At 37.3% G+C, this 57,671-nt stretch carries 52 protein-coding genes and 14 pseudogenes (1 of these 66 running past the window's edge); 48 read left to right on the forward strand and 18 right to left on the reverse strand.

Going from position 1 to position 57,671, the window contains the following annotated elements; all coding sequences use genetic code 11:
* The 3 genes and pseudogenes from JCM21714_RS11145 to JCM21714_RS11150 form a co-directional block, all read right to left on the reverse strand.
* Window positions 1-209, reverse strand: a pseudogene (locus JCM21714_RS11145) (DDE-type integrase/transposase/recombinase); the annotation flags it as partial.
* Window positions 172-435, reverse strand: coding sequence for a transposase (locus tag JCM21714_RS24110; protein WP_369403559.1), 264 nt, complete (start codon window positions 433-435; stop codon window positions 172-174). The pseudogene JCM21714_RS11145 and the gene JCM21714_RS24110, both read right to left, overlap by 38 nt.
* A 450-nt stretch (window positions 436-885) precedes the next feature.
* A complete protein-coding gene (locus JCM21714_RS11150) occupies window positions 886-1,899 on the reverse strand; it encodes a LacI family DNA-binding transcriptional regulator (RefSeq protein WP_035724390.1) in 1,014 nt (337 codons plus the stop codon).
* Between the two features lie 305 nt (window positions 1,900-2,204).
* Here JCM21714_RS11150 and JCM21714_RS11155 point away from each other — a divergent pair, with 305 nt between their 5' ends.
* From JCM21714_RS11155 to JCM21714_RS11180, 6 genes and pseudogenes are all read left to right on the forward strand, one after another.
* Window positions 2,205-3,548 carry an extracellular solute-binding protein gene (locus JCM21714_RS11155; RefSeq protein ID WP_035724450.1) on the forward strand — a complete coding sequence of 448 codons (1,344 nt, stop codon included), beginning with the start codon at window positions 2,205-2,207 and terminating at the stop codon, window positions 3,546-3,548.
* A pseudogene (locus tag JCM21714_RS11160) lies at window positions 3,548-4,431 on the forward strand (carbohydrate ABC transporter permease). Before JCM21714_RS11155 ends, JCM21714_RS11160 begins: the two are co-directional and overlap by 1 nt.
* A complete protein-coding gene (locus JCM21714_RS11165) occupies window positions 4,418-5,251 on the forward strand; it encodes a carbohydrate ABC transporter permease (RefSeq protein ID WP_035724393.1) in 834 nt (277 codons plus the stop codon). Before JCM21714_RS11160 ends, JCM21714_RS11165 begins: the two are co-directional and overlap by 14 nt.
* 25 nt (window positions 5,252-5,276) lie before the next feature.
* Window positions 5,277-6,931, forward strand: a pseudogene (locus JCM21714_RS21500) (glycoside hydrolase family 13 protein).
* Window positions 6,928-7,877: pseudogene (locus tag JCM21714_RS24115) on the forward strand (MTP-1 family protein). The pseudogenes JCM21714_RS21500 and JCM21714_RS24115 overlap by 4 nt, the downstream one beginning before the upstream one ends.
* Window positions 7,878-7,890: 13 nt before the next feature.
* Window positions 7,891-8,970, forward strand: a pseudogene (locus tag JCM21714_RS11180) (BtaManbiosPhlase).
* A gap of 243 nt (window positions 8,971-9,213) precedes the next feature.
* On the opposite strand, the gene JCM21714_RS18390 reads toward JCM21714_RS11180, so the two are convergent.
* Complete coding sequence (locus JCM21714_RS18390; RefSeq protein WP_305037896.1) at window positions 9,214-10,011, reverse strand: peptidoglycan-binding protein; 798 nt, start codon at window positions 10,009-10,011, stop codon at window positions 9,214-9,216.
* 454 nt (window positions 10,012-10,465) lie between these two features.
* On the opposite strand from JCM21714_RS18390, the gene JCM21714_RS11195 reads away from it, so the two are divergent.
* The 9 genes and pseudogenes from JCM21714_RS11195 to JCM21714_RS11220 all read left to right on the forward strand — a co-directional run bounded on the left by JCM21714_RS11195 (window position 10,466) and on the right by JCM21714_RS11220 (window position 16,958).
* Window positions 10,466-11,410: an arsenic resistance protein gene (locus tag JCM21714_RS11195; protein WP_035724396.1), complete on the forward strand. Its 945-nt coding sequence runs from the start codon at window positions 10,466-10,468 to the stop codon at window positions 11,408-11,410.
* A 182-nt stretch (window positions 11,411-11,592) separates the two neighbouring features.
* Entirely contained in the window at window positions 11,593-12,198 is a 606-nt protein-coding gene (locus JCM21714_RS21510) for a hypothetical protein (protein WP_235182775.1), read from the forward strand.
* A complete protein-coding gene (locus tag JCM21714_RS21515; RefSeq protein ID WP_235182776.1) occupies window positions 12,195-12,788 on the forward strand; it encodes a hypothetical protein in 594 nt (197 codons plus the stop codon). The genes JCM21714_RS21510 and JCM21714_RS21515 overlap by 4 nt, the downstream gene beginning before the upstream one ends.
* Window positions 12,785-12,964: a hypothetical protein gene (locus tag JCM21714_RS21520; protein ID WP_235182777.1), complete on the forward strand. Its 180-nt coding sequence runs from the start codon at window positions 12,785-12,787 to the stop codon at window positions 12,962-12,964. The genes JCM21714_RS21515 and JCM21714_RS21520 overlap by 4 nt, the downstream gene beginning before the upstream one ends.
* 46 nt (window positions 12,965-13,010) lie before the next feature.
* Entirely contained in the window at window positions 13,011-13,799 is a 789-nt protein-coding gene (locus tag JCM21714_RS18395) for a class F sortase (protein WP_052000532.1), read from the forward strand.
* 97 nt (window positions 13,800-13,896) lie between these two features.
* Window positions 13,897-14,046 (forward strand): hypothetical protein, encoded by a 150-nt coding sequence (locus JCM21714_RS21525; protein ID WP_235182778.1) that lies wholly within the window; start codon window positions 13,897-13,899, stop codon window positions 14,044-14,046.
* Window positions 14,047-14,054: 8 nt separating this feature from the next.
* Window positions 14,055-15,266 (forward strand): annotated as a pseudogene (locus JCM21714_RS11210) (FAD-binding oxidoreductase).
* A 508-nt stretch (window positions 15,267-15,774) separates the two neighbouring features.
* Window positions 15,775-16,746, forward strand: a complete 972-nt coding sequence (locus tag JCM21714_RS11215; protein WP_035724399.1) for an MFS transporter — start codon at window positions 15,775-15,777, stop codon at window positions 16,744-16,746.
* The gene (locus tag JCM21714_RS11220; RefSeq protein ID WP_035724403.1) at window positions 16,737-16,958 is read left to right on the forward strand and encodes a hypothetical protein; all 222 of its coding nucleotides are present in this window, start codon (window positions 16,737-16,739) and stop codon (window positions 16,956-16,958) included. Before JCM21714_RS11215 ends, JCM21714_RS11220 begins: the two co-directional genes overlap by 10 nt.
* A 405-nt stretch (window positions 16,959-17,363) precedes the next feature.
* On the opposite strand, the gene JCM21714_RS11225 is transcribed toward JCM21714_RS11220, so the two are convergent.
* Window positions 17,364-17,819 (reverse strand): CBS domain-containing protein, encoded by a 456-nt coding sequence (locus JCM21714_RS11225; protein ID WP_035724462.1) that lies wholly within the window; start codon window positions 17,817-17,819, stop codon window positions 17,364-17,366.
* A gap of 517 nt (window positions 17,820-18,336) precedes the next feature.
* Between JCM21714_RS11225 and JCM21714_RS11230 the strand changes: the two genes are divergently transcribed.
* Window positions 18,337-19,758 (forward strand): Glu/Leu/Phe/Val family dehydrogenase, encoded by a 1,422-nt coding sequence (locus JCM21714_RS11230; protein ID WP_035724405.1) that lies wholly within the window; start codon window positions 18,337-18,339, stop codon window positions 19,756-19,758.
* A gap of 121 nt (window positions 19,759-19,879) precedes the next feature.
* Here the strand turns inward: JCM21714_RS11230 and JCM21714_RS21530 are convergent, their stop codons facing one another.
* Window positions 19,880-20,101, reverse strand: a complete 222-nt coding sequence (locus JCM21714_RS21530) for a hypothetical protein (RefSeq protein WP_235182779.1) — start codon at window positions 20,099-20,101, stop codon at window positions 19,880-19,882.
* Window positions 20,102-20,537: 436 nt separating this feature from the next.
* On the opposite strand from JCM21714_RS21530, the pseudogene JCM21714_RS11240 reads away from it, so the two are divergent.
* Window positions 20,538-22,036 (forward strand): annotated as a pseudogene (locus tag JCM21714_RS11240) (malate:quinone oxidoreductase).
* A 69-nt stretch (window positions 22,037-22,105) separates the two neighbouring features.
* Here the strand turns inward: JCM21714_RS11240 and JCM21714_RS23050 are convergent.
* Entirely contained in the window at window positions 22,106-22,324 is a 219-nt protein-coding gene (locus tag JCM21714_RS23050; protein ID WP_268748347.1) for an LPxTATN C-terminal sorting signal domain, read from the reverse strand.
* A 42-nt stretch (window positions 22,325-22,366) separates the two neighbouring features.
* A pseudogene (locus JCM21714_RS19290) lies at window positions 22,367-25,755 on the reverse strand (endo-1,4-beta-xylanase); the annotation flags it as partial.
* A gap of 282 nt (window positions 25,756-26,037) precedes the next feature.
* On the opposite strand from JCM21714_RS19290, the gene JCM21714_RS11250 reads away from it, so the two are divergent.
* Window positions 26,038-26,559: a tetratricopeptide repeat protein gene (locus JCM21714_RS11250; RefSeq protein WP_035724408.1), complete on the forward strand. Its 522-nt coding sequence runs from the start codon at window positions 26,038-26,040 to the stop codon at window positions 26,557-26,559.
* A 98-nt stretch (window positions 26,560-26,657) separates the two neighbouring features.
* On the opposite strand, the gene JCM21714_RS21535 is transcribed toward JCM21714_RS11250, so the two are convergent.
* The 6 genes from JCM21714_RS21535 to JCM21714_RS11270 form a co-directional block, all read right to left on the reverse strand.
* Window positions 26,658-26,804, reverse strand: coding sequence for a hypothetical protein (locus JCM21714_RS21535; protein ID WP_235182780.1), 147 nt, complete (start codon window positions 26,802-26,804; stop codon window positions 26,658-26,660).
* Between the two features lie 172 nt (window positions 26,805-26,976).
* Entirely contained in the window at window positions 26,977-27,507 is a 531-nt protein-coding gene (locus JCM21714_RS11255; protein WP_052000538.1) for a hypothetical protein, read from the reverse strand.
* Window positions 27,504-27,680 carry a hypothetical protein gene (locus JCM21714_RS20165; RefSeq protein WP_158413503.1) on the reverse strand — a complete coding sequence of 59 codons (177 nt, stop codon included), beginning with the start codon at window positions 27,678-27,680 and terminating at the stop codon, window positions 27,504-27,506. Before JCM21714_RS20165 ends, JCM21714_RS11255 begins: the two co-directional genes overlap by 4 nt.
* Window positions 27,681-27,717: 37 nt before the next feature.
* A complete protein-coding gene (locus JCM21714_RS11260; protein WP_035724410.1) occupies window positions 27,718-28,224 on the reverse strand; it encodes a hypothetical protein in 507 nt (168 codons plus the stop codon).
* A gap of 1 nt (window position 28,225) precedes the next feature.
* On the reverse strand, window positions 28,226-28,684 hold the full coding sequence (locus tag JCM21714_RS11265; protein WP_235182781.1) for a DUF4915 domain-containing protein: 459 nt from the start codon (window positions 28,682-28,684) through the stop codon (window positions 28,226-28,228).
* Window positions 28,685-28,752: 68 nt separating this feature from the next.
* Window positions 28,753-29,148, reverse strand: a complete 396-nt coding sequence (locus JCM21714_RS11270) for a hypothetical protein (RefSeq protein ID WP_035724413.1) — start codon at window positions 29,146-29,148, stop codon at window positions 28,753-28,755.
* A gap of 164 nt (window positions 29,149-29,312) precedes the next feature.
* Here JCM21714_RS11270 and JCM21714_RS23055 point away from each other — a divergent pair, with 164 nt between their 5' ends.
* The 8 genes and pseudogenes from JCM21714_RS23055 (at window position 29,313) to JCM21714_RS21550 (ending at window position 33,667) form a co-directional block, all read left to right on the forward strand.
* A complete protein-coding gene (locus tag JCM21714_RS23055) occupies window positions 29,313-29,444 on the forward strand; it encodes a hypothetical protein (protein ID WP_268748346.1) in 132 nt (43 codons plus the stop codon).
* A gap of 34 nt (window positions 29,445-29,478) precedes the next feature.
* Window positions 29,479-30,627: a phenylacetate--CoA ligase family protein gene (locus tag JCM21714_RS11275; protein WP_235182782.1), complete on the forward strand. Its 1,149-nt coding sequence runs from the start codon at window positions 29,479-29,481 to the stop codon at window positions 30,625-30,627.
* 1 nt (window position 30,628) lies between these two features.
* The gene (locus JCM21714_RS21540; protein WP_235182783.1) at window positions 30,629-30,829 is read left to right on the forward strand and encodes a hypothetical protein; all 201 of its coding nucleotides are present in this window, start codon (window positions 30,629-30,631) and stop codon (window positions 30,827-30,829) included.
* A gap of 50 nt (window positions 30,830-30,879) precedes the next feature.
* Window positions 30,880-31,722: a phenylacetate--CoA ligase family protein gene (locus JCM21714_RS11280; protein ID WP_235182784.1), complete on the forward strand. Its 843-nt coding sequence runs from the start codon at window positions 30,880-30,882 to the stop codon at window positions 31,720-31,722.
* A gap of 36 nt (window positions 31,723-31,758) precedes the next feature.
* Window positions 31,759-32,100, forward strand: coding sequence for a hypothetical protein (locus tag JCM21714_RS21545; protein WP_235182785.1), 342 nt, complete (start codon window positions 31,759-31,761; stop codon window positions 32,098-32,100).
* A gap of 68 nt (window positions 32,101-32,168) precedes the next feature.
* A pseudogene (locus JCM21714_RS11285) lies at window positions 32,169-32,991 on the forward strand (bifunctional 3-deoxy-7-phosphoheptulonate synthase/chorismate mutase); the annotation flags it as partial.
* 83 nt (window positions 32,992-33,074) lie between these two features.
* Window positions 33,075-33,473, forward strand: coding sequence for a hypothetical protein (locus tag JCM21714_RS11290; RefSeq protein WP_235182786.1), 399 nt, complete (start codon window positions 33,075-33,077; stop codon window positions 33,471-33,473).
* Entirely contained in the window at window positions 33,452-33,667 is a 216-nt protein-coding gene (locus tag JCM21714_RS21550) for a hypothetical protein (protein ID WP_235182787.1), read from the forward strand. Before JCM21714_RS11290 ends, JCM21714_RS21550 begins: the two co-directional genes overlap by 22 nt.
* Window positions 33,668-33,805: 138 nt before the next feature.
* Here the strand turns inward: JCM21714_RS21550 and JCM21714_RS11295 are convergent, their stop codons facing one another.
* Window positions 33,806-34,201, reverse strand: a complete 396-nt coding sequence (locus JCM21714_RS11295) for a hypothetical protein (RefSeq protein ID WP_035724414.1) — start codon at window positions 34,199-34,201, stop codon at window positions 33,806-33,808.
* Window positions 34,202-34,387: 186 nt separating this feature from the next.
* On the opposite strand from JCM21714_RS11295, the gene JCM21714_RS11300 reads away from it, so the two are divergent.
* The 3 genes from JCM21714_RS11300 to JCM21714_RS11305 all read left to right on the forward strand — a co-directional run bounded on the left by JCM21714_RS11300 (window position 34,388) and on the right by JCM21714_RS11305 (window position 35,881).
* Window positions 34,388-34,828 (forward strand): hypothetical protein, encoded by a 441-nt coding sequence (locus JCM21714_RS11300; RefSeq protein ID WP_035724415.1) that lies wholly within the window; start codon window positions 34,388-34,390, stop codon window positions 34,826-34,828.
* 308 nt (window positions 34,829-35,136) lie between these two features.
* Window positions 35,137-35,430, forward strand: coding sequence for a response regulator (locus JCM21714_RS21555; protein WP_235182788.1), 294 nt, complete (start codon window positions 35,137-35,139; stop codon window positions 35,428-35,430).
* Window positions 35,414-35,881, forward strand: coding sequence for a response regulator transcription factor (locus tag JCM21714_RS11305; RefSeq protein WP_235182789.1), 468 nt, complete (start codon window positions 35,414-35,416; stop codon window positions 35,879-35,881). The genes JCM21714_RS21555 and JCM21714_RS11305 overlap by 17 nt, the downstream gene beginning before the upstream one ends.
* A gap of 8 nt (window positions 35,882-35,889) precedes the next feature.
* Here JCM21714_RS11305 and JCM21714_RS20370 read toward each other — a convergent pair whose 3' ends face one another.
* Window positions 35,890-36,042, reverse strand: coding sequence for a hypothetical protein (locus JCM21714_RS20370; protein WP_162833703.1), 153 nt, complete (start codon window positions 36,040-36,042; stop codon window positions 35,890-35,892).
* 108 nt (window positions 36,043-36,150) lie between these two features.
* Between JCM21714_RS20370 and JCM21714_RS21560 the strand changes: the two are divergent.
* The 10 genes and pseudogenes from JCM21714_RS21560 (at window position 36,151) to JCM21714_RS11350 (ending at window position 47,489) form a co-directional block, all read left to right on the forward strand.
* Window positions 36,151-38,180, forward strand: a pseudogene (locus JCM21714_RS21560) (AAA family ATPase).
* Window positions 38,096-39,982, forward strand: coding sequence for a hypothetical protein (locus JCM21714_RS11320; RefSeq protein WP_235182800.1), 1,887 nt, complete (start codon window positions 38,096-38,098; stop codon window positions 39,980-39,982). Before JCM21714_RS21560 ends, JCM21714_RS11320 begins: the two are co-directional and overlap by 85 nt.
* Complete coding sequence (locus JCM21714_RS11325; protein WP_035724421.1) at window positions 39,972-41,087, forward strand: GAF domain-containing protein; 1,116 nt, start codon at window positions 39,972-39,974, stop codon at window positions 41,085-41,087. The genes JCM21714_RS11320 and JCM21714_RS11325 overlap by 11 nt, the downstream gene beginning before the upstream one ends.
* Before the next feature lie 32 nt (window positions 41,088-41,119).
* Window positions 41,120-41,368, forward strand: coding sequence for an ATP-binding protein (locus JCM21714_RS24120; protein WP_369403560.1), 249 nt, complete (start codon window positions 41,120-41,122; stop codon window positions 41,366-41,368).
* 198 nt (window positions 41,369-41,566) lie between these two features.
* Window positions 41,567-42,358, forward strand: coding sequence for an REP-associated tyrosine transposase (locus JCM21714_RS11330; protein ID WP_235182790.1), 792 nt, complete (start codon window positions 41,567-41,569; stop codon window positions 42,356-42,358).
* 309 nt (window positions 42,359-42,667) lie between these two features.
* Window positions 42,668-43,735: pseudogene (locus JCM21714_RS24125) on the forward strand (N-acetyltransferase DgcN family protein).
* A gap of 24 nt (window positions 43,736-43,759) precedes the next feature.
* The gene (locus JCM21714_RS21570; RefSeq protein ID WP_235182793.1) at window positions 43,760-44,413 is read left to right on the forward strand and encodes an alanine racemase; all 654 of its coding nucleotides are present in this window, start codon (window positions 43,760-43,762) and stop codon (window positions 44,411-44,413) included.
* On the forward strand, window positions 44,383-44,868 hold the full coding sequence (locus tag JCM21714_RS21575) for a type III PLP-dependent enzyme domain-containing protein (RefSeq protein WP_235182794.1): 486 nt from the start codon (window positions 44,383-44,385) through the stop codon (window positions 44,866-44,868). The genes JCM21714_RS21570 and JCM21714_RS21575 overlap by 31 nt, the downstream gene beginning before the upstream one ends.
* 112 nt (window positions 44,869-44,980) lie before the next feature.
* Window positions 44,981-45,954: pseudogene (gene uvsE, locus JCM21714_RS11345) on the forward strand (UV DNA damage repair endonuclease UvsE).
* Between the two features lie 168 nt (window positions 45,955-46,122).
* A pseudogene (locus JCM21714_RS11350) lies at window positions 46,123-47,489 on the forward strand (NAD-dependent malic enzyme).
* 44 nt (window positions 47,490-47,533) lie between these two features.
* Here the strand turns inward: JCM21714_RS11350 and JCM21714_RS11355 are convergent.
* Entirely contained in the window at window positions 47,534-48,700 is a 1,167-nt protein-coding gene (locus JCM21714_RS11355) for a DUF4317 domain-containing protein (RefSeq protein WP_035724425.1), read from the reverse strand.
* Window positions 48,701-49,027: 327 nt separating this feature from the next.
* Here JCM21714_RS11355 and JCM21714_RS23350 point away from each other — a divergent pair, with 327 nt between their 5' ends.
* The 7 genes and pseudogenes from JCM21714_RS23350 to JCM21714_RS11375 all read left to right on the forward strand — a co-directional run bounded on the left by JCM21714_RS23350 (window position 49,028) and on the right by JCM21714_RS11375 (window position 55,642).
* Window positions 49,028-50,566, forward strand: coding sequence for a glycosyl hydrolase 53 family protein (locus JCM21714_RS23350; protein WP_052000540.1), 1,539 nt, complete (start codon window positions 49,028-49,030; stop codon window positions 50,564-50,566).
* Entirely contained in the window at window positions 50,520-50,972 is a 453-nt protein-coding gene (locus JCM21714_RS24130) for a hypothetical protein (protein ID WP_148295016.1), read from the forward strand. The genes JCM21714_RS23350 and JCM21714_RS24130 overlap by 47 nt, the downstream gene beginning before the upstream one ends.
* The gene (locus JCM21714_RS24135; RefSeq protein ID WP_052000544.1) at window positions 50,944-51,339 is read left to right on the forward strand and encodes an LPXTG cell wall anchor domain-containing protein; all 396 of its coding nucleotides are present in this window, start codon (window positions 50,944-50,946) and stop codon (window positions 51,337-51,339) included. The genes JCM21714_RS24130 and JCM21714_RS24135 overlap by 29 nt, the downstream gene beginning before the upstream one ends.
* 101 nt (window positions 51,340-51,440) lie before the next feature.
* Window positions 51,441-51,743, forward strand: a complete 303-nt coding sequence (locus JCM21714_RS11365; RefSeq protein WP_035724427.1) for a phasin family protein — start codon at window positions 51,441-51,443, stop codon at window positions 51,741-51,743.
* Window positions 51,744-51,796: 53 nt separating this feature from the next.
* Window positions 51,797-52,834: an ABC1 kinase family protein gene (locus JCM21714_RS24140; RefSeq protein ID WP_369403556.1), complete on the forward strand. Its 1,038-nt coding sequence runs from the start codon at window positions 51,797-51,799 to the stop codon at window positions 52,832-52,834.
* A 28-nt stretch (window positions 52,835-52,862) separates the two neighbouring features.
* Window positions 52,863-53,465: an AarF/ABC1/UbiB kinase family protein gene (locus JCM21714_RS24145; protein ID WP_369403557.1), complete on the forward strand. Its 603-nt coding sequence runs from the start codon at window positions 52,863-52,865 to the stop codon at window positions 53,463-53,465.
* 121 nt (window positions 53,466-53,586) lie between these two features.
* Window positions 53,587-55,642: pseudogene (locus JCM21714_RS11375) on the forward strand (catalase).
* A 94-nt stretch (window positions 55,643-55,736) separates the two neighbouring features.
* Here the strand turns inward: JCM21714_RS11375 and JCM21714_RS11380 are convergent.
* Window positions 55,737-55,916 (reverse strand): DnaJ-like cysteine-rich domain-containing protein, encoded by a 180-nt coding sequence (locus JCM21714_RS11380; protein WP_035724429.1) that lies wholly within the window; start codon window positions 55,914-55,916, stop codon window positions 55,737-55,739.
* A gap of 618 nt (window positions 55,917-56,534) precedes the next feature.
* On the opposite strand from JCM21714_RS11380, the gene JCM21714_RS23065 reads away from it, so the two are divergent.
* Together JCM21714_RS23065 and JCM21714_RS11390 are read left to right on the forward strand one after the other, a co-directional pair.
* Window positions 56,535-57,371 carry a methyl-accepting chemotaxis protein gene (locus tag JCM21714_RS23065; RefSeq protein ID WP_052000546.1) on the forward strand — a complete coding sequence of 279 codons (837 nt, stop codon included), beginning with the start codon at window positions 56,535-56,537 and terminating at the stop codon, window positions 57,369-57,371.
* A 191-nt stretch (window positions 57,372-57,562) separates the two neighbouring features.
* On the forward strand, window positions 57,563-57,671 hold the beginning of the coding sequence (locus JCM21714_RS11390; RefSeq protein ID WP_035724431.1) for a GGDEF domain-containing protein. Its footprint extends 1,010 nt past the window's final position; 109 of the gene's 1,119 nt are visible here — the first part of the coding sequence; its start codon is at window positions 57,563-57,565; its stop codon lies beyond the right edge, outside the window.

The raw sequence follows: 57,671 nt of genomic DNA on the forward strand, positions 1-57,671 counted from the left end.
TTCATGAAAGATTAATTCTTTCTTGATTACACTGTGAAAAGACTCAATACATGCATTGTTTAGCAGTTTCCTTTGCGGCTCATACTTCCTGTGATATGGTATTTCTTTAATAATGCTCGATAATCATGAGAAGCATATTGACTACCTTGACCCGAATGGTGCATTAACCCTTCAGTTGGCGGCTGTTTTTGAATAGCACGTTGGAGCGCTCTTTTTGTCTTCTGGTTTAAGGTTACCACTGCCGACAAAGCCGGACTCTGCTTCATTACGGTATTTTTTTACCCTGTTGTGTAAGGTTTGTTCAGCTAGCTCTAATTCTCTAGCTGTTTCGGATATTCTTTGTCCTTTTTCTTCTACCAGTTTTAAAAGCGTAAAGTTTAAATTCTTTATCGCAACTTTTTCTTTTTGCCATTTGTAACACTCCGATCTATTTATTGGATTCTATTATACAATCCATGTTCGGTGTGTCCAATTACAAATCTAGCATCAAGGGCAGTGATCTGCCATATATATAATGTATTTAACTATTATCAGAAACGATTTAATCTGATGATACAATTATGTTAATTCGTCTGCAACAATGGAATTTGATACTATATTATCTCCTTCGTTGTAAAATAGCAGAATTAAATATAGTATCTTGTTTTAAGTGCTATTAAACGGGTCATCCCATCAAAAATTAGAGACGTAGTTACACATATCCAAAATGGAATCACCTTGGAGAAGTATACAGTTATCAATGGATTGAGCTATTTTCCTGGAGCATGTCGTCTTACCGACACCAACAGGTCCTGAAATAATTTATCGAGTTGGTTGATTTCCAATATTGAATGCACTCCTTCGAGTATGAAGATCCTTCTACACATCGTTAGTTGTTAATAATTTTTATACTTTCCGTCGTCCCGTAGATTCCCTTTCAATAATTGTGCTGTCTAATAGAATTTCTTGTATCGGTTCTGTTGGATGTTGTATTCTCCAAAATAGTTGTTCGACCGCTCTCCTTCCATATAAAGGGAAGTTAATATCTACGGTTGAGGTTGTAGGTTGAGCAATTCTAGAGAGTTGACCATTATCAAAGCTGAATATGGAGATATCTTCAGGAACGTTATATCCGTTATTAATCATATGTGTTTGAGTTAGAAAACCAAGTCCATCATTAATACAGAACCATGCTGTAGGAAATTTATTTAACTGTTGTAAAGTTTCAGCAACGGATTCACTATTTTCAATTATATCTGTTATCATAAAATCTTGATGTAATGGAAGGTTGTAATGATCCAATGCTAGTCTATAACCTTCAAATCTTTCTTGGTAGCTTGGAGAAATGGATGTATTGCCAATAAACCCTATATCGTTATGTCCTAACTCTATTAAAAAATGAATGGCGCGATATGCGCTAAATCGATTATTTAATAAAACTGCATCAGCCTTATTAAATGGATGATGATGATCTATCATGACTACAGGTATGCCAGTATCAATTAATAGGTTAATATAGTCTGTGCTAATATGTGATAAAATAAGTAATCCAGATACGGAATGCTTATTGATAAAGTCGGGAAGAATGAGATTTTCTATTGCATGATTATCTACTGACTCGATAATTAGATTCATTCCTCCTTGTTTCACTTCTTTTTCCACTGATAAGTATATCTCACCAAAGAAGCTCTTTTGAGAAAAGGCAAAGTCAGATGCGATCAATCCAATGTTACCGCTTATCTTATCATTTTCATTCGTACGTGATGAAGCATATATATATCCTAATTTTTTTGCTGTATCTACCACTAATTTTCGCGTTGATTCACTAACCCCATCTTTTCCCGATAGTGCTTGTGAAACGGAGTTTTTAGATATATTTAATTCGTTCGCAATATCTTGCATGGTTATTTTTTTTGCCATTGCTATCCCCCTAACTCATTTGTAACGTTACAAATAGTATACTATATTTAAAATGTAATTAAAAGTTTTATAGAAGGATAATATTGAAAACGTTTAACTTTTTCTGATAATCCATTGACAAACGCAATTACTCAAGTTAATATGTTTGTAACGTTATTAAAATTATAAATTTGAATTAATTGAATTTAATAATGTTTATATTGTTATTTTGTAACGTTACAAAATGGAGGAACTTTCTCACTAGTATTTTTTATAATTTTTTAATGAAAAGAGGGAAAAGTATGAAAACGGAAAGAGGGAAAAGTATGAAAAAGTTTGTTTGGTTCTTATTAGTTTCAACCTTGCTTGTGTTATTGATAAGTGCTTGTAGTAATGATGACAATGAACAAGATGTCCAAGAATCACAAGGAGAAAATACAGATACAAATGAAGGTGTAATAGAAATTGACTTTTGGTCTGCGACAAATCCTACACAAGATGCGTTTTGGAAAAAGGTAGCAGAAGAATTTAATGCTGAACAAGATAATATTCAAGTGAATGTAAGTCAAATGAGAGAAACACCAACATCAGAAGCGACAATTCAATCAGCGATTGCTGGCGGAGAAGCGCCAGTCTTTTCTGAAAATATTAGCCGTGGATTTGCTGCCCAACTAGCAAAAAGTGAGGCTTTAGTTTCATTAAATACACTTGAAGGTTGGGAAGAATTGTTAGAAAGTAGAAAGATGTCTGAAACAGTTAAGCCTTGGCGTTTTTCCGATGATAACCAATATGTTTTACCGATTTATTCTAATCCAATGTTGTTTGGATGGAGAGTTGATATTTTAAATGAACTTGGCTTTGAAGAAATGCCACAAACATATAGTGAAGTGTTAGAAGTGGCAGATGCACTAAAACAAGAAAAATCGGATACTTTTTTCTGGGCCAAATCTGATTTAGCAGATCCAACTGCATGGATGAGATGGTTTGACTTCTTTATGTTATATAATGCTGCTTCAGAAGGAAATAATTTTATTGAAGGCAATGAATTTGTAGCTGATGACAAAGCGGGACAACAAGTATTAGATTTAATGTATCAATTGCAAGAAAGGGATGCGTTATTAGTTAGAGAAGCAAGTGATCCATTTGAAACAGGTTTGGGCATTTTTACGGACATTGGTCCATGGACATTTGCTTATTGGGAAGAACAATTCCCGGAAATGAAGTATGGTGAAACATTTGATTTAGCTTTACCTCCTGTTCCAGATAATGCGGATACAGAAGAAATAAATACATTTGCAGATACAAAAGGTGTTGTTATTTATGCATCTGCCACAGAAGAAGAGCAACAAGCAGCTGTAGATTTTCTGACATGGGTATATTCTGATCCTGATCGTGATTTACAATGGTTTGAGCAAACAGACTTACCACCTGCAAGAGACGATCTAACGACAAATGAATCATTCCAGGATTTCTTAGACGAAAATCCAGCATTAGTGCCATACGCGGAAGCTGTACCATATGCAGTTCCTCCCATTGATAATCCTAATTTCAATGAGCTGCAAACACTAATTGGACAGGAAGCATTTAATCCAGTAGTAGGAGGAGCAAAAGAACCTGAAGAAGCTTGGAATGATATGAAACAAGCAATTGAAGGGGGGGAGCTTGAATAATGAAGAACCTTAGTGATAATAAACTGGGCTGGCTATTTGCCAGTCCTTACCTTTTATATACTCTAATATTTTTTCTCATTCCATTAGTTTGGTCTATCTATCTAGCATTCACCAATTGGGATATGATTGCACCCAATTATGAATTTGTTGTTTTTGAAAATTTTATAGATGCATTGCAGCATTCAGGTGTACAATCTGCTTTCTTTGTTACATTTAAATTTTTGGCAATATTTGTGCCAATGGTCACATTAGCGTCGTTAATGGTTGCTATGGCAGTTCAAGGGTTACCAAGATTTAAAGGGCTATTCTTAATAGGCTTCTTTTTACCTTATCTAGCCTCAGGGGTTGTTTCTTCTTTAATTGTGAAAGGTATATTATCTTACAATAGTCCAGTGAATGAATTCTTACGTGGCACATTTGGGCTGGATATTGACTGGTTAGGAACACCATTTTCTGCGTTATTGGTGGTTTCTGTGATTATTGCTTGGAAGTTCTCGGGATATTATGCGTTAATCCTAACAGCAGGATTAGAAAGTATTAACAAGGAAATTTATGAAGCTGCAGCTATTGATGGAATTAATAGATGGCAACAGTTTTGGAAAGTTACAATTCCGATGCTTTATCCAGCTTTATTTACGACGCTAATATTATCGGTGGGTGTAACTTTTGGGGTTTTTACAGAAGTGTACCAATTAACTGGTGGAGGTCCTAATTATGCAACCAATACATGGCAAATGGAAATTTATACGCAAGCATTTACTAACTTAAAAGCAGGTTATGCATCTGCGGTCGCTTTAATATCTGCTGTTGTGACATTTGTGGGTATTTACGTATTTAAGAAATTATTAGAAGTTTGGGGGGGAAACGACATGGTTGGAGCTAATAAGAAAAAAACGCTTTTTATCCGCTATATTCTCTCGTTTAGCTTATTAGGAATAATGGTCTTTCCATACCTTTATATGGTTATTATGTCTTTTGCAGATTGGAGCCAAGTAGATCGTAAGTTGATTCCAACTAGTTTCACGTTGCGTTCTTATGAGTGGTTATTTGTAGGTGGAGAAGTAGTGGATCCAAAACCATGGCTTCGTGCATTTTTCAATACATTCATTGTATCAGCTGTCTCAACTTTCTTAATGATGATAACAGGTATTGTAGTTGCTTATACATTAGCGAAAATTAAATTTAAGGGCGGGAAATTTTTAAGTAATGCCATACTTTTTCAAATGTTTTTCCCTGCAGTAATTTTATTAGTACCTATGTTCTTAATGATCCAAGATATAGGCCTTTACGATACCTATTGGGCAATGATTATTCCAAAGGCGTTAAGTCTCTGGGCTGTGTTTATGTATACAAACTTTTTTAGGGCAATTCCCGATACATTTATTGAATCAGCTAAACTAGACGGTGCATCAACGTTTCAAATAATGATAAAAATTGCAGTTCCTATGTCAAAATCTATTACAACGGTTATCTTTTTATTTCTATTTATGGAAAGATGGACAGAATTACTTTGGGATATGATTGTTGTCCGCAGTGAAAACATGTTGACATTGAACGTGTTAATTTCACAAATGTTTGGACCATATGGCGGGTATCCAGGACCGATGTATGCAGCGTCTGTGTTGTTGACGATACCAATCATTATTCTATTCCTGTTCTTTGCGAAAAGTTTTAAAGAAGGAATGCAGTTTACTCTTAAATAAAGCACTTAATAAAAGGAGAAGCTAAATGACCTCGTGGTGGAAAGAAATCGTTTTTTATGAAATATACATTCCCAGTTATTTTGATTCGAACAATGACGGTATAGGGGATTTAAAAGGTATTGGTCAAAAATTAGATTATCTTAAAGAGTTAGGGGGGGTTGAAGGTATTTGGTTAACACCATTTTATTCATCTCCTAAAGTAGATAATGGATATGATATTGCCGATTATTATCAAGTAGATGCTGATTATGGTGACATGGCTGATTTTGAACAGCTTATCGAAGCTGCTCATGATAGAGGAATAAAAGTAATAGTGGATATGGTTTTGAATCACACATCTAATCAACATGAGTGGTTTCGGGAATCTAAGAAATCGAGAGATAATAAAAAGCGAGATTGGTATATTTGGGAGCCGTCCACTAATAATGATGGTCCTCCAAATAATTGGGAGTCTTTTTTTGGTGGATCAGCATGGGAATATGATTCAATGACAGGTGAATATTATTACAATGCTTTTGCAAAAGAGCAAGTAGATTTAAACTGGAGCAATGAAAATGTAAAAGAAGCAGTATTTGATGTCTTGCGTTTTTGGTTAGACAAAGGTGTTGATGGCTTTCGCTTGATGTCATTAATTTCTTAACATTAAATAGAAAATTTACGGATAACCCAACTAACAATGTAGGAGAACAAGACCATTTATACGATAAAGATCAAGAAGGAATATTTGATGTTATTAATGAGGTCGTAGCTATCACCAAAGAATATGGAGATAAATTTGTATTAGGCGAGGTTGGTTCAGATGAATTCAACCTATTAGAAAAATATATGAATGAAACAGATTTAGATGCTGTATTTAATTTTAATATAGGTAGTATGGAAACGCTAAATGATAAAAAATTATTTAGAGAAATAAAAAAGATGGATTCTAAGTTATCAGAAATTAATTTGCCGACATTATTCTTTGGAAGTCACGATATGCCAAGACACTACTCTCGATTTAGTAACCTAGGTAATGAAGAAAAAATAGCTAGACTTACTAGTACCTTTTTATTGACAGCTAAAGGTATACCTTTTCTGTATTTTGGTGAAGAGATTGGAATGCAAGACTTTATTGCAAAGAATATCGAGGAAATAAAAGATGTGCAAGGAAGCACGGCTTATCATATAGCGAAGGAGTCAGGTTACAACGATAAAGAAGCATTAAAACGAGCGAATAAGCAAAATCGCGATAAATCGAGAACTCCTATGCAATGGAAAAATGAGAAATACTTTGGATTTTCCAAAAATGAACCATGGATTAATTGTGGTGATACTAGTAATGACTCTATAGCTGATTTACAGATAAGAGATGACCGATCACTTTGGCATCATTATCAATATTTAATCCAATTACGCAAAAATGAACTAACGTTACAAGTTGGTAACTATCAAATGCTTAATAGTGAAAACTCCATTATTTCATATGAAAGAAAATTCGAACAATCATCTTTTATGATTATTTTAAACTTTGCGGATGATGATGCGGAATATAACACTCGTGATCTGGTAGAGAAAGAGATAGAACATGTCTATTCGAGTCAAAGGTTTGAAATGGAAGAAGGATCAGTTTTAAATTCCTTCAGATTACTACCTTATGAAGCTATAGTCATAAAAATGAATAAGGGGGGCCCATTAGCATGACAATCACATTAAAAAAAACAGAAGAAAAAAGTTGTGAAGAGCTTGTTCGGGAACTAGATGAGAAAGAGATCCAGTCTGTTCCAATTAAATTACAGTTCGCAGGAGTAGAAGATAAGGATGTCTATAATATAACGGCACCTTTTTCTGATGAAGGTGAGGAAATCATTGCAGGTAGAGTGGAAAGTAGGGATAGTGAACATTCTGAAGTATATTTTTTTGTAAAAAAAAATGACAAGTGGAAACCAAAAGAAGATCTACCTACTTTTACTTTACAAGATCCTTTTATAACGTTTATTAACAACGACCTTATTTTAGGTGGAGTAGAGATTAGTCCACATCTAGATAATCCAGGTGCTTTAACATGGCGTACCGTTTTTTATCGAGGTAAATCGATTAATGAATTAAAACCATTTTTTACAGGTCCTAACGGGATGAAAGATTTGCGTTTAGTAGAACTTCTATCTGGTGAAGTGGGGATCTTAACTCGGCCACAAGGAGACAAAGGTGGTCAAGGAAAAATTGGCTTCAATAAAGTAAAGAAGTTGGAAGATTTAACAATAGAGGTCATTGATGACACGCCATTGTTAGAGGGGGCAATTTGTTCAAGGTGAATGGGGGTGGCGCAAATGAAGCGCATATTCTTTCTAATGGATTGGTTGGAGTATTAGGGCATATTGCATGTTTTGATAATGATGGCAATCGCCACTACTATCCTATGATATTTGTTTTAAATCCGATAACAGGCGAGTATTCAGATATTGAATTAATTGCAAAAAGAGCGCATTTCTTACCAGGTGAGACGAAACGACCTGATTTAAAAGATGTTGTATTCAGTGGTGGATTAATTAGAAAATCCGATGGAACAGCTAATTTATATGCTGGAATTAGCGATGCAGAGGCGCATAAATTAATAATAAATGATCCATTCCTACAATTTGAAGAATAGAAGGAGTTTATATATGAATATTTATCGTTATGAAGAAAATCCTTTAATAACGCCAGAGGATGTAAAACCTCACCATGATGATTTTGAAGTGATTGGAGCATTTAACGCAGGTGTGACCATCTATAAAGATGAAGTAATAATGCTTTTAAGGGTGGCTGAACGTCCTATCACAAAGGATACAAATAAAGTAATGGCGCCGATTTATAATCATGAATCGGACGAGTTGGAGATTATTGAACTAGATAAAAGTAATCCAGTATTTGATTTTTCAGATTCTCGTACGATTCGGGAAAAAGGTAAATTAGATAGTTTTGTATATTTAACATCATTATCGTACCTGCGAATTGCAAGAAGCAAGGATGGCCATCAATTTACAGTTGATCCAGAGCCTTTTATTTATCCATCGAATAAACTTGAAAGGTTCGGCATAGAAGATCCTAGAATTACTAAAATAGGGGGATACTTATTATATCTATTTCAGTGCTTGTTCTGAGGTTGGTGTCGGTGAATCCTTAGTATCAACTAAAGATTGGGAAACTGTAACCTATCATGGAATGATTTTTGCCCCGGAAAATAAAGATGTTCTCATTTTCCCTGAGCAGATTAATGGGAAGTATTATGCGTTGCATCGGCCTGTGCCTAAAAGTACAGGATCACCAGAAGTTTGGATTGCAGAATCCGATAACTTATTGTACTGGGGGGGAAATCATAAGCATTTAATTGGCTTAAGAACAGGTATGTGGGATGACGGCCGAATTGGTGGAGGCGCTGTTCCGATTAAACCGATAAAGGTTGGTTAGAATTATATCATGGAGCTTCAAAGGATAATAAATATTGCATGGGCGCAGTATTATTAGATTTAAATGAGCCATCTAAAGTAATTGCTAGATCCAGTGAACCATTAGTGAAACCAGAAACAGATTATGAAATTAATGGCTTTTTTGGAAACGTCGTTTTCTCTTGTGGAGCAATAGTTGAAGGAGACATAGTTAAAATGTATTATGGCGTTGCAGACACCTCTATGGCTTGCGCAGAGCTTAGTTTATCAGAAATATTGGACTCATTAAACTATGAGAATTTTTTCGGACAATAAGAGAGTATAATTCATAATTCAATTGTTAATTAATTTTAAAACGAGTATTAAATATTGAAAGAAAGGCATTCGCACTATTAGAAATTAATTGCGAATGCCTAATTTTATATTATTAAAATAGCTTTATCCGATTCCCTGTTTTTATTCGATAAAGTACTAAGTGTGGAAAACATCTATCTTTCAAAAAAAGCCCCCCCACTGCAAATTATAACGGGGCTATTAAAATTAATTATTCAATTATTCTCACTTGTACGTCTTTACGCCCCCCCATTGGAGAGCATTGTCACGATTAGGAACAAATACATCGATTGAATTACCATTTATACCCCCCCCACCGATGTCCGCTGCAATGGCAACTCCATAACCTTCAACTTCTACAATAGATCCCAATGGAATTACACTAGGATCAACAGCGATTACTTTTGCGTCAGGATATTTTTTTAAATCGAGGCCCATTCTTGTTATACCAGAACAGCCATCACAATTAGCTGTATATGCTGTACTTTCAACATTTAATGTCTTTCCAGCGGCTGAACCACGTTTAGCTAATCTGTCCAATGCGGATCTTGTATTCGGTCCTGCGATTCCATCAACTGCTAACCCTTGTCCTCCTTGAAAACTCCTGACCGCGCTCGCTGTGCCAGATCCATAAATACCATCTATATTTGAATGATAATGACCTGATTCTTTTAGCTGATATTGAATGTGTATTACTTGCTTTCCAATGTCACCTTTTCGCAACACTTGTATAGACTTATTCGTTTGTGGACCTGCAATCCCATCGACCTTCAGATTACGTTTGCGTTGAAAATCCTCTACTGCTTCTTCCGTGATATCACCATAGTACCCTGTCGATGTATGGTAAGGAAATACCCCCCCTTTTGTCATCAGGTAATCCTGTAATTCAGCAACATCCGACCCTGAGGATCCATTTGCTACTACGCGATCTCCGATTGCTGCCTCTGTAAGTGATGGAGCTGAAATCATCATGAAGACACCAACAGCTATAATGATAAATAGGTTTCTAAATCTTTTTAACATATAAAAATCCTCCCGTTTTCTCTTCACTTAAGAGAATTCGAGGGAAAAAAATATTTCTTGTATGTCGAAAACAGAATCACATCGATAGACCTTCTATCATCCATTATATCCTAATAATACATTCCATATGGTCTGCATAAAGATAAGTATATCTTTCCTCTGGGGGGGAAACATCAGGTGCCAACAGGCCAATAAGACTTAATGAGTACAGAGAGCATTCACGGCATCAGACGAATTAGAATTTTCTCGTTTTCTGTCATGGCTAAAGACATAGGAAAATCCTTTTTTAAAAAAAGTAGAATAAATGAAATAAGCTTTCCTTTCTAATATTACGAGAATCTATTATATTGAATAGTAAGAAGTGGTTAAAAATACTACACAAGAAAGTGGAAACCACAAATTATAAAAATATAACGTTATAGTATAGGGGAAATTTAGAGGGGATCGTGATATATTGGGGCTTTTTAAGAAACTATATACACTATTTATTATAGCGTCCGTAGTAACTGGCTTAATCGCCGGACAAGTTAGTGGGGTTGAACTATATGCAGATCGATTTATTTTGCCTCTATTAATGATGATGTTATATCTTACCTTGTTGCAAATTCCTATAAAGGATATTAAAAGATCATTTGTAAATCGTAAATTTGCTTTTACCAGTATTGGAATGAATTTTGTCTTAACACCATTATTAGCTTGGCTTCTTGCTGCTATTTTTTTGGAAGATCATCCTGCATTATGGCTGGGATTTATTATGCTAATGGTTACTCCTTGCACGGACTGGTATATTATTTTTACAGGAATTGCTAAAGGAAATACGGCGCTATCTACGAGTATTTTACCCTTAAATCTTATACTGCAGCTTCTTTTATTGCCGGTATACCTTTATTTATTCTCTGGAAAAGTCGGTGTCGTTGATTTCCAGCTTGTAGTAGAGAGTATTATCCTCGTATTGATGATACCTTTCATTTTAGCCTTTATTACAAGACATTACCTTTATAAGATTGAAAAGGAGACTGTAATAGAAAAAGTAAGCTCATTGCCTATCATTTTCTTATGCTTGGCAATCGTAGCCATATTTGCCTCGCAGGGAAGCTTGTTACTCAATAATTTAGCTTTATTGTTTACATTAATTTCACCGATTCTCTTATTCTTTGTAATTAACTTTATGATTGGACGTTTGCTTGGGAAAGGACTTAAATTTGGCAGAGCCAATACAGCCAGCTTAAACCTTACCACTTTGGCCAGGAATTCACCTGTGGCATTGGCGATTGCTATGACAGCATTTCCAAATGACCCGCTAATCTCATTAGTGTTGGTTATTGGACCATTAATAGAGTTGCCTGTATTATCCCTGCTCTCTTATATAATTGTTTTGATTGATCGACGGAATCAATAAAATATCAGAATGGACCCCCCCTTCCTATTAAATATGGAAGGGCTTTTGTGATTTTGTCTGATTCTAGTAATATTAAAAATTAAAAGAATATTAATTTTTTTTTCTAATAAAGTGATCCACTCCTTATTTCTTTACGTAAGCCTAGTGAAATCAAAAATAAAAAGGAGTAGATTTTAAATGAATTGGAAAAAAGCATTAGTTACCGTACCATTAAGTGCAGCATTATTAGTACCAACTGTAGGGGGGGCAGCGTAAGTGCACACGGTCATGAAGATCATTCGACTGCATCAAAGCCAACGGTAAGCACGCCAGCAACAGACCTTAGAGCTACTCTTGGTACATTGTTATCCGAGCACGGCAACTTGGCAATTATTGCTATGCGTAAAGGAATCGAAGGAGCAGAGGACTTTGAAGCAGCTTCCGCACAGCTTAACGAAAACACGCAAGCATTATCAGGTGCAATTGGTTCTGTTTATGGCGAAGAAGCCGGTGCAGCATTTGAAAAAATGTGGAGTGAACATGTAGGTTATTTCGTTCAATACGTACAAGGTACAGCAGAAGAAGATGAAGAGAAAAAACAAGCAGCGCTAGATGAACTTTCTCAATATCGTAAAGATTTCTCAGCATTTCTTGAAACTGCAACAGAAGGTCGCGTCGAAGCAGATGCACTTGCAGAAGGATTACAAGAACACGTGAATCAGCTTATCGGTGCATTTGATGCATATGTTGCCGGAGATTATGAGGAAGCATTCAACATGCAGCAAAAGCCAGAACTCACTTGTTTATGACAGCAAAAGGGCTCTCAAGTGCGATCGCTGATCAGTTCCCTGATAAATTCGATAACACAATGGCTGTTACACCAGCATCAGATCTGCGTGCAACATTAAATGATCTTCTTTCCGGACACGTGGCATTTGCAGTTACTGCTATGCAGAATGGAATTGAAGGCGAAGAGTCAATGGAAATATTTGAAGCAAATGCAGCTCAACTTAACGAAAACACTGGAAAACTTACAGCAGCTATAAAATCTGTATACGGTGAAGAAGGAGCAGCAACATTTGACAAAATGTGGAACGATCACATTGGTTACTTTGTGGACTATGTAAAAGCAACAGCAGCCGAAGACGAAGCAGCTAAACAAACAGCTCTTGATGAGTTGTCACAGTATCGTGAAGACTTCTCAGCATTCATGGAAACAGCAACAAACGGAAATCTTACTGCTGATGCCGTGTCTGAAGAACTGCAAACTCATGTTAATCAGTTAATCTCATCATTTGATGCATATGAAACTGGCAACTATGATGAAGCATACAACCAATTTAGCGCAGCTATGCTCATGCAGGAGACATTTCAACAGCGCTATCTGGTGCAATTGTGACTCAATATCCTGAAAAATTTGCTAGTAGCATGCCAACTGACATGCCACAAACAGGTATGGGTGGAACAGATAAAGATATAGCCGACTACTTTGCTTATATCATTGCATCATTTGTTCTTCTTGCAGCAGGTGCAGGTTTTGTTTACCGCAAGAAAAACGCAACAGATGCTCAGTAAAACAGATAACTCTAACTAGCAAAAGAGAGGGGGGGTAACCTCTCTTTTGTATTCTATAAACAAAGGTGGAGAAACCAATATGAGACGCTTCGTTTTATTAGTAGTGCTTGTAGTTTTTGCTGTGATGGCAGGATGCAGCCAAACTCCAGGAGCTTCTCCCAATGATAGTGAAGAGAAAAAAAACACTGACACAGAGCAACCCTCAGAATCTGACGCAGAATCCAATAATGAACCGGCAGATGAACAAAGTACGATTGAATCATTTGAATGGAGTGAAGCGAATGTAAGCTCTAACAGTGATGAAACCATCAGTAATAAAGGTATTGTGCCAACTTCGATATCAATTCCTTCGATTAATGTGCAAGCAAACGTTATAACAGTAGGGAAGTTAGCGAATGGTAAGATGGAATCACCGGAAGGTATAGAAGAGGTCGGTTGGTATAAGTTCGCCGCAAAGCCGGGTGAAAAAGGAAGTGCTGTGATGGCTGGGCATGTTGACAGTAAAGTAGGCCCTGCCGTATTTTATGATCTGAAAGAATTGAAAGAAGGCGACCTTATTCACGTAACAAATGAAAATGGGGGGGAAAAATTAACTTTTCAAGTCTACAAATCTAAAAGTTATCCGAAAGATGAGGCGCCACTTAACGAAGTCTTTGGTTATTCCGCTGCAGAAACTTTAAAACTGATTACCTGCACCGGGGGGGAATTTCTTGATGACGTAGGCACCATGAAAACCGCCTCGTCGTATCAGCACACCAAATTGATAAAGAATGAAAAAACAAACGTCTTATTTAAAGATGTTTGTTTTTTATGTTTTAAGGATGAGATCGTTTGACATCTTGCAGGCTTCATGGCTAACCTTAAAAATAAGAAGAAGATTCAATGCGAAAGCGCTATAACAATACGAAATAAAAATAAGAGGTGATAAGTGAATGGATTTAGTAACGAGTTTAATAGAAATATTGTCTGAAGATCAGGTATCGATCAATGAAACAATTCGCGGGCAGCATAGTCAGGATGAATCCTATCATGCTCCGCATCTGCCAGATGTTGTCGTTTCCCGGGAAATACTGATGAAGTAAGTGATATTATGAAAGTAGCCACAAAATATCAGACAGCAGTGGTACCATATGGAGCGGGTTCAAGCTTAGAAGGCAGTGTGATTCCTGATCAAGGAGGGATCACCATTGATTTTTCACGAATGAATAAGATTCTGGTAGTATACAAAGATGATTTTCTAGTAAAAGTTCAACCTGGTGTAACTCTTTCTCAATTAGATCAAGAACTAAATAAATACGGCCTCTTTTTCACGGTGGATCCTGGCGCAGATGCTACGATTGGTGGAATGGTTGCAACCAATGCAAGTGGAACGAATGCGGTTAGATATGGCAGCATGCGGAATCAGGTGCGGGATTTAGAGGTTGTGCTGGCAGATGGTTCTGTTATCCATACAGGAAATATGGCAGCAAAATCATCTTCTGGTTATCACTTAAATGGATTATTTGCAGGGTCTGAGGGAACATTAGGCTGTTTTACTGAAGTGACCGTACAGGTTCGAGCTCTTCCAGAAAAAATCATGGCTGCTCGGGCAGAGTTTGATAACGAAGAGGATGCTGTCCAGGCTGTGATTGCGATCATGCAGGCAAGCATTCCAATAGCTAGAGTAGAACTGGTGGATCTTCAATCGATTAAGCAGATCAATCGTTACAATGGCACCAGCTACAATGAAGTCCCTACTATCTTTATGGAGTTTCACGGAAATAAAGCAGGACTCACTCAGGATGTAACATCAATGAAGGAGATAGTCACCGAACGAAACTGTAAAAAAATAGAATTTGAAACCGATATAGCGGCTAGAAACCGACTTTGGGAAGTCCGCCATCATGCAGCATATGCCTTTATTCATGGATATCCAGAGAAAAGACAGATGGTTACAGATGTATGTCTACCAATTTCTGAGCTTGCCGGTGCCCTCACAGATGCAAGGACTGCTGTCGATCAATCCAATCTGATCGGTGGGATTGTCGGGCATGTCGGAGACGGGGGGGAATTATCATATTATCTTGATGATTGATGTGAATGATCCAACTGATTTAGAAAAAGCCAACGCTGTTAATGAAAGAATTGTAGATTATGCCTGGCACGAGGTGGAACCTGTACCGGTGAACACGGGGGGGTAGGGACTGGTAAGTTAAAATATCAGGAGAAGGAACACGGAGAAGCACTAGATGTAATGCGGAAAATCAAACAGGCTTTAGATCCTGATAGCATCCTTAATCCAGGGAAAATTTTGAAGTGTTAAATGCAAGAAAGTAGGCATTATAAGAATCCTTTCTTTGGTTATTTCATCCTGATTTTAACCATAACAGAAACGGATTCTTTTTCATTTATTTGATGCAGACTGTCTGCAACTTGAGTTGTTGTTGGATATGAACTATTAAACTATCTAATGATTGCTATGAATATATTAGAATAAATCATTTTTTTAAAAATAAGTTCCGGTTACTAGTCTTTACAATACCTTTTATAACAAAATAGTTTAGTGAGTTGTTGGAGTAAGCGGTTTTATACGGGTTGACACATTGACTTCTATCTCATTTTATGCTTAAATAAGAAAGCAGTCGAACAAGTTCTAAAAACTAAAATTTAGAATTTTTTATGACCGAATATCTATTAATTTATATATCTCCAAATTCTCCGTACTGATCCAATCAATTCTTGAGATAATGAATTTCTTCCTATATGATTTTATCCTTACTTGAGCATTTTTATTTCTATAGTATTAAAATAAATTGCTGAGGTGATGTTTTTTGTTAAAATACGCTATATTATCTGTTTCACTTATTACTGTTATGGCTGGAGCTATCATCGCACCTGCTATTGGTTCTATTGCAGTTGCCTTTCCAGATGCTTCAGGGTTTCAAATCAATCTACTAACTAGTCTACATGCAGCCTTCATGATCCCGTTTGCATTTGTGTCAGGATTCTTATGTCGATACTTTTCTAAAAAGGCTATTCTATTGTTCTCGTTAGTTCTTTATCTAGTAGCTGGAGTTGGTGGTGGTTTTGCTCCTAATATGTTTATCCTATTATGTACTCGTGCACTATTAGGTATATCAGTCGGGTTAATGATGCCATTATCTACAACTCTTGTATCTGATAATTATGATGGTGAAAAACGTACAGGAATGATGGGTATGGTAAGTGCCGCGACAAACCTTGGTGCTATCATCGCTATCATGATTGCAGGTGTGTTAGCAACCATTAGTTGGAATGCAACATTTTATGTATACGGAATTGGAGCAATCGTTATGATTTTCGTTGTGGCATATCTTCCGCGAAAAGCACCAGTTCGCAGCAAAACCAAGTCAGGAAAACAAGCTGCTATTCCTAAAGCTAAATTGGCGACTTACGCGATAATGATGTTTCTCTTATTTGTTGTCTTTTATTCAATACCTTCTAATATGGCATTATATCTGCAGGAAAATGATATAACAAACACGATTTTAACGGGAATTATTATTGCCGCATGTTCATTAGGTGGTTTTCTTGGTGGAATGACTCTTGCAAGATTTCAGAGAAAACTTAAGATTGCGTATGTACCTGTTCAAGTTATGCTCATGGGCATTGGATTTGCCATGATTGTCTTTACACCATCTATGATTTTAGTTGGAATGGGTGTATTCATTCTTGGGTTTGGTTACGGAAGCTTAGTACCTGTTATATTTGACGGAGTATCAAATTTGGCAAGCGGAGCCCAGGCAATGATTGCATGGCAGTAGTTCAAAGCTTTATCTATTTAGGTCAATTCAGTTCTCCACATATTCATAGTATTATTAGTAATACATTTGGAGACGGAAGCGTAAATTATTCCTATTCTGTTATGGCTATCGTATTATTGATTGTTGGTGTGATTTTAATCCTGAAAACTTTGTATCAAGTGAAATTTGTAAAACCAAACAAAGCGGCTGTACCAGGAAAGAAATTAATGTAATTATTGAAACTTATAAATGAGGTGAGAAGGGAAACTTTCTTATCTCATTTTTTATTGCTATTATTTAATAATTCAACAATGTAACTGCTTACATTATAACAGATAAAAAAATTTTTGTAAACGTTTTATTAAAAAATCGTTATGAGCGAGATAAATTCACTGAAACGCTGTATGAGTATATGGATTTCGAACGGAAAATGAAATAGTTACAAAAAAATATAAAACATTTTAATGCAAATAGAGAAAATAAAAATAGTACTCAACTTTTGATAATGAAAAAACCCTCCAAATCCTTATAAAATAAGGTCGCGGGAGAGTTTTTCTTGGGAAACTGTCAAACCTGATATGTGTTTTAACGGATAAATAATAATAGTAAACAGTTTTTATGAAATTAATGGTTACCTTTTACAATAAGTAACTAAAGGCATTACGTATTACATCTCCACGACTTATAATCCCTACTAATATCCCGTTTTGTTCAACAGGTAATTTTTTAATTTGTTTTTTTCCTAAAATTCGTGCTATTTCTTCGATATCTTCGTCTGACTTCACAGTATAAACTGATTTACGTGCGACTTCCATCACGTTATAATCAAGTATTTTTTTAGCTCTTTCTTCAAACTTATCATCATCACCCTGGAGAACATTAACAAAATACAACGCATTTACTACATTTTCTTTATGTTTGCCAACATATCGCATGATATCACCATCACTTATATAACCAACGATCTCATTTTGATCATTTACAACTGGAAGTCCGCTAATCCCGTTCTTAATAAATTTTTCAATAACAGATCGAACCGTACTGTCTTCCATTACTTTGATTACCTGTGTTTTCATAATTGATTCAGCATTCATTTTAAAACATCCTTTTTCTATCATAATTAACTCTATCTCCTATTATAATACCTTTTAGCCAAAAAGTAACCTCGTGGCTTTAAAATTTGCAGAACATCATTGAAATGACATCCAGAAAGCCCATTGATACAATAGAAAATTTTTTTTGCTTATAAATTACAACTTACTTAATACGTGGAGGTTATTAAGAAAAAGTCATCATTGAGTAGTGCGATGATAGGTATACTAGTGACCTGCATTAACATCATATAATTATCATAAACTGAATTTAGATTGAATATTTTTAAAATAAAATTTTTATGTTTTCTTCAGTTTTCAAAATTCAGTTTAATAAATTTAATTAATGGCAATGGTAATAAAGAATAGAAAAATCGTGGAAAATAAAGCGCTAGCGTTAACTGGTCATTCTATGTATTTGGGTAATTCTTATATAAACGTTGATGGTAGGAGTGGATGTGCTAGACAGGTCTATTCAGGGGGGGAGTGACTATTACAAATAAATAAGGAGTGAAAAATAATGGATTTAGCACAAACACAAAGAATTATTAAAAATACGCTGCAGGATTTACAAAAGGATGAGTTGTTCATTACTCAACTACAAGGAGAAAATAGGGAGAAAACTTTTGCGTCGGTTGAAGAAATTCTTACGACAACGGATAAGATCATCAAAAGTTATATTAGAGTTTCTAAAGATGATGGAAGAATTGTCAGGATCCCCCCCGCCTATCGGATCCAGCATAATAATATTGCGGGTTTTTACAAAGGCGGGATACGTTTTAATGAATCAGTTAATGAGGAGGAAGTCGAGAATTTAGCGGTTTTAATGACCTTGAAAAATGCACTCCATGATCTTCCCTTTGGAGGAGCAAAAGGTGGCGTTGTCGTAAATCCAAATGATTACTCTGACAGGGAACTGAATTTTATCTCTAAGAAATATGTTCAACGCTTTGCTCCTGACCTTGGACCTACACATGATATACCAGCTCCAGATATGGGTACAAATGAAAAAATAATGGATTGGATGGTCGGGGGGGAATACAAAACCATCCATCCCGGTCAAAATTATCTAGGTGCATTCACTGGAAAAAGCGTTGATAATGGAGGAGCAAAAGGCCGAAGAGAAGCAACTGGAAAGGGAACCTTTTTCAGTTATTTTTGGTTGCTTCACGAATGGATCGGTAAGCAAAAGTCATTACATTTTAATGAAGTAGATAAGGTCCATAAAACACAGTATGAAAAACTAAAATCTCTTTATAAAAAGCATGTCGATGAAGAAGAAATTACGATAGCGATTCAGGGGGGGTTTGGCAATGTTGGTTCTGTTGCTGCATTGGAAGCTTACGCGAGCAAAGAATTAAAGCATCGTGTAGTGGCTGTCAGTGATCATAATGTAACGCTTTATAATCCAAATGGGATAAACATTCCGGGGTTAATTACCTATCAAAATAAAAACGGACATTTGCCTGAATCAAAGGGAGAATTAGAAAATATCGGAGTGTATGCTGATATTAAAGGTAGAGGAGACATATTGACCCTAGATGTGGAAGTATTGATTTTGGCAGCTGCAGAAAGGCAGATTACAGATAAGAATATGCGAGCTATAAAGGCAGAACTCTTGGTGGAAGGAGCAAATGCACCGATCGACGCTGCCGCAGATCAATATCTAAATGAGAAGGGAAAAATCATTATCCCCCCCGATATCCTTGCCAATGCTGGTGGTGTGATGGTCTCGTATCTGGAATGGAAACAGGATAGGATAACGCAATTCTTTACTAATGAAGAAACCCTAAGAGAGATGTCTATGCAAATGACCCAAAGTTGTGAGAAAGTATTTAATGATTACTTTGAACGTAAGCTGGAAGGCATTCGCTACACATGCTATCTTCATGCCACCAAGAAATTATTCACTCTGCTATATAAACAAGGGAAATTATTTTAGAAATTATCATTCATTACATGTAGAGAAAACCCCTATAGCTAGGGGGGGTTTTCTTTTTGCTGACAGATGGTGTACATGTGTTTTGAAAATCTCTAGAAAATAAATGACTTATTAACTCTTGTTAATGCTTCCAAAGAATATAGAGTAGCAGAACCATAAGAATTTCTAATCTTACTTCAAAAGCAAATTGGAATATTCCTGAAGAAAGGATAGGCACTTTTGCAAGAATAATCGCAGCAATAATGATGACTAAAAGAGGGATGGCCGCCTTTTTTACATAATAATTACAGATAATGCATATACCACCTATTAACTCCGTCAAGCCGACCAGTAATACTGCCATTTCAGGATAGGGGGATTCCAAAACCCGCAAATGCCGAGGTGAAGTCAGCAAATACTAACTTCATAAGAGCAGAAATCACAAAGACATAACCAACACCATATCTAATTAGCTGATAAGACGAAACTTGTTTATGCATATACACGCTCCTCGCTAGTTGATAGTTTATATATATGCAATCACTAGGACGACCTATGCTTAAAAGTTGAAATTCCAATTAAATGATTACGCTTTCCTAGTTATATGACGATAAATACTGACATGTTATACAATCCCTAACTTTAAAATAAGCTCTAACTATTATATAATAGCTATAGTAGCGAACGTTTAAATGGAGACGGTCAAATAAATGGTGATTTAACTAATCCTTTGTTTTATTTTTTAAGGAGAATTCAGTTCGTTTCATTATCTACAAATCTATGATATAAGGAAGGTCATTATGAGCGATATAACTACAAATACAAAAACAGACGTTATTTTGATTGGCGCAGGTATTATGAGTGCGACGTTAGGTTCGATGTTGAAAGAGCTAGCACCAGATTGGGAAATTACTGTATTTGAAAAGCTTGGAAGTGCAGGCGAGGAAAGTTCCAATGAATGGAATAATGCCGGAACAGGTCACTCCGCACTATGTGAGCTCAATTACACTACAGAAAAACCGGACGGATCGATGGATATTAGTAAAGCACTAAAAGTTAATGAAGATTTTCAAGTTTCGAAGCAGTTCTGGTCTCACCTTGTCAATACTAATTTGATAAGTAATCCACAGGACTTTATTATGTCTTTACCACATATGAGTCTGGTACAAGGCCAAAAGAATGTATCTTTTTTGGAAAAACGCTTTGAAGCATTGAAAGACAATCCATTGTTCAAAGGAATGGAGTATTCGGATGATCCAGAGCAACTAAAGGAATGGATACCACTGATTATGCAAGAAAGACAACAAGGTGTTCCAATTGCCGCAACCAAAATAGACTCTGGTACAGATGTGAACTTTGGTGCCTTAACCCGCAAGCTGTTTAAACACTTGGAAGAGCAAAATGTAAAAGTCAAATACCAACATCAGGTAGATGACGTGCAACGTACAAGTGATGGTTCATGGGAAGTGAAAGTACGTAATAATGAAAATGGTCAGACAGAACGACATACGGCGAAGTTTGTTTTCCTTGGAGCGGGCGGAGGAAGTCTGCATTTATTACAGAAGTCTGGTATTCCAGAAGGTAAGCATATTGGCGGATTCCCGGTAAGTGGTCTCTTTTTAGTATGTAATAAGCCGGAAATAGCAGAGCAACACCATGCGAAGGTATATGGAAAGGCTAAGGTTGGTGCCCCCCCGCCAATGTCTGTACCACATCTTGACACAAGGTTTATTGATAATAAAAAACATTACTGTTTGGTCCATATGCAGGATTTTCTCCTAAGTTTCTAAAACAAGGATCGATGCTTGATTTAATTTCTTCTGTCAAACCAAATAATCTTACAACGATGTTATCGGCAGGTGCCAAAAATATGGCGTTAACAAAATATTTAGTGGGACAAGTTATGCTGTCTAAGGAACAACGAATGGAAGAGCTTCGAGAGTTTGTTCCCAATGCCAAGAGTGAAGATTGGGATATTGTAGTGGCAGGTCAACGTGTTCAGGTTATTAAGGATACAGATGCAGGCAAAGGAACGCTTCAATTTGGTACAGAGGTAGTAAGTGCTGAGGACGGCTCAATTGCTGCATTATTGGGAGCTTCTCCAGGGGGGGCATCTACGGCTGTTTCTGTGATGCTTAATGTAATGGAAAGATGTTTCCCAGAGCATATTAAAGAATGGGAGCCAAAAATCAGGGAAATGATTCCTTCCTATGGAGTATCCTTACTTGATGATCCAAAGCTGATAGAGGATATTCATATTAGGACATCTGAAACGCTTCAATTAGAGCGGGAATTTTAGATAAATCTTTTTTATATAAGTAAAGAGAGAAGGAGAGGCTGTTTGGGTTACAGCCTCTCCTTCTTGCTATTACACTCTTCTTCTTTTAAACAGGTATAGTGCTAATCCGGTTACTAGAATCAGTAATCCAGCTAATAAATATTGGAATGTATCTGTAGCAGTAACAGGAAGTTCATGATCCTCTTCTTCTGTTGATTTTTCTTCTGTTGGTTTTTCGGAATCAGTCGGCTCTTCAGAATCAACAGGTTCTTCTGTTTCCTCAGGCTGTTCCGGTTCAGTTGGCTCTATGGGCTCTTCTGGTTCTACAGGCTCTTCAGGTGCCTCCTGTGCACCAACTAATGTTAGTTCACCAAATACGGAAGTGTCCTGATATCCAGCACCAGTTGTGTCATTCCATGTTGCTGCACTTTGTCGCGCTCCATCCTGGCCATCATTAATTTGGATGTCAAAACCAATTTTAGCGTTTTCCTCTGGTGTGAGGCTCTTAAATGGAATTTTTACTTCTACTAAATAGCCACTTTCACTAACCTGGGTAACCGATTCAAATCCTTCGGCAATGCTTGCAGGATTGAATGATGTTTCATTATCAAAGTTCACGCGATATTGCCCGTCATCCTCTTGATAAGAAGAGGTTTTACCGTTATTTTCATCGAAAAATACTTCAATGGAATCTTGTTCCCATGGATTCTCACTAGATTTATCCAGCTCTGAATCACTTACTTGTACTAACACGTATAAGTTTTCGTTATCCCATAATGCTTTTGCTACACCACTTGCTCCTTGCCATGCCATTTGATAACGATTAATCGGAAGTTCTGGTGCATTGGCCCAAATGTCATCAATCGCTCCATCCATAACAGGAGTTCCAAACGTTGCATCTCCTTGATTGACTGTCTTTTCTGGCGGATTATAGCTTTCAATAAAAGCATCAGGATCAATTACTGCATAATAAGCTGGTTTAGCTTGCAGATCTTTGTCAAATAACAATGGACTTTGTGCCGCTCGCCAGCTCGTAGCATCATTTAATCCCCAGAAGGTTACACGAGAGATATGATCCGCATGTTCCTTATACAGCTGGAATAATTGAGCGTATAAATAGGCTTGGGCATTTGCCTGCTCATCTGTAAGCTGGTTGTCATCTCCTGCTGTAACATCAAGTTCCGTTACACCGACTTCCACACCTAGCGAAATGAATTTTTCCATTGAACTTCTTACATTCTCTGGATTTGTGTTTAAATTATAGTGTGCTTGCATTCCAATTCCATCAATAAGTAGTTCTCCGTTGTTTTCTGCTGCATAGTTCTCATTGATTTCTTTGACCATTTGATAAATGGCTTCTGCTTTATTTTGATTATCATCATTATAATCATTGTAATAAAGCTTGATATCCCATCCGTTCTCATCAATCACTTCTTTGGCTGCCCGGAAGGATTCTTCAATAAAATCGGTGCCAATGGCATGGTACCAGCCTGATTGACGTAAGGATGCCTTCCAGTCTGATGGATTTGGCGGATTGTCATTCATTGCCTCATTAACTACATCCCATGAAATAACATCTTCACCGAAGTGTTCCACTGTTGTTTTTACATGATTTCTTAAGTTGCAAGCGCTTCTTCCCGACTTAATGGATTACCGTCTGCATCAGAGTGTAACCTTTCATTGGATTGCTGGTGCCATACTAAAACATGACCATGGAGGTTTAACCTTCATTTTGTGCATTCTGTACAAGGGCATCTTCAGCTTCAAAATCAAATTCTCCATTATCATCATAGGCGTAACCCGGTTTCATTGCGTTTTCTGCTGTGACCAGATTATGATGCATCTTTAACAGCTCTAATCTTTCACCTTCAAAATCACCAGCAGAAATGATATTTCCAATTAGAAAGTCGTCCTTATATACTTCTTTAATTGGTGTTAAATCTTTTTCAACTTCTACATCACCAGAACCAGTTGGCTCAAATGTAATATCGTCAATATAAAAGGAAGCAGTACTATTATTTGAGCTTTCTACATAAATAGATAAGAATTCTCCACCGACACTGCTGTAACGATAGGTGCCTTCCAATTTAACCCATCCATCTTCTGTAGAAATTGTTTTTCCCTGGAGGTTGTTGTAACTTGCTCCGTCACCATCGCCTACTTGTGTCGATAGCTGTAGTTGGGAAGATTCAGGTGATATCAGTTTTACCCACGCAGAGATATCATATTCCTGACCTTGATCAACATATTCCTCGACTCGCAATGACGGTCCATGCCAAGTATCCATTCTGTCTTCCACCTTTAGTGCATAAGATCCATTTTCAGTATGATTTGCCTCCTCGGTTACAGTTAGTGTTTCCCCCACCATTTCTACCTTCAAATCCAGATGCTGTTTGGTCTTCAAAGTCAATCGTGGTGAATTCCTTCGCATCAGGTCTATCTTGATCAGGCTCCTCTTCCTCTTCTTCAACTGGAGTTGCTTTTTCAGTAATAACGATCTCTCCAATATAGAAAGGAACTGTTTTACCAGCATCACTCGACTGCACACGCAGTTTTGAATCATTAGCTGTATTGACCTTGAATTCACTAGTTAGAGTGAAGCTTTTACCGGCTACAAAGTTTACGTTTGATAACCACGTATAACTGTCAACGGTTGAGAGAACGGCTTGGCCTCCATCCGGGATAGCTTCTTCACTGTCTACGTATCCAGTAACAGTTGCTGTATAGGTTTTGCCATTTTCCAAGCCAATGTCAGCGAAATTAAAATCAATGGCATCATAATCGTTGTTGCGGTTGGTCGCATATAAAGCGGCCCCATCGTCATTTCCCTCAAAAGTTTTATCCGTTACAGGAGTGAGTGTTACTCCACCTGATTGTATCGCTAAGCCTTGTCCATCCATAAAGGATTCGTAGTAAACAGATTCTTCAGGTTCTTTCTCCGGTTCAGTCTCAGTTTCAGGTGGAGGTCCACCGATCCAATCTGCAATTTCCGCTAATGTCGTATCCATCATGATATAATGACGCCCCATCGCATAATCACCATCATTCGGATAGCCTACTTTAAAGGCGTATTTAATCCCTTGTGCTTCATTTACTGTCTTTGCTGTATCATTATAGCTGCCGTATGGATATGCCATAAGGATCGGGTCTTGTCCAGTTAGTTCCTTTAAGTAAAGATTCGCTTTTTCTATTTGCTCAGTAGCGTCAGCCTCTGTTATTGTACTATTATTCCCTACACCATTGCCCCCCCATTTCTTATCGCTGTGGTCAAAGGTATGGTTTTGTATGCTAATGTTTGGTTTGTCTATCAAACTATCCAGTTGGCTTTTAGACATACTGTAATCTTTGTCAATCCAATCAGAAATGACAAATAAAACAGCTTTCATATCATACTTTTCTAAAATAGGAAGGGCGTTTGTAATAAAATCTGGAGTTGCATCATCGAAGGTTAATAGAATTGGTTTCTCAGGTGCTGTTTCGTTTCCTTCCAAAATAGATACATATTGCTCTGCTGTTAAAGTCTGATAGCCGTTATCGTGAAGGTATTCCATTGTTTTTGAGAATTTAGTAATACTTGTGTCCGTCCATTCGTTAGTTGGATTCTCCATAATCCGGTGATACAAAAGGACGGGTATATCTTCTTTTGCTGCTGCATGTACTGCCGGTATACTTAAAGCAGGCTGCACAAGTAGTATAAATACTAAAAGTATCGATACCATTTGTTTGAAATTTTGATTCATTTTTTACATTCCTCCATTTCTAAATTTAACAGTTTTATAGAGCGCTTACATATCTCCTTCACTAAATAGTTTAACTTGATATTTTTAAATCTTTAACCATTAAACTAAAGGAGAAACTTTAAAAAATAAATATATTTCTTATTTTTGTTATATGTTTGATCGTCAGATTGTTATTGGCATTAGCCGAGACCGTCTTCATTAGCAAAGCATATATATATAAAGAGGTTATCTTTAAATAGGTTAAGCATGAAAAGCAGAAATGATGTTGGAGGGACAGTTATCATGTCAGACAACAACCTGAATAAAAAAGCGCAAGATTTACTTAAACTTGGGTATAAGGAGTTTATCAATAAGAAGTATGAGAGTGCAGAGAAATTATTTAAGGAAGCGATCAATTTGCAGCCAGATAGTGCAGAGGCACATGCATGGATAGCTGCGGTGTATGGTCGGAAGATAGATGCGGTATGGAGTTTGACGGAGAAAATTGAGCTTTTCCCATTGTTAGAAAAAGAAATTAATATGGCACTTGAATTAGATCATACCTTGCCAATGGCGAGAAGGATGAATGGTTCAAAACTATTAAATACACCAGATATGCTTGGCGGTGATCCAGCAGCAGCCATTAAGGAATTTCAATATTGTATTGACCAAGGAATGAATGATATCGAGCTATGGATATCTATAGCTCGATCCTACATCAAAATAGCGGCGCCTGTAAAAGCGAAAGAAGCTTTAAAAGAGGCAGCAAAATTAGAGCCAAAAAGTAAACAAATAGCAGAATTAATGCAACAAGTAGAAGGATAATTAACTTAGATGAAAATTATTATGATAGATACTTTGTATGACATGCAGAAGACCTCCATTGGATGGAGGTCTTCCTCTATCGTTATGCATACGATTTGCTAATATGATCTTTGTTTCTTTATGCTTGCGAATCCACTTTTCACCGCCTCTTGTCCAGCTGCTATCGCTCCATTCCTCAAAGTAGTTGACAGTTTTTTTAATAGCATTTTAGGAGACTGTGCGCCTCCGTTTACTGCATAATCCATCTCACTGCGAATACGGCTTATTCCAGTAATCAGAGCGTCGGCAATAATGGGCTGAGATTGCTATTTTACATTTTTTGCCATGGTATTAAGTGCCTCTTTTGACATTTATGTCACCTCCCTTCAACCAAAGCTCTAATCCAAACATTAACAAACAGAATTTTCATTACATTTTTCAAGTTTTTGTGGAAGTGCCCGTTTTCTGGTTCCCAACCCAATTTTGAAACTCATTTCCCATTGCACGGACTGTCTTTTTTAGTAAAATCGTTGAAGGACGGTCCATGTGTGGAATGTTTTCCACAGCTGGTTTACCTTCTAACTTTTTGAGTTTTAAGTGAAGGAGATGTATAAAATCAGAATCCTCTGTTAGCTGTTGAAGTCGGATCCAACACCTTGATGCCTCTTGATTTTGCCCGATTCGATAATATACTTCTCCAAGCTCGTAAATAAGTTGCATATATTGATTTTTTTCTAGAAATTGATCGTGAAGCATATTTTGGTCAATCAATAAGGTATAATCTTCAATGGCGGTATGTGCCCGGTGGAAATGTTGTTCAGGTAACATATAAGCGGTTTTCCCGCGTAATAGGCGGATCATCCAATCCCTAGGTGCAGCATGTACTGCTTCATCAAGCAGCTTCAGTCCTGATTTGGACCATCGTAGTTTGTCTAATGGCTTTGTATTATCTCGGGCAATTAAAATCATTGTATTGCATGGTATGCCTTCAATAGAGGATTGTCTGAATAGTTGTCGCGCAACTGCTCCAGTATCATATGCAAGTCCTGTACAGCCGTTTCATTCCCAGCCACCGCTTCTTTGTGCAGCTGTATAATTCTCTTAAGCGTTTCTTCGGTATTTAATTCCTCTGTATTAACCAATTGCTAATTCCTCCCATCTGTATATTTTGCGGACCTTTTACTTAGATAAACGCTGCAATACTTCTTTTGCCTCGTGTGGTCTGCCTGCATGTTGGTATGCAGTACTTAAGTTTTTGATTATTTCTGTGACTTGTATTTTACTAAGGTAATTGGGATCTGCTTGATATTGAGCTAACAAGAAGGAAAAGTCGTCGATTGCCGTCTGTGAACAATGAAAAAAGGATTCAGGCAGGCGAAGACAGACATTCGCGCGTAATAAGCGAATTTCCTTCTGATTGGGTTCCATAGTAACTGCTTGATTCAATGTATCGAGCCCTTCCTGTGCTTTATCTGCTTTCTCAATAGGCTGGACAGCGTCTCTGCCTATCAGTGCAAGCGTACTGCCATAATATGCTTCAAGAAGTGCATCTCTTGACATGTCGTTACGTAATTTTAAAAAAATGTCATAGGCGCTTCTTACTGCTTTTTTATCACCGTTTGTTCCTTTCATAAACAGCTTTTTTCCTTCTTCAAATTGTGCTGAAATGGCGCTGTTTTTTCCCATGTTAATTTCCCCCCCTTTCCAAAGAAAAGTCCTGATCAAGCACAAGAATTTGATATACCTGCTGTGCTGGTAATGATACGAAACGAGAGATTCTATAGGTGCTATTGTAGACATGAATCCCACCATCGAGGCAGCAATTCGAGAATGCATGAGGAATGCGTAAAACATGTCTCATCCTGCTCTGTCCGATAAAAATCGTATCATCTGTCATGGCAAGTCCACGCGTAAAACCTTGGAGTTGAATAGGAGCGTTTTTTTCGATCTCAACGCGATATGCCATCGAATCACAATAGGCAAGCCTTTCATTATGCCTGATTACGGTATGCGGCATATATAAACCATTGACGATTACATGATGGGTGGGATCAATGTCGAGGTGCTGAGTCGGCTGGAAATCGGCTAAATCGATTTTGAGAATTGCACCGTTTTTGTCCATAGGTGTTCGATACCATTCCCCCATAGGGAGAAAACATGGATACATATAACGTGTTATTAGCCAGCCAAATGTCATTGAGGTGATGAACATCTTTATCGAAAGAACCGAAGCGGATCGCCCCCAATTCGCGTTAAATTGTCTGTTTCATAACAACCAATCGTATTTGTCGCGGTTTCCACTATTAAAACAACATGCTCATTAAATGTCGCAATGCCGTGAAAATCGAGTTTCCCATAGTTTGTTTTTCGAATAACTTGAAAGCGCTGGTCCATCGTTATGATCTGGTTATCATCAGATGTGATGTATAGTCGGTCATTAACCCGTGTCATTCCTGAGCAGCTGCCACTGTAAAGCTTTTCTAACGTGTTCGTTTTAAAATCGATTAAGAATAATCCGCCTTGATCTGAGCCACTTGCCGGACTGCTTACCAGAAGACGGGAAGTAAGATATTGAAAATCTTGGTCATTTTCTAAATCGTATAATAACAAAGATCGTTCCCTCCTTTTTTAAAAAACAGTTTGTGCTAATTACAATATGGAAAATTCTCATGAACGGTTTGGATACAATCATCAATTACTAAAAGATGTATGATTGTCCGAGTCAAGTCCGGCATTCCCTGCATTTCATAAAAAGTAAAGGAGGTAGAGAGAACTTGAGTGAAGATAAATTAAGAAAAGAAGAGAAAAAAGTTAAAAAGCAAGAAGAGAGATCTGTAAAAAAGGTAGAAAAGAAGCTGGTAAAGGAGAGAAAGAAACAAGCAAAGAACACAGAAGAAAATGTCTAAACAGCTAAAAATATAAACGGATTGGAGGACTTTGATGAAGATTCAAACGCATAAAATGACCGTATCGATTGATGAGCACTCCTCACATTTGGAACAATTTAAAGCTTTTTATAAGCAATTAGATGAGGAAGGAAAAACTATTGAATGTCTTTCCCGTCAAAGAAAAGAAGGCTATCAATTAAAAGCTGTTAACGCGACGCTTGAGCATGTTTGGGAGCAAAATGAATACTACCGCTCGAGACTGATCGAGGCTGGATTCAAACAACCTAAGATTGATAATATCGGGCAATTGGAGACTGTGCCACTGCTGAAGAAGGATGTGATTAGAGGGGATAAAGATAAGATATTATGTGTCGATCCAAACGAAATAGGCCAGGTTCACCTCACCAGTGGAACGTCTGGGAAGCCTATTTATACCTCCTATACGTTAGCAGACCAATATATTTATGATTTACTTCCGAAATATTTAGAGCTGTTTAAGGAGTCTGATCATGATGTGGCGGCGATTGCATTGCCATATGAATTCGCCCTTCCTGGTCTAGGATTCCAGCGATTATTTCAATTTGCATTTGGAACAGCAGTATTATCACTTGGCAAAGGTGGATATATGGCACCTGTCGATAAGTCATTGGAATTAATGAAGGAATATCAAGCAACCGTGCTTACGACAACACCATCCTATGCGGCACTTCTGGCAGAAGAAAGTGAAAAACATGGGGGGGTGAAAATTGGAGAAGATATATGTCTAAAGAAAATCTGGCTGACCGGTGAAGGCTGTTCCTCTACTTTCCGCGAAAGGCTTGAAAAATGGTGGGGGGGATGTGAGGTTTCTTTCTTCTATGGGTCAACCGAGTGCGGAGTTATCGGGGTGGAATGCGATAAACATACCGGCTATCACGTAATGGAAGGTCATGTAAAAGTCGAAATTATCAATCAGGAGACAGAGGAAGTGCTTCCGTATGGTCGAATAGGTGAAATCGTAGTAACCACACTGCTTCGCGAGGGGGATGCCAATGGTACGCTATCGGACTGGAGATCTCGGCAATATGCAAAAATCGACATGTGCATGCGGCATCACAATGGATATGTTGCAATTGAGAGGTCGGATGGAGCATATGTTACGCATCGGATCAGAAGACTATTCCCCGTTTTTGATCGAGCACTTCTTAATGGAAATTCCTGAAGTGGGGCTATGGTACCACCTTATATTGGATCAGGGAGTATTAACGGTTGAAGCAGAAAAATTTAAGACGACGCTAAGCGATCAGCAGCTCAAAGCAAAAATCCAACAGCATATGAGAGATAGACTGGGGATCGATTGCGAAGTGGTAATCAGGGATGATATTCCGCGTACGTTCGGTAAAGCGATAAGGATATTTAATTAAATATATTTGAAAGGCAAGGAGGAGGTGTAGAAATGAATAGTATTGATCAAATGCGGGAGCGGAAGCTGCAGGAAATGTATCATCGTATTCAAAAGTCCCCTCTTTATAAGAAAAAATTAGCACATATTGAGTCAAACGATATCAACCTCCATCATTTGCATACGCTTCCGTTGACGACTAAGGAGGATCTTCGGAAAGCGGGTATCTTCGGTCCTCTTGCTGTCGATAAGCGGGAAATTGCGCAATATCATGAATCAACTGGTACCACTGGGATCCCCCCCTCCTCTGCTTGGTTTACGCAACGGGATTTGTTAACTGGTGGCAGGCAATTAAAGGAATGCGGTGTGCATTTGAGTGCTGAGGACCTTATCTTAATCCGTTTTCCATACGCCATGGCACTACCCGCATTTTTATTGCAACAGGCAGCATGGCAGACAGGAGCAGGAGTGGTTCCAGCAAGTGGCCGGACGGTGGTTACCCCCCCGTATCCACGAGTGTTATGTCTCTTGAAACAGCTCTCGGTTACAGTATTGGCAGGTCTGCCACGGGAGATGGAGCTTCTGGCGGAAACAGCTCGCCTTGAAGGGACTGAGGTAAGTACTGCATTTCCGGATCTGCGCGCACTGTGTGTTGCTGGCGAACTAATGAGTGACAAGCGGAAGGCTCATATTGAAAAACTCTGGCAAGTACCTGTGTTTAATATGTACGGATCAACAGAAACAGCCAATATTGCGACCATGTGTGAGTATGGCACCATGCATATTATCGAAGAGGATTTTATCGTGGAAGTTCTAAAGGAGGATGGATCAGAGCCTGTAGCAAATGGCGAAAAAAGGCTTTGCTACGATCACCACGCTTTCTCATCAAGGTTCACCACTACTGAGATATTTTAACGAGGATATTATTGCTGTTGAACCTTCTACGTGTGAATGTGGCCGAATTGGGCTGAACTGACGCATTATGGAAGAAGTAAGGATCGTATCTGTTTCGAAAATAACACGATAGATGCCTTCGATATTCAGGAAGCCGTATATTCACTGTTTCCGGTTCCAGAAGCATGGAAGGTACTTGAACAGCAGGAGGGCTTACACTTTTTACTGGATTCTTATCAGGCGAGAAAATGGTCGTCGGAAGTAATTTGTTCTCAGTTATTTTCTAAGCTTCAAATACCAGTCACGGTAGAAATCACGTCTTTGCTAGACCGTACTGATCTGATAAGTAATATTCCCTCGGTTAAACCGGTTTATATTCAAAAATTAAAAGACAGTTAGTGCCATGATAAATAATGATAGAAATCAGATAACTAGATGGAAAGAAAGGAAGGATTATCATGAGCGATAAACAGAGACAAAATAGATCGGGACTTCTTGTAAGTCGTCATAATAAAGCAGAGGACACCGTTATTAAAGTCAAACAAATGGTGATTGGCGGTTCCTCCCACATATTGATTGCTGGTCCTTGCTCGATTGAATCAAAAGATCAGCTTCAAACCGTTGCATTTGCTTTAAAGCAAGCGGGCGTAAGAGTATTACGTGGAGGAGCGTTTAAACCAAGAACTTCTCCCTATGATTTTCAAGGGCTTGGGGGGGAAGAAGGCTTGAAGATAATGAACGATGTGGCAGAAGAAATGGATATGGTGACCATCAGCGAAATAATGAGTCCCAGTCAAATTGAGATAGCTTCGCCATATATTGATATCTTTCAAATAGGTGCACGTAACATGCAGAATTTTGATTTATTAAAAGCAATCGGACAGACGAAAAAGCCTGTGCTGTTGAAACGCGGTCCGTCTGCTACGTTAAAAGAATTTATGCTCGCAGCAGAATATCTGCTGGATCAAGGTAATGAACAGGTGATGTTAATTGAACGCGGCATTCGCACATTCGAGACTGCCACTCGTAATACGCTTGATATTTCAGCTGTTCCCATTTTAAAGCAGGAGACACATTTACCGGTATTAGTTGATGTCAGTCATTCTACAGGAAGAAAAGATATTTTATTACCTTGTGCAAAAGCGGCACTTGCTGCTGGTGCAGATGGGGGTTATGGTGGAAGTCCACCCAGATCCTCCTTCCGCACTTTCCGATGCCAACCAGCAGATCAATATCGAGGAGTTTCAGGCATTTTGGAAAGATCTGTCCGATTCAGGTCTGTACCATTAAATCTGTTAAAAGTTGATGCTGGATTAGGACAATAAAAATTGATCAAAGGTAGCTATTTTTCACTAACTAAGGGAGGTGAGAGTTTGGTAGCTTCTGAGTTTGAGCAAACTTCATCAGATTTCTTACATCGTTTAATATGGAGCTGTCTTTTAATAACTGATGGAAGAACAACAGATTTGTTAGAGACACTATTGGATGAAAAAGTGACGGTTGATGTGATTCAGCAAGAACAAATAAGTAAAGAGAATGCAGGGGGGGAATGGATGCATTATCAGGATCCCCCATACTATATTCGCGAATCAGTCTTAATTGGACAAAAAAGTAGAATGGTAGTGTCTCATAATATTGCCCTCGTATATGCTAAAAATGTACCTCTTGCTCTATTTGAGAGTATTTCTCAACAACAGCAAGGAATTGGAAAGGCAATTCATTCATTAGGGGGGTGCGCACTTTTCGCAGTGTGGAAGATTTCGGTTTTATAAATAAAGAAGAAATGACCGATCTTTTTCAATGTCCCATCAAAAATAATTTTTCTAATACAGACGATCTGATCCCATATAAGAGGTACTTCATTTATTTCGGTCGCCAACCGGGGATTCAGATGCTGGAATATTATCACCCTGATATCATCCGCTATCGTTTGCAAAAAGAAAAAGTAAGAAAAGATTTGACTTAAGAAAATATTGAGCTAATGGTTGATTTAAAATTAATAAAACGGATTCATGAGTAGTCAGCCATTACTCTTCCTTCTGATCGAAACTGCTGGTAAAGAAAGTACAGGGATCCATGAATTCGAGCATCACCACTTTTATTCTTATATCGATCTTTCGACCATCTTCATAACGATAAGGATGATCTCTTTCCCAGCACAAATTCCACCTTTTTTTATGGATTTCCATAATTTATCTAAAAAGATCTCAGTTGATTGATCATGATCTTCTAGTGCTTGCGTTATTTCCTGCTTTGTTACAACTGCCCCCCCTTTTTTAACTGCTTCTGCATAGTTACCAGCAAAGGATCTGAATCCATGAGCATCTGCAGAAAAATCTTGACTCTCCCCTTGAACAGAGCTAGTCTTTTCCCTTTTTCTTAAAGGAGTAAATAATGCAACAACAACACCTGTAAGCAATGTGAAAACAAGCACACCACAAAGACTCATTCCAAGAATGAATAATATTCTGTCACCAACCTCTATATCCTTATGCTTCATTCTAATTTCCCCTCACTGTATAGACTAGTTCAGTATATGAATAAATGCCTTCGGACTTATAGGTATTAAACTATAAAGGTAATAATTCCGCATTAGTCCAATCTATTTTTGCAACTATACATAAATATATCGAGAAACCATGAAGTGGCAGAGAGCTTAAAAAATTTGGGAGGAGGTATTCCAGTTATGGATGATAATTATATACCAGCTGATGATAATCAGTCTCCGGAGATCAAAGCACATTTACCAGCTGTGAAACAAACAGATGATTTAGAGTGGAAGCAATTTATCCATGAGGAATTAAAGAAAATAGAAAATCAGGAAAATGATTTAGATATAAAGAGTTCGAAAGAGTCAGAATTTACGCTTAGTTCCTTAGTAGAGCAGCTGCCTGTGGAAGAATTAATTAACACAGCGATAAAAAGGTTAAGAAAGAAAACCAAGCCAAAAAGGGAAATAGCTCCACAAAGAGAATTGGTAGAAAAAAGAAATTTACCAGTAAAAAAAGTGACTACTAGAAAGCGAAAAGAACCAGAAAAAGAAATAGTAGAAAAAAGGGAAACACGTATAAAACGCAGGAAAAGGGAATACAGAAATAGTTTATATAATAGATATTATAAGAAGTAGAAGATAAATGGACGATAAATATTGGTGCTATCCTCCCATCAAAGTTACTATAATTTAGTTATTTCTTTATGATCCATTACGATTCAAAACATCATAAATACGTATGTAATAGTATAATTTCTTTAGTTCTTTGCTTCCCGGAATGACTGATAAGTGTATTTTTCTTCAATTTATTATGTTTCTTATCCTTTGCAATTTTGATATACTAATAAAAAAGTACCATGACAGGAAATATTTTACTCATGCAGTATTTGTTAACTAAATCTTTTAGAAAAATAATGGTTTCATAAAGAGGGGGGGAGAGTCTTTTGGCTGGCGAAAAAATCCTAATTGTTGATGATGATGCAGATATGCGTGAACTAATAAAATTATATATGAAAGATAATGGCTTTCAAGTAGTATCAGCTGTGGATGGAATAGAGGCATTAGATATCGTGAAGCAAGAGACTCTCGACTTAATTATCTTAGACGTGATGATGCCTCGGCTCGATGGATTCGAGCTTTGTCAGGAGATCAAGACATTTACGGATATCCCTATTATTTTCCTGAGTTCTAAACAAGACGATATGGATAAAATCCTCGGACTTGGGGGTCGGTGCTGATGATTATATAGAAAAGACAACGAGTTCACCTGTATTAATTGCTAAGGTAAAAGCACATTTACGGCGCTACCGGCAACTCACCCAAAAGAGAAAACAAAACGAGCTATCTGAAAGAAAGCTTAGAGTTATTAAATATCAAGGATTGGTGATCGATCTAGATAGTGCTATCGTTAAATTGGATAATCAGCCATTACGCTTATCCGCCAAAGAATTTCAAATTTTAAGTTTATTGGCGCAGTACCCGAACAAAATATTTAGTGTGGAAAAGCTCTTTGAATTAATCTGGGATGAACAGAGTCTGGGAGATTACCGAACCGTTATGGTACACATCAGTAATTTAAGAAAAAAATTAGAAACAGATACAAATCAACCTAAGTATATTGAAACGTTGCGTGGAATTGGATATAAATTCAAATACACTGAGAAGGAACTTCCTATCTCAAATGAATGATCATATCCCTAGTTATTGCTGTCTAAACTATTATTCTGCTTTTCTTCTAAAAATTCCTTAACCTGTTGAATCGATAATCCTTGTGTTTTAGCTAGTGCTAATAAAATTAACCAGTCTCTGTCAACATTTAGGTTCTGATTTTGTCTTATTGGATCTAACATATGTATCCTCCTTCGCATTGCTAAATAGAAGTATAAATGAGGAAGTTAAAGTCTAGGTTAAGAATAATTAAATTTAACTTAAAATTTTGAATATTAGGATGATAGATAATGAGGAAATTGTCAGATTATCAATTTCATGAGCAAATTGGAATGTCGTATTCATGGCTTTTATATAAAGCTGTTTCTATCCTTAATCAAGAGCAAGTACTGATCAAGACATCCAGGAATCAAGCAAGTCCACACGCAAAGGCAGAGTTAATTCATGAATACTATCTGTTAAAGGAATTAGATCTTACAGGGGGGGTTCTCAAGCCTGTTGCCTTGAAAAAAGGTAAAGAGATACCTTACTTAGTGATGGAGTTTTTTGATGGGATACCGCTGTCTGATTGGATGAAAGGAAATCCAGCATTCGATGTGAATCGCTATTTAAAGATGGCGCTCCAGTTAACATCGATTCTTTCTGCTGTACACCAGCATCACATTATACATAAATCGCTTCATCTGGACAATATTTTATATGACAACGATACGAATCAATTAAAGCTTACCGGTTTTCATCAATCCACAACGCTTTCCAAAGAAACGCCACAGGCTGATATCACTCCATATCAAATTGGAGAAGTGATCAGCGTATCACCTGAACAAACAGGCAGAATGAATCGGGCCATTGACTACCGAACCGATTTATATTCTCTGGGGGTATTGTTTTATCAATTGGCTACTGGACGCGCTCCTTTTGAAGGGAAAGGTCAAGCAGAAATCATTCATGCTCACTTAGCACAAACGGCTGTTAGTCCTGACCAAATAAATCCGGCACTGCCAACAATTGTTTCCTCCATTATTATGAAGCTACTAGCTAAAGATCCTGAAAATAGATACCAGAGTACATATGGATTAAAAAAAGATTTAGAGAAATGTTTCGCATTGTTTCATTCAGAGCAGGAGGTAGACGTTTTTCCGCTAGCGGAGCATGATGTGAGTCCCATGCTGGAAAAGCCGAATAAACTCTACGGGAGGGGGGGTTCAGAACTTGCCTTATTGATGGAGAGCTTTGAACGTGTGCAACATGGCAGACCCGGACTCGTGTTAATCCCAGGTTCAGCAGGTATTGGTAAAACAGCACTTGTACAACATTTACATACACCCTTACTTCATAAAAAGGGATATTTTATTTCAGGGAAATTTGTGCAATTTCAAAAACATACTCCTTATGCACCTATTATTGAGCTTTTCGCTCCTTAATAAAGCAAATTCTAACAGAGGATAATGAAAGCATTCAGCGATGGAAAGAAAAGTTGACAGCATCATTAGCGATTAATGCCTGGGTGGTTGCTAATTTTATACCGGAAATTGAATGGGTAATTGGTAAACAGGAAGATGGTCCAGATATTCCTTCCCAAGGTATGCATAATCGTTTTCTATTAGCAATAAGAAGATTTGTCGATGTATTTGCGGTCGAGAATCATCCTCTCGTATTATTCATTGATGATCTCCAGTGGGCAGATAATGCTACCATAGATTTAATGAGACACCTTTTGACGAATCAAGCGAGAAGAGACTTATTAATCATAGCAGCATATCGAGATAATGAAGTATCAATTGGTCATCCATTTGAGTTGTTTTTGAAGCAAATAAAGAATCAGGAGATCGATGTCGTATCGATTCCCATTCGCCCATTGACACAAGAGCATATTGAACAGTGGGTTGAAGACATTCTTGACTTGAAAGGAGGATCCGCTCATCCATTAGTGACATTAATTTTCCGTATCACAAAAGGGAATCCTTTCTTCATCATTCAGTTATTACAATTGTTACATCAGGAGAAATGGATAAGCTTTGATTTAAGTACAGCTACATGGCAGGTAAATCTTACCGCATTGCAACAAATTCCGATGACAGATTCAATGATTGATTTTATTAAAAAACAAATCAACAAATTGCCAGTAGAAACTTTTAAGCTTTTACAGCTGGCTGCATGTATTGGGAGTCAATTTAACCTGAAACTGTTAGCGACTATTGCAGGAGAAAGCTACGAAAAAACGGCAAACTTATTATGGGAGGGCTTAGAAGAAGGGTTATTTTACCAATGGATGCCAGCTATAAATGGGTTTATCCGAACGAGAATCAAACACTCTTAAACGAAAATCCCCCCCCAAGCTATCGATTTTTACATGACAAGATTCAGCAGGCTTTTTATAGCTCTATGGACGAGACGCAAAGAGTACAAAGTCATCGAACAGTAGCAGAAGAATTTATTCAGCATTTCACCGAAGAGGAAGTGGAGGAGCACCTGTTTTCTATTGTTCAACATTTAAATGTAGCTCAATCCTTGTTAACTACATCGGAACAACAGGGTTTAATCAAATGGAATCGTAAAGCGGGAGATAAGGCGAAACGGGCAGCAGCATTTGAAGCAGCTTTAACATTTTATCAACATTCCTTTCATCTATTTCAAGCGGATAAATGGCAAGCTGATTATGACGAGACGTCCAAGGTCATGCTGGGATACGGAGAAACCTTATACCTGAATCGTAACTTTGATGAAGCGGAGGCTATTTTCGAAGAAGTTTTAGTACATGCCAGGACAAATCAGGAAAAACTGTCTATTTATAACTTGAAAATACAGTTATATACGTATATCCATGAAGTAAAGCAAGCAACAAATGCAGGTCTCACAGGAGTTGGATTGTTTGGTTTGACTATAAAAGATCATCCAGGTAAAGCGCTGGTTGCCAAGGAATATCTGCTAACGAAGCTTGCTTTAGGAAAGAAAAACGGAGAGGATTTATTGAATCTTCCAGCTGTGACGGATGACAATCAACGCCTGATCATGCGAACGCTTATTAATACGAATGCTCCTACCTATCATGTCGATCAAAACCTGGCGACAATTTTAATGCTGCGAGCACTAAGGTTAACCATAAAGTATGGAGATATGGATCTATCAGCATTAGTATATAATAATTATGCGTTGACGCTTAGTGCCGGATTTGGCGATTATAATGGAAGTTATCAATTTGGTAAGCTGGCAATTCAACATGTGGGAGACTCGGGAGATACTGCTTTAGAAGCACGTGTATACTTTGTGTTTGGCAGTTTTGTGAATCATTGGAAGCAGCCCATTCGTTATAATCTGGATTATTTGGAGCGATCTCAACAGCTTAGCGTTGAAACGGGTAATCTCCATTTGGCAGGTGCAACAGGAGCATTTATTGGTCTGACACATCTTCTTAAAGGAGATAATTTATCAGAAGTGAAGGAAGGGATCGAAAGACAGATAACTTTAGCACAGGTCAACGAATTTGTTATATCCAGTGATTTCTTGCAAGAGATATTGGACTGGATTGCGGTTCTATCTGAACCAGACAGGCAGCCAAATTGGGAATTTCCTGATCTTACCGATGATATGTCGGTTGCTATTATGCATAAAACACTTAGACTCCAAATGTCATTCTTGTTAAATAACCAATCTGAAGCGGTCACTTTAATGGAAGAATTAGAGCCTATTGTCGATAAAATGATGGTATTAATCATAGCACCTGAATACTTTTTTTATCAATCATTATGGTTAACAAAGCTTTTAACAAAGTGTGAAATTCCAAAAAAAACAGCTTATAAAAAATTGAGAAGAAATGTGAAGAAATTGAAGAAATGGGCAACACATGCTCCTGTCAACTATTTGCATAAGTATTTATTGATTTGTGCTGAGCTGGAGAAACTTGCGAATAATGAAGTGAAAGCAGGTCGTTATTATCATCAGGCATTACAACATGCAGAGGAAAATGAATTTCTCCAGGATATGGCGATTGCAAATCATTGTGCAGCAAGCTTCTATCTATCCATAAATCTTCCGAAAACAGCTAAGAGTTATGTGACAGAGGCCTATAACAGTTATATTGCTTGGGGGAGCGGTTCATATTGCACAACAAATGAAAGATAGTTTTCCTAACTTATTGTTGCAAACGAATAAATCTTATCCGACCGATGGTAATGTAATGGAAAGCTTGGATAACAAAGCAATATTAGAAGCTGCTCGTATTATTTCAGGTGAAGTAGTGCTAGATAAACTTGTTAGTAAACTAATGGATATTTTTATAACCTATGCAGGAGCTGAGCATGCCTCCTTTTTAATCCAGGAGCAACAAAATCTTGCATTAGTTTCTTTCAAACATATTGAGGGAAAAATAGAAATGTATCAGCAGCTAAAAACAGTCGATGAATCTTCTCATTTATCGTCAGCTATTATTCATTATGTTGTGAATAGCAGGGAGGCAGTTGTTTTAAACAATGCAACGGAAGAAGGTCCCTTTATTGAAGATGACTATCTTCAGGAAGTACAGGCTAAATCCGTTTTGTGTCTTCCGATAGTTCACCAGGATAGACTGGTTGCTATTTTGTATATGGAAAACAATAAATCATCCCATGTATTTACCCGTGAACGATTAAATGTATTAACGTTAATCGCTTCCCAAGCCTCTGTATCGCTAGTAAATGCTTATCTTTATGCTGAATTAGAGGCTAAGGTGAAACAACGAACGGATTTACTAAATGATGCAAATCAGGAATTAACAGCGGTAAATCAACAATTGACAAACTCCAAGGAAAAAATGAAGCAGATGATATCAAATATTTCCCATGATTTACAATCACCTGTAGCAGTAGTGCAAGGATATATCGGTGCATTGTTGGATGGTTTAGTAGATGACCCTGTTAAACAAAATGAATTTTTGCATACAATTAATTATAGGATGGGGAGCTTAAGTAAGCTGATCAAAGATTTATTTGACTTATCGAAGCTGGAATCTGGAGATATGAAATTTTCTATGGAAGCCATACCAGTTGATCAATTATTTGATCATTTCTGTCAGCTGTTTAAGCTGGAAATCATACAGTCTGGCCTGCAATTTAAGCGGAGATTTAACAGGGATCAAGCGCAGGAATATCCACTGTTAGAAGTAGATGTTCAGAGATTGGAACAAGTGATGGCCAATTTAATTTCGAATGCGATTAAATATGCGACAAAGGAACTATTGAAATTGGTCTAACCATTACGGGTTCAAATGGAGCTGTCTTCTCCATCCGAGACGAAGGCGCCGGTATTACTGCCCAAGACCTTCCCTATGTATTTGATCGTTATTATACAAATAGCAAGCGCCAGGGAAGTGGACTAGGCCTTGCCATAAGCAAAGAAATTATTACCATGCACAACGGAAACATCTGGGTAGATAGTCAAATCGATCAAGGAACAACCTTTAACTTTTCGATACCACTTGTTTCACATTCGCTTGAAACACGGGGACGGTTCGCCTGTTTCACTAGAAGATAATCTGGTAAATCCTTCTCCAAATTTTTAAATTGGTGAAGGATTTTTACTTGTTTTGTAGAATTATTAAAGGGTAGAAAATGTGCTTAAAAGCGTTCCACACTTTTTTATAAACTTCAGACTTCCTTCCGTATTGCCTCTCTTAAGAAATACATTTACTAAAAAATTTCTATGTCTTTATATAAATTTATATGCAAAGTGGTGATAAGTTTGCCTCGTCAAGCGAGAAGAAAGAGTAAGAGCGGTGTATATCATATCATGTTAAGAGGTGCAAACAAACAAGAAATATTTCACGATAATGAAGACAATGCGAGATTTATGAACATTCTTAACAAATATAAAAAACAGGTACAATTAAAGATATTTGCCTGGTGTTTGATGAATAATCATGTACATCTTCTGATTAAGGAAGGAGAGGAGGAACTATCGGTAACAATGAAGCGTATTGCTGTCAGCTATGTCCAGTATTATAACAAGAAATACAGCACCACAGGGCACCTCTTCCAGGATCGTTTTAAAAGCGAAAATGTGGAAACAAAGCGATACTTTCTGTCTGTTGTCAGATACATTCATCAGAATCCGGTTAAGGCAGGAATGGTTACTCACGTTAAAGAATGGTACTGGAGCAGTTGTTGTGAATATTACCATAAATCCAGCGATTATCAAGAATTACTTGATCGCGATGGGGGGGTGCTGCGTATCTTTTCAGATAACCGAATAATTGCAATTAAGGAATTCCAAGCATTTAATGAAAAAAGTAATGCGGATGTATGCTTTGAAAATGAAAAAAATAGGATAAGAACATTAACCGATGAAGAAGCTAGGAAAAAAATTAAAATGATTCTTGGTTCCATAACTTTTGCACAAGTGAAAAGTTTATCCAGAACAGAAAGAAATGATATATTACGAAAAGTGAAAACCGCTGAAGGAATCTCACAGCGTCAGGCATCAAGAATTTTGGGTGTTTCTCTTAGTATTATTCACAGAGCATAAAAAGATAAAAAGCTCGACTTATCACAATAAAATTTATTATAAAACCCCCCCTTAATAGACAATGTTTCCCCCCTTTTTGCAACACAAGAACCGTCCCCCATGTTTCATTAAATTTCACTTCCTATGAAAATAGAGCTATAATATAGTGATAGTCTATGGTATGAATAGGGGGACGTCTTGGAGAAAAATTAAAGCATTCCTTCACGAGCATCTTCTTTTAAAGTAAAGCGTTCGTTTACTTTTAAAGTCTTAGGTGTCTTTTTTGTGTAATGGAAACGATACCACAAATAGAACGGGGAGGTATATGAAATGAAAAAACGTGCGATTGTTTATTGTGAAAACCTATTTGGTAAATGGGACGGTAAAACAGCAAATGGGTTAATTCAGGAAAGTGGTCATTACGAAATTGTCTCTGTTATAGATAGTAGTAAATCCGGTATCGATTCGGGGGGACTTTTTACTTGGAAAACAGAACGGTATACCCATATCCAAGGATCTCGATCATGCATTATCGCATTCTAAAGAAAAAGTGGATGATTTTATCTTTGGCATTGCACCTGCTGATGCTTCTTAAAGAGGGAAGAAAGATACATCATTCAAATGGCTATGAAGGCGGGGGGGATGAACATTGTGAATCCTCTACAAGAATTGCTTACAGAGGATGAAGAAATGGTCGAACTGGCAAATAAGTACGGAGTGAATATTTATGATATTCGAAAACCACGACCCCGTAAGGAATGGACGATATTCACAGGGCAAATCTTAGATTTAAAAACGCCTGTCCTTACTGTGTTAGGGACGGATGGGGGGGCATGCGGAAAACGCACCACTGCAATGGTGATAGAAAAAGAAATGAACAGAAGAGGCTATCACACAACCTTTATTGCAACAGGTCAAACCGGCCTTATTCAAGGAGCTAAATATGGATTTGCCATGGATGCTTTTCCTCTGCAATTTATGATAGGAGAATTAGAAAGAGAAATCTTACGTTCAAATAAGGCAGAAAATCCTGATTTTATTATAGTGGAAGGGCAAGGTGCATTAAGCCACCCTGCCTATGCTAGCTCATCAGGAATTTTAAAGGGCGCAAGACCACAAGCGGTTATTTTACAGCATCCACCAAAAAGAGAATATTTAAGTGATTTTCCTTTTATTAAAACCCCCCCTTCTGTAAAAAGTGAAATAGAACTTATTGAACATTTTGCTCAAACGAAGGTAATTGGTATTACCCTAAACCATGAAGAAATGAATGAGCAGGAAATAGAAGCAACCATTAATGAATATGAACAAGTATTTCAATTGCCTACAACAGATGTTTTGAAAAAGGGAGCAGATAAAATAGTTGATCGCATTATCGAATATTTCTTTTCAAAATAAGAGAATAGCAGGAGTTGTAAGTGGATGGAAAACATTTTCCCAAGAGTAGAAATTAATCTTGAAAAAATTAGACATAATGCAAAAATCTTAACAGTATTAGCAGCTAAGAAGGGCATTTCAGTTACTGGAGTAACAAAAGGGGTTGCGGGTAATCTTGATATCGCAAATGTAATGATTGATGCAGGGATTACCTGTCTCGCCGACAGTAAAATGAAAAATATCATCAGGATGAAAAAATACGGATTGCATGCAAAATTTATGTTATTAAGGACACCAGCACTTAGTGAAATAAAGGAAGTTGTCGAATTTGTAGATATCAGTATGAACTCCGAACTGTCCGTAATTAGGAGTTTGGCGGCAGAGGCGATCAAACAACATAAAGTTCATTCCATCATCTTAATGGTAGAGATGGGTGATTTAAGAGAAGGTATTATGGTCAGGGATCTCCCTGCAATCATTCGTGAAGTTATAGGATTAAAAGGGGGGGTTCATCTGGAAGGATTGGGAACTAATTTTGCGTGCTTTGGGGGGGGAATTATCCCAACAGAACAAAAAATGATCCAGTTTTCGCAATTGGCAAGAGAGATGCAGAGGAAATTCTCGATTATTTTCTCATACATTTCTGGAGGTAATTCAGCTAATTATAATTGGCTTGTCAATACAAAAAAACAGGCCTGATTAGTAATCTTCGGTTTGGAGAATCAATCCTGTTAGGCCGCGAGACTGTAAATGGTGAAAATGTTCCAGGTCTATATCAGGATGCCTTTTGCTTAGTTTCTGAGGTGATTGAAGTAAAGTCTAAACCTTCTCGACCCTTTGGTGAAACAGGAAGTAATGCATTTGGAGAAAGGTTACTATTTAAAGATAACGGAATGATGAACCGTGCTATTATCGGATTGGGACGGCAGGATGTCATGGTCAAGGGATTAGAGCCATTGCAACCTGTTGACATTATTGGATCAAGTAGTGATCATATTATTCTAAATGCAAAGAATATGAAGATAAGTCCAGGAGATTTAATTAAATTTTCTCTAAATTATGGAGCGCTATTATCTGTTATGACTTCTCCTTATATATATAAGAAAAGTATTTATCGCAAAAGCAGTCACGCCATTAGTAAAAATTTAGCATGATTATTTTATATTTATATAGTGGGACTATCAAACTGGGCATTTCTTACGTTACACATATCTGAATAAGTAAAGGGTAACCTATAGTATCCATAAAACATAATAGGAGGATACCATGACAATTGTTCGTCTCGGCTATGTGGCGATGAGTATGCAGGTGAAAAATACTTCTCCTTCCAAAACGATGACCTTTACCCAATTCGAAAAAATTGTGGATAGAGAAGCGGCAATTCGCAAATTAGAACGTATTGCCTTAACTAATTTACATAATACGTCCAGAATATTGAAGCATAATATTGCATCAGATATTTATTTTTATCGATTAACTTCAAGATTGATTCCATTAGCGAACCATGAAGCATTACTAGATTGGAATTATATGAAGCCGCTGGGAGAAAGTCTGAAAGAGTTAGGAGATTTTGTACAGAAGCATCAAATACGAGTCGATTTCCATCCCGATCATTTTGTGCTCATTAATTCACCTAAAGAAGAAGTGCTAAAAAACTCAGTCAAAACCTTAAAATTACACTATTTATTACTAAAAGGGATGGGAATCGATCCTCAGCATCGATGTGTTCTTCATATAGGCGGGAAATATAAGGAAGCAGATAAAGCACTGGAACGTTTTGTTGATAATTGGATGATGGTACCAAGTCCAATTCAAAAAATGATAATGCTTGAGAATGATGACACTTCTTTTACATTAGAAGATAACCTCTATCTATGCGAGAAACTAGGGATTCCGCTTGTTTTTGACTATCACCATCACCTTGTCCATCATAAAAATAAGGATTGGGAAAGTAACTGGGAACGAGTTGTGAAGACCTGGGAGTATTCTATTCCCCCCCACTGCCGATAAAAATGCACATATCCAGTCCGAAAAGTGATCAAGCGATCCGTCACCATGCAGACTTTATTGATATTGATATATTTATTGATTTTTTAAAAGAAATAAAGGGTACTGTTCCCAGAATTGATTGTATGATAGAAGCGAAGAAAAAAGATGAAGCGCTGTTTAAATTAATGAAACAGATACAATTAAGAGACGATTTTGAAATCATCAATGGATCTACTTTTCGATTACAATAAAAAAAGGTACTTCATTGTATTTTAATTTCCTTGGTCACTGATGCAGAATAGACAATATATTAGAAAAAAACGTGAAAAATGGAAGTCATGTATAATGTGATTGAGAAAGTGGAAATTTTTAAATTCCATTAAGGAGGAATCTTTGTGCATGTTATCATCCGGATTGAAATGGATAAAGAAAAAGTAAATATAGGTAAAATTGCAACGCTGATCAATCAGCATAATGCCGATTTAATAGCGATCGATGTCATAAGGGAGACATCAAAGCAAACAATAAGAGATATATCGATTAAGGTTAGTAATGAAGCTGTTCAAATCAAGGTAATTGACGCTTTAAAGGAAACAGAAGGGGGGGTCCACGTTAAGCATATTTCGGATCGAACTTTTCTGATTCATTTAGGGGGGAAAGTTAGAAATTCAGCCTAAGCTAGACCTTAAGAACAGAGAACAGCTGTCCCATGTCTACACACCAGAAGTAGCGAGAGTGTGCCGTGCGATTGATGAGCAGCCGGAACTAGCACATAACTTGACGATAAAGAATAATACGATTGCAATAGTATCCGACGGTACAGCGGTGCTAGGTCTGGGAGAGCTTCGCCCTGAGGCAGTAATGCCCGTTATTGAGGGGGGGAAGGCAATGTTGCATAAGCGTTTTGCGAATGTCAATGCCTACCCGATCTGTTTAGGCACAAAAGATCCACAAGAAATTATTAAAACGATTAAAGCAATAAGCCCGGGATTTGGTGCGATCCATTTGGAAGATATTGCATCACCACAATGCTTTGAAATTGAAGAGACGTTAGAAAAAGAATTAGATATTCCTGTATATCATGATGATCAGCATGGAACGGCTATTGTTGTGTTAGCTGGTGTTTTGAATGCGCTTAAATTAACGAAGAAGAATTTAGAAGATGTGAAGATTGTTGTATGTGGCGTTGGAGCTGCAGGTATTGCGATTACTAAGATGCTTTTAGCAGCTGGAGCGAAAAATATTGTAGGAGTAGATAAGGAAGGCACGATTACTTCAGAAAAACAGTACGATAATCAGATGTGGCAATGGTATGCGTCCCAGACAAACGCAGATAAAATCGATGGACCATTAAACAAGGCAATGGAGAATGCGGACATATTTATAGGTGTAGCAGATGCTGATATATTAAAAGTCGAGGATATTAATAGAATGGCAACTGATCCGATTGTGTTTGCCCTAGCTAACCCCCAATCCTGAAATCTCACCAGATGTAGCTCAAGATCATGTGCGTGTCATGGCAACGGGAAGATCGGATTATCCGAATCAGGTAAATAATCTTTTATGTTTTCCAGGGATATTCAGAGGTGCTTTAGATGCTAAGGCGACTACGATTAATGATGAAATGAAAGTAGCGGCAGCGCAAGCTATTGCGGAGACCATTCAGGAAGATGAATTAAGTGAAGATTATATTGTTCCAGGTGTATTTAATGAGAGGGTTGTAGAACTAGTAAGAAATGCTGTATATCAAGCAGCAATGGATAGTGGGGTGTCCAGGAAATTATAAGTGATCAAAAGAGCATCAGGTTATAACCTGATGCTCTTTGTGAATTATTTAAAAGCCTCTGGAATCATTGTAAATCCATCGATTAAGGTATCTTCTTCGACTTCAATCATCAGATATCTTCTTCCGTCAAATTGGACTTGTCTTACATGGCGTAAATCTTCGGGGCTTACTGAAATATTGGCTACTTTTGTATTGATTTTAATCGATTTAGATTTATACTTCGGCACGATATTACGGGCCTTGAGCTCGTAGCTTGTATCATCGATCACATTTTTAAAAGCTGTCTCCATTCTTTCCGTATCGATATCTTCCACACCACTTGATTTTAAAACGCGTTCGACATCTTTATAATCAAGAGTTGGTGTTTCTTCGTCTTCATTATCTTCCGTCATCCGGTGAATTTCCTCATAGACATTAGCAAGTGTAGAGGAATTTATTTGATGACCTACTGCATCGCGAACGACCTCTTCGAAAACTATTTTATCTTCTTTAGCTGTCATTGTTTCTTCTGCGTTTAAAACTACTTCAACAAAAGTTTCATCCGGTTCATTTGCTTTACCGGCTGCATAGAGAATATGGTTGACATCTGCAGCGTTATCTGTAAAGCAAGGAAATAAAAAACCACCAATTGGTGCGGTTAAATTAATAACAGGATTAACTACCACATTGTATTTGAATTGTTTCTCCACATAATCAAATTGAAGTTCCTTCTTCGGATCCTGGGTTTTATTGATACTACAAAGAATAAAAGAATGAGAATATACTGCATTAAGTTGACTTTCTTCAGACTCTTCACTTTGACGTTTTGTCGGCTTCACATATTCTCCGCGAATAAAGGTGATAACAATATCCATTTCATATTGCCGATCCTGCAGCATTTTTTCTACGATTTCAAGCATCTGCTCTTTCCAATCATCGCTCTCTGCTGTTAGTAATCCTTTATGTAAGATTAGTTGGGTAGGGTTATCGACGTCAGACTGAAATTTAAGCTCAAATAACTTTTCATCCAGTTGGCCTGTTAGTACTTTTTTAAAATTGTTCATGAATAATTCCTGTTCGTCTTGGTCTAACATACCAAATATTTGGCTCTGTTGATGATAGATATCACTGGATTCCTTCATGACATAGACGTTAAAGATTTCGTTAATCTTTATGCGGTCATTATCTATTTTAAATTCTTTTCGTATACTGGCTATATCTTTTTTATTCATGGATTATTTCACTCCTACTTCACAATCTTTTATATACGCTTTCATATTTTAACATAAGGATTAGCGGAGAGGAGATAAAATAAAAGAGAATCGTTTCGTTTTCTGAAACTTTTGGCGAATAATTTAATATATAAATCAACATGAAACCGCTTTATAATATAAAATGAAGAGTTTGTAAAAATAATTTATCACGGTGTAATCGTCCGTAAAACCCCCCCCACTGATTGAAGTCTCACTTTATAAAGGAGGAGGCTGTTTTTTTGCTATTTCACATCTAGAATGAACAGCTTCAGACGAAAAGAATAAAGGAAAGAAGGGAATGGAAGGATGAACTCTATTAAAAGAATCAGAGTATTAGTGGTTGCAATCGTTCTTATTGTTAGCGTGCTTTTATTTAATCACACGATAGAAGTTGAAGTGAAAGCAGAATCAATCGAAGCAGATATTTTTGTTGAGAAAGTACAAGGTCTTGATGAGGATTTCATTAAAGGTGTTGACGTTTCAAGTATTCTAGCATTAGAAGAAAGCAACGTAAAATTCTATAATGAAGCAGGAGCAGAACAGGATATATTTACTACTTTAGCAGATTCAGGTGTCAACTATGTACGTGTCCGTGTTTGGAATGATCCATATGATGCAAATGGGAATGGCTATGGCGGCGGAAATAATGATGTAGCGCAAGCGATTGAAATTGGAAAAAGAGCTACGGCAAATGGAATGAAACTATTAGTCGATTTTCATTATTCAGATTTCTGGGCTGATCCAGGTAAACAACAAACACCAAAAGATTGGGAAGGATATAACTTAGAAGAAAAGAAAACAGCTTTATATCAATACACTAAAGATAGTCTGCAAAAAATCATCGATGCAGGTATCGATATAGGTATGGTTCAAATTGGAAATGAATCTAATAATGCAATGGCCGGAGAAACGGGTTGGCCTGCCATGTCAGAGTTGTTTAACGAGGGTAGTAAGGCAGTAAGAGAGATTGATGAAAAGATATTAGTTGCTTTACATTTTACCAACCCGGAAACAGCAGGAAGATATAACACCATTGCTCAAGAGCTTGATACTAATCAAGTAGACTATGATATATTCGCAAGCTCTTATTATCCCTTCTGGCATGGGACATTAGAAAATTTAACATCTGTATTGAAAAATGTTGTTGACAATTATGATAAACAAGTAATGGTAGCAGAAACTTCTTATACGTATACAGAGGCTGATGGTGATGGGCATGGTAATACAGCGCCTCAAGGCTCAGGGCAGACCATCAATTATCCCGTATCCGTTCAAGGACAAGCAACAGCAATTCGAGATGTTTTTGAAGCGATTGCGAATGTTGGTGAGGCAGGGATTGGTGTCTTTTATTGGGAGCCGGCTTGGATACCAGTCGGAGATCCAGATAATATTGATTTAGAGCAAAACAAACAACTATGGGAGGAATATGGCTCTGGCTGGGCAACAAGCTATGCGTCAGAGTATGATCCAGAAGATGCTGGAGAATGGTTTGGTGGCAGTGCGGTAGATAATCAGGCACTATTTGACTTTCAAGGCAATCCATTAGCTTCTTTGAATATCTTTAAATATGTCGATACCGGTGCCGTTGCATCATTAAAAATTGATCAGATAAAAAATATTTCTCTTACGTTTACATTTGGTGAAGAAATAGTCTTTCCAGATACAGTAACAGCTACCTATAATGATGGAAGTGAACAACCAGTAGACGTCACATGGAATCAGGAACAATTGGATCAGGCAATTGAAAATGGCGAAGGTTCCTATATTATTGAGGGGGACAGTAAACGGTGGACATACGGTGCAGGCCGATTTGCTTATTCAACCAGAAAATTTTGTGATCAATAATAGCTTTGAAGAAAGTGATACAAGCATGTGGGAGATTACATTTCCAAATGGGGGGGTATCATCACATGCAGCGATAAAGGAAAATCGCTCGAATTCACGTACCGGTGATTATTCATTAGATTTTTGGTTCGACTCACCAGTGGACTTTGAAGTGAAACAAACCATTACCGGATTAGAACCAGGATTTTATAATTTATCGATGTTCATCCAGGGTGGAGATGCAGAAACGTCTGATATGCAGCTTTTTGCTAATACATCTGAGGAAATGCTGACCACAGACACTTATGTGGATGGATGGGTAAATTGGGTGGAAAGTGAACTAACTGACATCCTTGTTACAGACGGGACAATTACAATTGGTGCTACGATAAAAGCTAATGCAGGAGCATGGGGGTACCTTAGATGATTTCCACTTACAGAAAGTAGGAGATTATCAAGTTGAGCAACCTCAGAAACCAACTGACCCAGCTCCAGAACCTACACCAGAAGCACCGATCGATGGTTCTGATAACGATGAAGAAACTGATGAGACGGAGGAAGAACAATCTAATGAAAATGCAGATTCAACTGATTCTGAAAAGGATGAAGCCTCTGATAATGAAGTAGATCAGTCAACTCAGGAATCTGAAGATACAGAGGAATCTAATGAGACATCAGGCGAAAAACTTCCAGCTACTGCAACCAATCAGTTTAATTGGATCATGATTGGTATCGCGTTTATCTTAATTGGTTTGTTCAGTATTGTTTTAATTAAAAAGAGGAAAACAGAATAATAAAAAAATCCTTTAGTTGTATTTATGACTAAAGACTTTTTGTTTTTATCTTTAGATAATAGGGTAAAACTAACTAAAAAGGTGCTAAGGAGGTAAACGTCATGCATGACACATTTAAAAAAGGTCTGACACTTGGTATCGGATTAGCCGCGGCAAGCAAGGAGCAGGCAGAGAAGGTCATTAATGAGTTAATGAAAAAAGGTGAAATATCACAGGAAGAATCGGATAATCTTTTTCAGGAATGGAAACAAAAAGGTGAAGAAAGTCAAAAGCAAATGGATCTGAAGGTGAAAGAAAAGTTAAAGAAGTTACTAGTTGAATTAGATGTGGTAACAAAAGATGATTTAACTGCATTAGAGCAAAGGATTACCCAGTTAGAGAATCAGTTGAAAGACAAAGAATAAGTGGATCGTAATCTTTTGGACATAAAGGGGGGATTATTATCTTTCGAAAACAGATGAGGCATATTCAACGCTACCGGGAAATTGCTGTGGCCTTTTCAAGAAATGGTTTTGGTTATGTGGTGAAAGAGCTTGGGCTTGATCAATTGTTTCCATTACCGAGAAGGTTAATAGTAAAGCGGAAGCAGGAGGAATACTCGAAGTCAGTAGGAATAAGAATTCGCTCATTTCTGGAAGAATTGGGACCTGCCTTTATTAAAATCGGGCAAATGGCAAGTACACGTCCTGATTTGATCCCAGCTGACGTAATCAAGGAATTAGAACAATTACAGGATCAGATATCACCCGTTTCATGGGAAGAAATCAGGACTATTTTAGAGAGGGAACTAGCGGCGCCTTTAGAAGATATCTTTCAAGATTTTGATAAATCACCGATCGGAGTTGCATCTATTGGCCAGGTTCATAAGGCCACATTAAAATCTGGAGAAACGGTAGCAGTAAAAGTACAACGGCCGAGCATAGAAAAAACAATACATACAGACCTCGAAATACTCCATGAGTTAGCTGATAGGGCAGAAGATCGCTTGAAGTCAGCAGCAAAGTATCAAATCAAAGATATGATCACTGAATTTTCAAAGGCTATCAAAGAAGAATTAGATTTTATCAATGAAGGAAGAAATGCCGACTTGATGGCGAGACAGTTTTCGGACGATAAAGATTTGATCATTCCAAAGATCTATTGGCCTTACAGTACCAAGAAAGTTTTAACAATGGAATTTATTGAGGGTATAAAATTAAATGATTTAGAGGCTCTAGAAAAGAATGGTTATGCCACAGAACAATTGGCTGAAAAACTAGTCCAAGTTATCTTCTATCAAATATTTAAAGATGGCTTCTTTCATGCGGATCCCCCCCATAACGGCAATGTTTTAGCGCTAACGGGAAATAGAATTGCTTTGATGGACTTTGGGATGGCAGGACGCTTATCACCAGAAATGAAAACACATCTGGCTTCCTTAATCATGGCGATGGTGAAACAGGATTCCCATGATATGATACGAGCTATTAAAAAAATGGGGGGTTGTTCCAGATAAGGTAAATCTTCATGAACTTCGTGGAGATATGGATAAATTCATCATTAAATACTATGATACGCCATTAAGTGAAGTCAGCTTAGGTGAAGCTATTACAGATTTGTTTTCTATTGCTAATGATCATGAGATTGAAATCCCCTCTGATTTGACACTTGTAGGGAAGACATTATTGACGCTGGAGGGTGTTGTTGAACCCTTAGCACCTAAGCTAAGCATCATGGATGCTGCGGAACCGTTTGGAAAAGAATTAATCAAAGAAAGATACCATCCTAAAAAAATTGCGGAAGATCTTTTTGAACAATTCAATGATTATGGCGATGTGTTACATGATATGCCAGAGATCGTGCAGGAATTATCCACCATGGTCAGGAAACGCAAGATCCCTATTCAGATTTCCGTACCCGAAGCAGATTCTTTTTTCTCAAAATTAGACCGTGTCAGTAATCGGCTTTCGTTCAGTATTGTGTTGTTAGCGTTCAGTTTAATTATGGTGGGTCTTATTATTGGTTCTGCATTGGGAAGACAGTCCTCATTATTATGGGAATTACCAGCCATCGAAATTGGGTTTGTGATTGCAATGCTAATGTTTGCGTGGTTGATTTATTCGATTTTCAGATCTGGGCGTTTTTGAAAAAGTTATAAAATATCGTATGTGTGATAGGCGTAATTATATTAATTATTTGTTAATAGATGTTTTAATATAAATTAAACGGGAATAGATGGTATAAATACACCGACAGGGAGGAATTAGCTTGGGGGGGAAAAATCAAAACGTAAATGGCAGTCATAGCAAAAAAGAGCAATTAGAACAATTTACAGTAGATGATCGTAATAAAAAAATGACAACTAATCAAGGAGTAAAAGTGCATGAAGATGAATTTTCGCTAAAAGCTGGCGAACGGGGGGGACCGACTTTAATGGAGGATTTTCATTTCGCGAAAAATGACGCATTTTGACCATGAACGTATACCTGAAAGAATTGTTCATGCTCGAGGTTTTGCAGCACATGGTGAATTTCAGGTCTATCAATCTATGAAGGAATTTACTAAGGCAGATTTTCTTCAGGATCCATCAAAAACTACTCCTGTATTTGTCCGTTTCTCTACTGTAGCAGGAAGTAAGGGATCAGGGGGGGAATTAGCAAGAGATGCACGAGGCTTTTCAACTAAATTTTATACGGATGAAGGCAACTACGATTTGGTTGGTAACAATATACCGGTATTTTTTATTCAAGATGCCATCAAATTTCCTGATTTAGTTCATGCATTAAAACCAGAACCACATAATGAAATGCCTCAAGCAGCGTCAGCTCATGATACGTTTTGGGACTTTGTTGCCAATAACCAGGAAGCTGCTCATATGGTGATGTGGGCAATGTCGGATAGGGCAATTCCACGAAGTTTCAGGATGATGGAAGGATTTGGCGTACATACATTTCGTTTTGTGAATCACAAAGGTGAGTCCCATTTTGTTAAGTTCCATTGGAAGCCTGTCTTGGGAACTCACTCAGTTGTATGGGATGAGGCTCAAAAAATAAATGGTAAGGATCCGGATTTTCATCGTCGTGATCTATGGGAATCAATTCAAGATGGTGATTATCCAGAATATGAATTAGGTGTACAGATAATTGCTGAGGAAGATGAATTTAAATTTGACTTTGATGTGTTAGATCCAACCAAATTATGGCCGGAAGAAGACGTGCCAGTTAAAATTGTTGGTAAAATGACATTAAATCGAAATGTTGACAACGTATTTGCTGAAACGGAACAAGTAGCATTCCATCCAGGTCATGTTGTACCAGGAATTGACTTTACCAATGATCCATTATTACAGGGTCGTCTGTTCTCTTATACAGATACTCAATTAATTCGATTAGGTGGTCCAAATTTTCACGAGCTGCCAATTAATCGTCCTGTCTGTCCATTTCATAATAATCAAAGAGATGGTTATGGCAGACAGACAATTAACCAAGGACAGGTAAGCTACCATAATAATTCTCTTGCCCAGAATACGCCGGAAACAACACCTGAAGCTCAGGGTGGATATAAACATTATCAAGAGAAAATAGAAGGACAGAAGATAAGAGCACGAAGTGAAAGTTTTAAAGATCATTTTTCTCAGGCTACTCTATTTTGGAACAGTATGAGTGATGCTGAAAAAGAGCATATAATTGAAGCATTTAGTTTTGAATTGGGTAAGGTGCAGAGTAGATCTGTTCAGGAGCAAATAGTAAATATGTTTGCGAATGTAAGTACAGATTTAACAAAAGGTTTTGCAGAGGCGATAGGTATTGAACCACCTGCAATGAAAGACAATAGTGTAACAAAATCTTCTCCAGCACTCAGTCAGGAAAATACAGTTCATTCAGTTGCTACGAGGAAAGTAGCTGTAATTATTGGTGATGACTTTGATGACAGTAATGTTAGTTCTGTCCTTGAGCAATTAAATAATAAAGGGATTAAAACTGAAATACTCAGTAATAAGCTTGGGACCGTCAAAGGAAATAACGGACTAGCATACGAAGTAAATCATACCTTTTTAACCGCAGACTCGGTATTATTTGATGCGGTATATGTAGTAGGTGCAGCTGAAGATAAGTCATTTTACAAAAAAGCAGCCCTATTTGTCCATGAAGCTTATTCTCATTTTAAACCGATAGCTGCTACAGAAGCGGGAGAGAAATTATTGGAAGTAGATGAAATGAAAGATAGTCTTGGTGTAATTAGAGGTTCTGCTTCCACAGCTTTTGCCAGTCAATTTATAGAAGCTATTGCAGCTCATAGACACTGGGATCGTCAAGTTGAATAGACATAAAGAAAACAAAGATGATAGTTTACTATCATCTTTGTTTTCTTTATAACCTAATTTTTTAAGTGATGGATGACTTCTTTTTGATAGAATCCTAAGCTTTAGACTTAATTTTATTCAATAAACCTACTTTTCCAGAACCTTCACAAGTCGAACAAGCGATTTCTCCTTCACCTTTACAATTCTCACATTTGTGAATGCCATAGTCAATGCCTTCACCAGAACAAGCTGGACAACGCAATAAACCTTCTCCACTACAGCTTTTACATCTCATAGTAATTCCTCCTTCATTTTTTCAGAGCAATAAATAACTAGATAAGGCTATAGGTAAGACATGGTGTGGGCTGCTTATCTTCGCAAGCTCCTTTTGCACTAATATATTTAATTTCATTAATGCCAAAGTAAGACGTTGGAAAGAAAAAGATTAAAGGTTTGATATTCGTGTAACCGCTATTATGATTATACCATGTATTCTGAATACTGAATAGCTTATCATACACCCTCATAATATGAATGTGTTACTCATTAAATACCACGGTTATCAGGTTTTAATCCTTAAAAGCAATAACTTAATAATTTGTAATAAAAATGTAATATAATAGCAAAAAGCGCTCAAAATCTTGAACGCTTTTACCTGGAAACTAGAGAAATGAGTCATCCTCCATTATTTTTCGGTTAAATCTGTTACATCTACTTCGAATGTGTCCTCAGATTGTTTGGTATATCTCACAACTGCTTTTTTGGCTATCTGCTAAACATACGTTGGTAAATTAAAAAAGAGGAGACATAAAAAAATAAATAACTTGTGTATTTTGTATTACATTTGTATAATTTTAATTAAGTAATTTGTACTAAATATATTATTAAAATTATTTTGAAGGGTAGGACAACTATGACTTATTACTCAGAAAGTGTAGCACAATCAAAATTAGAGGCTTTTGAACAAATTCTCCCTATTATTCACTCGATGTTACCAGAGATGGGGATCGGTATGACGAATACTACGGAATGGCTTACATATTATCCAGGAACTAAAATTAATTTAGGTGTAAAAAAGGGAACAATTATTAATCCAGATGAACCATTAGCAGATTGTATTCAAGGTAATAAACTAATTAAGCAGGAAGTACCCGCAAAGTTTTTTGGAGTGTCCTTTACCGGATTAGCATATCCCATCATAGAGGAAGGTCAAGTAATTGGCGCACTTGCGATTCAAATTCAAGAACATAATGAGCGAGCATTGAAACGCATTTCAGATCAGATTTTTTCCTCTCTAACGCAGGCAAATCAACGAGTGGTTCAGATTTCTAATGGATCAGAAGATTTGTCAAACGTAAGTGAAATTCTTTTAGAGGAATCTACACGAGCTACCAAAGAAATGAAAAATACAGACGAAGTAATAAATTTTATTAAAAAGATAGCAAATCAAACAAATATATTGGGATTAAATGCTTCTATTGAGGCTGCGCGTGCTGGTGATAAAGGGCGAGGCTTCGATGTTGTAGCAAAGGAGATTCGTAAATTATCGAATGAAACGGTGCAATCCACCGATGAAATTAGCGAAATATTATTAGAAATGCAACAATCAATTAACAAAATACAAGGTCTGGTAGAAAAAATTGTCACTGTTGGACGGGAACAAGAAGCCTCGACGAAAGAAGTAGCTTCCTTTATAAATGAAATAGAAGAGATGAGCGATGAATTGAAGAGTTACGCAATGAATTTATAGAATAAGGTTTTGGAGGGGGGAATCTTTTAGGTAATAGGTTATCGCTAATTGATTTAATTTACGAACAAGTGAAAAATTAGATTGTGTACAGAATAAAATCATTCCCTAAAAAATAGGTGTAAAGTCCTATTGATAAGTGTATAATAAATATATCTATATAATGTTGCAACATAAAAAGGGGAGGAAAATAAATGGGCCAAACTCAATCAAAATTCTCAAGTGAGCAACTTTGGATGGAAAAAATTTTGCATATTTTTTGGGTTATGATAGCAATGGCTTTTGTTGGTCAACTTATTGGTT

It is taken from the genome of Gracilibacillus boraciitolerans JCM 21714 (assembly GCF_000521485.1).
GTDB lineage: Bacteria > Bacillota > Bacilli > Bacillales > Amphibacillaceae > Gracilibacillus > Gracilibacillus boraciitolerans.

Excerpts from the sequence above, each read along its gene's own strand:
- JCM21714_RS11150 (WP_035724390.1), bottom strand. The coding sequence starts at position 1,899 with ATGGCAAAAAAAATAACCATGCAAGATATTGCGAACGAATTAAATATA.
- JCM21714_RS11155 (WP_035724450.1), top strand. The coding sequence starts at position 2,205 with ATGAAAAAGTTTGTTTGGTTCTTATTAGTTTCAACCTTGCTTGTGTTA.
- JCM21714_RS11165 (WP_035724393.1), top strand. The coding sequence starts at position 4,418 with ATGGTTGGAGCTAATAAGAAAAAAACGCTTTTTATCCGCTATATTCTC.
- JCM21714_RS18390 (WP_305037896.1), bottom strand. The coding sequence starts at position 10,011 with ATGTTAAAAAGATTTAGAAACCTATTTATCATTATAGCTGTTGGTGTC.
- JCM21714_RS21515 (WP_235182776.1), top strand. The coding sequence starts at position 12,195 with ATGACAGCAAAAGGGCTCTCAAGTGCGATCGCTGATCAGTTCCCTGAT.
- JCM21714_RS21525 (WP_235182778.1), top strand. The coding sequence starts at position 13,897 with ATGGATTTAGTAACGAGTTTAATAGAAATATTGTCTGAAGATCAGGTA.
- JCM21714_RS11220 (WP_035724403.1), top strand. The coding sequence starts at position 16,737 with ATGGCAGTAGTTCAAAGCTTTATCTATTTAGGTCAATTCAGTTCTCCA.
- JCM21714_RS11225 (WP_035724462.1), bottom strand. The coding sequence starts at position 17,819 with ATGAATGCTGAATCAATTATGAAAACACAGGTAATCAAAGTAATGGAA.
- JCM21714_RS11230 (WP_035724405.1), top strand. The coding sequence starts at position 18,337 with ATGGATTTAGCACAAACACAAAGAATTATTAAAAATACGCTGCAGGAT.
- JCM21714_RS21530 (WP_235182779.1), bottom strand. The coding sequence starts at position 20,101 with ATGGCAGTATTACTGGTCGGCTTGACGGAGTTAATAGGTGGTATATGC.
- JCM21714_RS11250 (WP_035724408.1), top strand. The coding sequence starts at position 26,038 with ATGTCAGACAACAACCTGAATAAAAAAGCGCAAGATTTACTTAAACTT.
- JCM21714_RS21535 (WP_235182780.1), bottom strand. The coding sequence starts at position 26,804 with ATGGATTATGCAGTAAACGGAGGCGCACAGTCTCCTAAAATGCTATTA.
- JCM21714_RS11255 (WP_052000538.1), bottom strand. The coding sequence starts at position 27,507 with ATGATTTTAATTGCCCGAGATAATACAAAGCCATTAGACAAACTACGA.
- JCM21714_RS11260 (WP_035724410.1), bottom strand. The coding sequence starts at position 28,224 with ATGGGAAAAAACAGCGCCATTTCAGCACAATTTGAAGAAGGAAAAAAG.
- JCM21714_RS11265 (WP_235182781.1), bottom strand. The coding sequence starts at position 28,684 with ATGGGGGAATGGTATCGAACACCTATGGACAAAAACGGTGCAATTCTC.
- JCM21714_RS11275 (WP_235182782.1), top strand. The coding sequence starts at position 29,479 with ATGAAGATTCAAACGCATAAAATGACCGTATCGATTGATGAGCACTCC.
- JCM21714_RS11280 (WP_235182784.1), top strand. The coding sequence starts at position 30,880 with ATGCGGGAGCGGAAGCTGCAGGAAATGTATCATCGTATTCAAAAGTCC.
- JCM21714_RS21545 (WP_235182785.1), top strand. The coding sequence starts at position 31,759 with ATGTGGCCGAATTGGGCTGAACTGACGCATTATGGAAGAAGTAAGGAT.
- JCM21714_RS11295 (WP_035724414.1), bottom strand. The coding sequence starts at position 34,201 with ATGAAGCATAAGGATATAGAGGTTGGTGACAGAATATTATTCATTCTT.
- JCM21714_RS11300 (WP_035724415.1), top strand. The coding sequence starts at position 34,388 with ATGGATGATAATTATATACCAGCTGATGATAATCAGTCTCCGGAGATC.
- JCM21714_RS20370 (WP_162833703.1), bottom strand. The coding sequence starts at position 36,042 with ATGTTAGATCCAATAAGACAAAATCAGAACCTAAATGTTGACAGAGAC.
- JCM21714_RS11320 (WP_235182800.1), top strand. The coding sequence starts at position 38,096 with ATGGGAGGGCTTAGAAGAAGGGTTATTTTACCAATGGATGCCAGCTAT.
- JCM21714_RS11325 (WP_035724421.1), top strand. The coding sequence starts at position 39,972 with ATGAAAGATAGTTTTCCTAACTTATTGTTGCAAACGAATAAATCTTAT.
- JCM21714_RS21570 (WP_235182793.1), top strand. The coding sequence starts at position 43,760 with ATGGAAAACATTTTCCCAAGAGTAGAAATTAATCTTGAAAAAATTAGA.
- JCM21714_RS11355 (WP_035724425.1), bottom strand. The coding sequence starts at position 48,700 with ATGAATAAAAAAGATATAGCCAGTATACGAAAAGAATTTAAAATAGAT.
- JCM21714_RS23350 (WP_052000540.1), top strand. The coding sequence starts at position 49,028 with ATGAACTCTATTAAAAGAATCAGAGTATTAGTGGTTGCAATCGTTCTT.
- JCM21714_RS24135 (WP_052000544.1), top strand. The coding sequence starts at position 50,944 with ATGCAGGAGCATGGGGGTACCTTAGATGATTTCCACTTACAGAAAGTA.
- JCM21714_RS11365 (WP_035724427.1), top strand. The coding sequence starts at position 51,441 with ATGCATGACACATTTAAAAAAGGTCTGACACTTGGTATCGGATTAGCC.
- JCM21714_RS24140 (WP_369403556.1), top strand. The coding sequence starts at position 51,797 with ATGAGGCATATTCAACGCTACCGGGAAATTGCTGTGGCCTTTTCAAGA.
- JCM21714_RS24145 (WP_369403557.1), top strand. The coding sequence starts at position 52,863 with ATGGATAAATTCATCATTAAATACTATGATACGCCATTAAGTGAAGTC.
- JCM21714_RS11380 (WP_035724429.1), bottom strand. The coding sequence starts at position 55,916 with ATGAGATGTAAAAGCTGTAGTGGAGAAGGTTTATTGCGTTGTCCAGCT.
- JCM21714_RS23065 (WP_052000546.1), top strand. The coding sequence starts at position 56,535 with ATGACTTATTACTCAGAAAGTGTAGCACAATCAAAATTAGAGGCTTTT.